The organism is Curtobacterium sp. ODYSSEY 48 V2 (assembly GCF_023712625.1).
Lineage (GTDB): Bacteria > Actinomycetota > Actinomycetes > Actinomycetales > Microbacteriaceae > Curtobacterium.
On sequence record NZ_JAMAXX010000011.1, the window covers coordinates 55,115 to 101,176 of the forward strand.

45 protein-coding genes and 1 pseudogene (1 of these 46 running past the window's edge) are annotated in these 46,062 nt (G+C 70.1%); 20 read left to right on the plus strand and 26 right to left on the minus strand.

The genetic code is table 11. From position 1 onward, the window contains the following. The 4 genes from M3666_RS15430 to M3666_RS15445 form a co-directional block, all read left to right on the plus strand. Positions 1–312, plus strand: partial view of an FMN-dependent NADH-azoreductase gene (locus tag M3666_RS15430; protein WP_251155700.1) — the end only. Its footprint begins 336 nt before the window's first position; 312 of the gene's 648 nt are visible here — the last part of the coding sequence; its start codon lies off the left edge, out of view; it ends in the stop codon at positions 310–312. A gap of 22 nt (positions 313–334) precedes the next feature. Beyond that, entirely contained in the window at positions 335–856 is a 522-nt protein-coding gene (locus M3666_RS17260; RefSeq protein ID WP_374109595.1) for a TetR family transcriptional regulator C-terminal domain-containing protein, read from the plus strand. A 533-nt stretch (positions 857–1,389) separates the two neighbouring features. Further along, the gene (locus M3666_RS15440) at positions 1,390–6,570 is read left to right on the plus strand and encodes a DUF6531 domain-containing protein (RefSeq protein ID WP_251155702.1); all 5,181 of its coding nucleotides are present in this window, start codon (positions 1,390–1,392) and stop codon (positions 6,568–6,570) included. After that, positions 6,567–7,004: a hypothetical protein gene (locus M3666_RS15445; RefSeq protein ID WP_251155703.1), complete on the plus strand. Its 438-nt coding sequence runs from the start codon at positions 6,567–6,569 to the stop codon at positions 7,002–7,004. The genes M3666_RS15440 and M3666_RS15445 overlap by 4 nt, the downstream gene beginning before the upstream one ends. A 196-nt stretch (positions 7,005–7,200) precedes the next feature. Here the strand turns inward: M3666_RS15445 and M3666_RS15450 are convergent, their stop codons facing one another. From M3666_RS15450 to M3666_RS15530, 17 genes and pseudogenes are all read right to left on the minus strand, one after another. Further along, a complete protein-coding gene (locus tag M3666_RS15450; protein ID WP_251155704.1) occupies positions 7,201–8,160 on the minus strand; it encodes an HD domain-containing protein in 960 nt (319 codons plus the stop codon). A 131-nt stretch (positions 8,161–8,291) separates the two neighbouring features. After that, on the minus strand, positions 8,292–8,609 hold the full coding sequence (locus M3666_RS15455; protein ID WP_066656282.1) for a transcriptional regulator: 318 nt from the start codon (positions 8,607–8,609) through the stop codon (positions 8,292–8,294). After that, complete coding sequence (locus M3666_RS15460) at positions 8,606–9,037, minus strand: chemotaxis protein CheY (RefSeq protein WP_251155705.1); 432 nt, start codon at positions 9,035–9,037, stop codon at positions 8,606–8,608. Before M3666_RS15460 ends, M3666_RS15455 begins: the two co-directional genes overlap by 4 nt. A 106-nt stretch (positions 9,038–9,143) precedes the next feature. After that, positions 9,144–9,869 (minus strand): GrpB family protein, encoded by a 726-nt coding sequence (locus M3666_RS15465; protein ID WP_308301858.1) that lies wholly within the window; start codon positions 9,867–9,869, stop codon positions 9,144–9,146. A 16-nt stretch (positions 9,870–9,885) separates the two neighbouring features. Further along, positions 9,886–10,851 (minus strand): diacylglycerol kinase family protein, encoded by a 966-nt coding sequence (locus tag M3666_RS17195; protein ID WP_209685893.1) that lies wholly within the window; start codon positions 10,849–10,851, stop codon positions 9,886–9,888. A 13-nt stretch (positions 10,852–10,864) separates the two neighbouring features. Then, entirely contained in the window at positions 10,865–11,032 is a 168-nt protein-coding gene (locus tag M3666_RS15475) for a hypothetical protein (protein ID WP_200884112.1), read from the minus strand. Positions 11,033–11,176: 144 nt separating this feature from the next. Then, positions 11,177–11,794, minus strand: coding sequence for a putative Ig domain-containing protein (locus M3666_RS17200; RefSeq protein ID WP_251155742.1), 618 nt, complete (start codon positions 11,792–11,794; stop codon positions 11,177–11,179). Then, positions 11,780–12,484 (minus strand): annotated as a pseudogene (locus tag M3666_RS17205) (ice-binding family protein); the annotation flags it as partial. The gene M3666_RS17200 and the pseudogene M3666_RS17205, both read right to left, overlap by 15 nt. 236 nt (positions 12,485–12,720) lie before the next feature. After that, positions 12,721–13,266, minus strand: a complete 546-nt coding sequence (locus tag M3666_RS15490; RefSeq protein ID WP_251155707.1) for a DJ-1/PfpI family protein — start codon at positions 13,264–13,266, stop codon at positions 12,721–12,723. A 71-nt stretch (positions 13,267–13,337) separates the two neighbouring features. Continuing rightward, positions 13,338–13,916, minus strand: a complete 579-nt coding sequence (locus M3666_RS15495) for an NADPH-dependent FMN reductase (protein WP_251155708.1) — start codon at positions 13,914–13,916, stop codon at positions 13,338–13,340. 151 nt (positions 13,917–14,067) lie between these two features. After that, positions 14,068–15,339, minus strand: a complete 1,272-nt coding sequence (locus tag M3666_RS15500; RefSeq protein WP_251155709.1) for an MFS transporter — start codon at positions 15,337–15,339, stop codon at positions 14,068–14,070. Positions 15,340–15,712: 373 nt separating this feature from the next. Beyond that, on the minus strand, positions 15,713–16,120 hold the full coding sequence (locus tag M3666_RS15505) for a hypothetical protein (RefSeq protein WP_251155710.1): 408 nt from the start codon (positions 16,118–16,120) through the stop codon (positions 15,713–15,715). A 160-nt stretch (positions 16,121–16,280) separates the two neighbouring features. Next, complete coding sequence (locus M3666_RS15510) at positions 16,281–16,838, minus strand: histidine phosphatase family protein (RefSeq protein WP_251155711.1); 558 nt, start codon at positions 16,836–16,838, stop codon at positions 16,281–16,283. Between the two features lie 351 nt (positions 16,839–17,189). Continuing rightward, positions 17,190–17,717: a hypothetical protein gene (locus M3666_RS15515; protein WP_251155712.1), complete on the minus strand. Its 528-nt coding sequence runs from the start codon at positions 17,715–17,717 to the stop codon at positions 17,190–17,192. 141 nt (positions 17,718–17,858) lie between these two features. After that, entirely contained in the window at positions 17,859–18,341 is a 483-nt protein-coding gene (locus M3666_RS15520) for an RES domain-containing protein (RefSeq protein WP_251155713.1), read from the minus strand. 19 nt (positions 18,342–18,360) lie between these two features. Then, a complete protein-coding gene (locus M3666_RS15525; protein ID WP_251155714.1) occupies positions 18,361–18,786 on the minus strand; it encodes a PRC-barrel domain-containing protein in 426 nt (141 codons plus the stop codon). Positions 18,787–18,827: 41 nt separating this feature from the next. Beyond that, positions 18,828–19,571, minus strand: a complete 744-nt coding sequence (locus M3666_RS15530; RefSeq protein ID WP_251155715.1) for a hypothetical protein — start codon at positions 19,569–19,571, stop codon at positions 18,828–18,830. 200 nt (positions 19,572–19,771) lie between these two features. Here M3666_RS15530 and M3666_RS15535 point away from each other — a divergent pair, with 200 nt between their 5' ends. The 4 genes from M3666_RS15535 to M3666_RS15550 all read left to right on the plus strand — a co-directional run bounded on the left by M3666_RS15535 (position 19,772) and on the right by M3666_RS15550 (position 23,903). After that, positions 19,772–21,661, plus strand: coding sequence for an alpha/beta hydrolase (locus tag M3666_RS15535; protein WP_251155716.1), 1,890 nt, complete (start codon positions 19,772–19,774; stop codon positions 21,659–21,661). Between the two features lie 175 nt (positions 21,662–21,836). Beyond that, a complete protein-coding gene (locus M3666_RS15540; RefSeq protein WP_251155717.1) occupies positions 21,837–22,205 on the plus strand; it encodes a hypothetical protein in 369 nt (122 codons plus the stop codon). A gap of 287 nt (positions 22,206–22,492) precedes the next feature. Further along, positions 22,493–23,224, plus strand: a complete 732-nt coding sequence (locus M3666_RS15545) for an HTTM domain-containing protein (RefSeq protein WP_251155718.1) — start codon at positions 22,493–22,495, stop codon at positions 23,222–23,224. Further along, complete coding sequence (locus M3666_RS15550) at positions 23,121–23,903, plus strand: serine hydrolase domain-containing protein (protein ID WP_368859912.1); 783 nt, start codon at positions 23,121–23,123, stop codon at positions 23,901–23,903. The genes M3666_RS15545 and M3666_RS15550 overlap by 104 nt, the downstream gene beginning before the upstream one ends. 198 nt (positions 23,904–24,101) lie before the next feature. Here the strand turns inward: M3666_RS15550 and M3666_RS15555 are convergent, their stop codons facing one another. After that, positions 24,102–25,151 (minus strand): methionine synthase, encoded by a 1,050-nt coding sequence (locus M3666_RS15555; RefSeq protein ID WP_251155720.1) that lies wholly within the window; start codon positions 25,149–25,151, stop codon positions 24,102–24,104. A 20-nt stretch (positions 25,152–25,171) separates the two neighbouring features. Continuing rightward, positions 25,172–26,176 carry a putative oxygenase MesX gene (locus M3666_RS15560; RefSeq protein ID WP_251155721.1) on the minus strand — a complete coding sequence of 335 codons (1,005 nt, stop codon included), beginning with the start codon at positions 26,174–26,176 and terminating at the stop codon, positions 25,172–25,174. Positions 26,177–26,294: 118 nt separating this feature from the next. Here M3666_RS15560 and M3666_RS15565 point away from each other — a divergent pair, with 118 nt between their 5' ends. After that, positions 26,295–27,242, plus strand: coding sequence for a LysR family transcriptional regulator (locus M3666_RS15565; protein WP_251155722.1), 948 nt, complete (start codon positions 26,295–26,297; stop codon positions 27,240–27,242). A gap of 25 nt (positions 27,243–27,267) precedes the next feature. On the opposite strand, the gene M3666_RS15570 is transcribed toward M3666_RS15565, so the two are convergent. Next, the gene (locus M3666_RS15570) at positions 27,268–27,756 is read right to left on the minus strand and encodes a hypothetical protein (RefSeq protein ID WP_251155723.1); all 489 of its coding nucleotides are present in this window, start codon (positions 27,754–27,756) and stop codon (positions 27,268–27,270) included. Positions 27,757–28,038: 282 nt separating this feature from the next. Between M3666_RS15570 and M3666_RS15575 the strand changes: the two genes are divergently transcribed. The 5 genes from M3666_RS15575 (at position 28,039) to M3666_RS15595 (ending at position 34,708) form a co-directional block, all read left to right on the plus strand. Beyond that, complete coding sequence (locus M3666_RS15575; protein WP_251155724.1) at positions 28,039–29,100, plus strand: LacI family DNA-binding transcriptional regulator; 1,062 nt, start codon at positions 28,039–28,041, stop codon at positions 29,098–29,100. Positions 29,101–29,245: 145 nt separating this feature from the next. Further along, complete coding sequence (locus M3666_RS15580; RefSeq protein ID WP_251155725.1) at positions 29,246–30,595, plus strand: ABC transporter substrate-binding protein; 1,350 nt, start codon at positions 29,246–29,248, stop codon at positions 30,593–30,595. A gap of 11 nt (positions 30,596–30,606) precedes the next feature. Next, positions 30,607–31,557 (plus strand): carbohydrate ABC transporter permease, encoded by a 951-nt coding sequence (locus M3666_RS15585; protein WP_251155726.1) that lies wholly within the window; start codon positions 30,607–30,609, stop codon positions 31,555–31,557. Further along, complete coding sequence (locus M3666_RS15590; RefSeq protein ID WP_251155727.1) at positions 31,554–32,453, plus strand: carbohydrate ABC transporter permease; 900 nt, start codon at positions 31,554–31,556, stop codon at positions 32,451–32,453. Before M3666_RS15585 ends, M3666_RS15590 begins: the two co-directional genes overlap by 4 nt. Continuing rightward, entirely contained in the window at positions 32,450–34,708 is a 2,259-nt protein-coding gene (locus tag M3666_RS15595) for a beta-galactosidase (RefSeq protein WP_251155728.1), read from the plus strand. Before M3666_RS15590 ends, M3666_RS15595 begins: the two co-directional genes overlap by 4 nt. Here the strand turns inward: M3666_RS15595 and M3666_RS15600 are convergent. Together M3666_RS15600 and M3666_RS15605 are read right to left on the minus strand one after the other, a co-directional pair. After that, on the minus strand, positions 34,665–35,432 hold the full coding sequence (locus tag M3666_RS15600; protein ID WP_251155729.1) for an SDR family NAD(P)-dependent oxidoreductase: 768 nt from the start codon (positions 35,430–35,432) through the stop codon (positions 34,665–34,667). The two genes, M3666_RS15595 and M3666_RS15600, sit on opposite strands and share 44 nt — an antisense overlap. A 107-nt stretch (positions 35,433–35,539) precedes the next feature. Continuing rightward, positions 35,540–37,450 (minus strand): ABC transporter ATP-binding protein, encoded by a 1,911-nt coding sequence (locus M3666_RS15605; protein WP_251155730.1) that lies wholly within the window; start codon positions 37,448–37,450, stop codon positions 35,540–35,542. Positions 37,451–37,509: 59 nt separating this feature from the next. Here M3666_RS15605 and M3666_RS15610 point away from each other — a divergent pair, with 59 nt between their 5' ends. Beyond that, on the plus strand, positions 37,510–38,538 hold the full coding sequence (locus M3666_RS15610) for an LLM class flavin-dependent oxidoreductase (RefSeq protein WP_251155731.1): 1,029 nt from the start codon (positions 37,510–37,512) through the stop codon (positions 38,536–38,538). 29 nt (positions 38,539–38,567) lie between these two features. Continuing rightward, a complete protein-coding gene (locus tag M3666_RS15615) occupies positions 38,568–39,434 on the plus strand; it encodes an SMP-30/gluconolactonase/LRE family protein (protein WP_251155732.1) in 867 nt (288 codons plus the stop codon). Between the two features lie 101 nt (positions 39,435–39,535). Here M3666_RS15615 and M3666_RS15620 read toward each other — a convergent pair whose 3' ends face one another. Continuing rightward, complete coding sequence (locus M3666_RS15620) at positions 39,536–40,363, minus strand: tyrosine-protein phosphatase (protein ID WP_308301859.1); 828 nt, start codon at positions 40,361–40,363, stop codon at positions 39,536–39,538. A 56-nt stretch (positions 40,364–40,419) separates the two neighbouring features. Here M3666_RS15620 and M3666_RS15625 point away from each other — a divergent pair, with 56 nt between their 5' ends. Beyond that, a complete protein-coding gene (locus M3666_RS15625) occupies positions 40,420–40,869 on the plus strand; it encodes a DUF4383 domain-containing protein (protein WP_066656188.1) in 450 nt (149 codons plus the stop codon). Positions 40,870–41,080: 211 nt separating this feature from the next. Continuing rightward, positions 41,081–41,509 carry a hypothetical protein gene (locus M3666_RS15630; RefSeq protein WP_066656185.1) on the plus strand — a complete coding sequence of 143 codons (429 nt, stop codon included), beginning with the start codon at positions 41,081–41,083 and terminating at the stop codon, positions 41,507–41,509. 32 nt (positions 41,510–41,541) lie between these two features. Here M3666_RS15630 and M3666_RS17210 read toward each other — a convergent pair whose 3' ends face one another. From M3666_RS17210 to M3666_RS15645, 3 genes are all read right to left on the minus strand, one after another. Further along, entirely contained in the window at positions 41,542–42,972 is a 1,431-nt protein-coding gene (locus tag M3666_RS17210) for an FtsX-like permease family protein (protein ID WP_251155734.1), read from the minus strand. Position 42,973: 1 nt separating this feature from the next. Next, complete coding sequence (locus tag M3666_RS15640; RefSeq protein WP_251155735.1) at positions 42,974–43,405, minus strand: hypothetical protein; 432 nt, start codon at positions 43,403–43,405, stop codon at positions 42,974–42,976. Positions 43,406–43,511: 106 nt separating this feature from the next. Next, positions 43,512–43,928 carry an HIT family protein gene (locus tag M3666_RS15645; RefSeq protein WP_251155736.1) on the minus strand — a complete coding sequence of 139 codons (417 nt, stop codon included), beginning with the start codon at positions 43,926–43,928 and terminating at the stop codon, positions 43,512–43,514. Positions 43,929–44,040: 112 nt separating this feature from the next. Here M3666_RS15645 and M3666_RS17215 point away from each other — a divergent pair, with 112 nt between their 5' ends. Beyond that, positions 44,041–44,265, plus strand: coding sequence for a PLDc N-terminal domain-containing protein (locus tag M3666_RS17215; RefSeq protein WP_066658679.1), 225 nt, complete (start codon positions 44,041–44,043; stop codon positions 44,263–44,265). A gap of 116 nt (positions 44,266–44,381) precedes the next feature. Next, entirely contained in the window at positions 44,382–45,983 is a 1,602-nt protein-coding gene (locus M3666_RS15655) for an MFS transporter (protein ID WP_251155737.1), read from the plus strand. Positions 45,984–46,062 lie beyond the last annotated feature (79 nt).

Genomic DNA, 46,062 nt, shown 5'->3' on the forward strand with positions numbered 1-46,062 from the left:
ACCCTCGGATTCGGACCTGAAGGCGCCGCAACCGCAGGCCGCCCCGCCGTCCTCATCTCCGCACGCGGCGGCGGCTACGGCCCCGGCACCCCGAACCACGGCAAAGACTTCGCCGTTCCCGCACTCGAGGTAATCCTCGGCGACCCGAAGATCCTCGGCATGGACGTTCGCGTCATCACCCCCGAGCTGACCTACGCCCCCACGATGCCCGCTCTCGCCGAACTGATTCCCCTCCACGAAGCATCGATGGAAGCGTCGCACCGTGAAGCGCAGGCACAGGCGCAGGCGCTCACCGCCTCGCTCGCTGCCTAGACGCAACTGAGGCTGCAGGGAGTTGTGGGCAGAACGCTCGGCCCGCAACTCCCTTCGTGCATGCCGTCTCGATAGCCAATCGGCTATCGAGACGCTGATTGCGCTTGCCCCGTGCGCCGCCCTGCCACGAGTACTCATCCACGCCGCGACCCAGCGAGCCTTCCGCGGCCGCGCAATCTCCCTTGCAGCAGCCCCCGACGCGCACATCGGCTGGGACGCCGCAGCTGCCACCGCCGACGCGGTCGCCTCAATCTCACGCAGATCCAAGGTGGCCGCCACCGTGACCGAGGCCTTCGACACCATCCGCGCTGGCTACACGGACTGCATCGTGGACGCGCAGGCAGCCGGCGAGGTCGAGGCTGACGCCGACGCCGAGGCGCTCGGCACCTATTTCTGCGCGGTCATCGAGGGAATAGCGGCGATCGGACGCGTTGGGACCTCACGAGCGGCGCTCCTGCAGGTGGGGATCGCGAGCCTCGCGGCACTGCCGATCACACCGCTGGGTGCAGAGCACCTCGGAACCGCGGACGGTCCCTGGGACTGATCGTCGCCCGGTACCAGAGTGACGCGCGACGACGCGAGCGGCGGGACGGACCGCCACCGCGCCTCCAGTCCGAGTCTGGAGGCGCGCATCCCGCAGGCGCGACCGCATCCGCCCGTCGCCTGGTCGCGTGCTGGGCCGTCGACGCGAGCCACCCGTCCAGCAGGAGTGTGATCGCGACGCCGGGAACCATCGCGATGACCGCGACGGGGACGGGCCACAGCTGGTGCGCTCAGGGGGTGGCCACCCGGCTTCGTGGCCGCCGCCGCGAACGAGGACGCGGACACCAGCACGGCCCACGCGGCCGTCATAGCGATGATCGGCAGGGAGTCCCACCCGCGGTCGAGCAGGGCGTTGGCGAGCGGGAGGGGGACCATCACCGTCCCGACGATGAAGCCGGTCCTCGCCACGGTACGAGCCCCGCAGTCCGGTGTTCCGATCCATCGGGCCGGTTCCCTCGAGGATCAGCGGCGCGGGCGACAAGCCTGCGTTAGGTTCGACTGAGACAACACCGGATTCCATGGGGGGACACAACGGTGACTGGACCGACAGACCTGACCGCGTACGCGCTGCCGGACCTGACGTACGACTTCGCCGCGGCCGACGACCTCGCACGGCAGTGCGACCTGGCGAAGACAACGGTGGAGCTCCAGTCTCCGTCGCGCGCGGCGCTCGTCGTGCTGGCCGGCACCGACTTCGCAGGCGGTTTCGCAGAGACGTTCCGGTCGAACGCGGAGATCGCCCAGGAGGACGCGCGCGAGCTCACCACGAAGCTCGGCGAGGTCGCGAGCGGCATCCGTGCGCTGAGCGATGCCGCGCGCGCCGAGAACACCCGTCGTCGCGAGGCCCGTGCCTGGCGGGATCGCGTGATGGCTCGCCGGACCGACATCGTCGACAGCACATGGGACCAGATCTTCGGTGAGGAACCCCCGCCGAGCAGTGGCAGGGTCGACGTTCCGGCCTTCCCGAGTACGAGCTACAAGGCGCGCACGAGGAGCACGCCGCCGCCGGGCGCCGGTCCGGGTACCGGGGGCAGTGTCTCGTCTGCGCGACCGGACCATCTCCGATCGTTTGCCTCCGGAACCAGCTCCCTCAACGGCAGCGTGCAGGCGCTGCCGGGGCGGATAGCGGCTGCCCTGGCGGGCTTCACCCAGAGGTGCGACTTCGGCCGCGTCGACCTGTCGCCGCTCCTCGCGGGCTTCCGGGCCTGGTCGGCCGCGAACGAAGGCGACGTGGACTGGGCGAACACGGTCGCAGCCGCCTTCGAGGCAGCCGGGGCGAGCGGCGATGTCGTCTCGCTGAACGACAGTTCGCTCCTGGCCGCGCTCCTGGCGGCAGGGGTGGGCAGGACGCGGACCGACCTCGCCTTCGGCAAGCCCTCGTTGCTCGGCGCGGTCCCCACCAGTGGCTTCGCAGCCGACCCCGTGAACACGGCGACCGGCAACTTCGTCGAGCTGGAGCGTGACCTCTCCTTCGCCGGAGGCGCTGAGGGCTTCGAGCTCACGCGGATGTACAACTCGTTCGACGTCGTCGGTGGGTCCTTCGGTCGCGGCTGGTCCTCGGTCCTCGACCAGCGCCTCGAAGTCCTCGCCGACCACGTCGAGTTGGTCCACGACGACGGACGACGGAGCACGTTCCCGACCCGGGGCGACACAGCGGTCCGTGCCGTCGGAGAGAACCTGTGGCTGGCACCAGAACCCGACCCTTCGGCGGGTTCGACGGCCGACCGTGAGGTACTCCTCGTCGTCCGCGACAATGCCGGCTCCTGGTGGTCGTTCACGACCAGCGGGCTGTGGATCGCGACCGGTACCGGGACCGCGGCGACCACCAGAGCCGTGCGGGACGGCGACGAGAGGCTCGTGCGGCTCCAGCACCGACGCGGACGGTTCATCGACCTCCTGCACCTCGACGGGCTGGTCCGTTCGGCGCGCTCGTCCGACGGCCGGACGGTCACGTACGAGTACGCCGACGACGGTGCACTCAGAACGGTGACGGGTCCCGGCGGAACACGGACGTACTCGTGGGACGTCGACGGTCGGATCGAGCGGGTGACCGCTGCGGACGGCGTCGTCGAGTGTGCGAACACCTACGACGAGCACGGTCGGGTGGTCCTGCAGACGACGCCGCAGGGGCGCACGATCCGGTTCGCGTACCTCCCCGGACGAGTCACGTCCGTCGCCGACGAGGACGGCACGCGCTCGAACACATGGACGTCCGATCGGCACGGTCGTGTGGTCTCGATCACCGACTCAGATGGTCGACGACAATCGTTGAGCCACGACGAGCACGGGAACCTGGTTGCCTCGACCGCGCGTGACGGGTCAGTCACGGTCCACACGTACGACGACCGTGGACGCCTCACTCGGACCCTGGCCGAGGACGGGACCGACACGCTCGTGGCCCACGACGATCACGACCGCGTGCACCGCGTCGAGCGCCATGGGCGAAGGGTTTCGTACGAGTACGCCGACTCTTCTGCGACGTCGCCCTCGCACGTCGTCGACGAACGGGGTGCCCGCTTCACGTTGGCATGGGTGGACGACCTGCTCGTCCGCGTCGAGGACCCGGCAGGTGTCGTGCTGACGTACGACTACGACCGTTCGGGTGATCTCGTTGCCGTCAGGGACGCGCTGGGCGCGACGACTCGGTACACGCGGGACGACGCTGGTCACGTCGTCACGACCACCACACCCATGGGACACCGAACGCGCTTCGAGCGTGATCCTGCGGGCCGCGTGACGTCATGTGAGGCCCCGGATGGGTCCGTGTGGAAGCTCGAACGCGACGCTGGTGGTCGTGTCACTTCGGTCGTCGATCCGGTTGGTGGGCAGACGACCTACGAGTACGGGGCGAGTGGAAGCCTCACGCGCGCCACGGATCCGCTCGGACGGGCGAGCGACATCCAGTACGACCGTCTGGGGAACGTGCACGAACTCCTCCAGCCAGACGGTACCCGCTGGACGATGCTCCACGATGGGCTCTCGCGACTGCAGGAGGTCACGGATCCGGAAGGTGGGCGATGGCTCCGGGAGTACGACGCCATCGGGCGCCCCACGGCCCGGATCGATCCCACCGGTGTCCGCTCCGTCGTCGAGCAGACAGACCGTCGTGCGTCAGTACCGTTCTTGGACCTCGACCTCGCGGGCCGCGTCGTCGCCGGGGCCTCGCCGCTCGGTGACCGTGCGACCATCGAGTACGACGTCTGCGGCCGGCTCTCGGCGTGGACCGACTCAGATGGTGGCCGGACGATGCTCCGGTACGATGCGGACTCGCGGATCGTGGAACGCATCGAGCCCTCGGGCGCCGTCACGACGTTCGAGTACGACGCCTGTTCACGGCTGGTTGCGGAACGAGTGCCCGGCGTCGGGACGACGCGGTACGGTCACGACCCTGCCGGACGCCTGGTCACTGTCGACGACCCGACCAACGGTCGACGGACGATCACCCGGGACCTTGCCGGGCAGGCGGTCGCGGTCGACGACGCGCTCGGGCACTCCACGACCTTCCACCGAGACGTCCTCGGACGGGTGACACAGGAGATCAGCCCCTCTGGCGGGCGCACGCTGACCACCTGGACCGGGTGCGGTGACGTCTCATCCACGACCGACTCGATGAGCCGCGCCGTGGCGTGGACGCGGGATGCGGCCGGCCGGCCGACAGCCCGCAGGGATCCCGATGGCCACACGACCACCTGGGGACACGACCCAGCTGGGCGGCTGGCCGAGGTTCGTCAGGACGGCCGACTCGTTGCGGCAGTCGCGCGGAACGAGTCTGGCCGATCGGTCACGATCACCGACATGACCCACCCCGACGGTGAGCAGACCGTGCACCGGCTGGAGTACGGCGCCCGGCAGGAGTTGGTCCGGCGCACGACGAGTCGTGCCGGGCGGAGCACGACGACCCGATGGGAGTACGACGCCGCTGGCAACCAGCGCGCGATGACCACGCCAGACGGAGTCAGGACCGAGTACGACCGCGGTCGTACGGGCATCCTGACCGGCATCAGGCGACCCGGCTTCCCCGACGCCTCGTTCCGACACGACGGTGACGGCCGACTGACCGAGGTCGTCGCCGGGTCCGTGGGTCAGTCGTGGCAGTACCGCGATGGCTTCGTCGTCGGGCACACGTCAGGCGGGCGGGCGACCACGCTCGAGCGCGACAGCCGAGGGCGTGTCACGGCTGTGCGCGATCCGGACGGCAAGACCGTGACGTACGAGTACGACGAGGCGTCGCAGTTGGTGGCCGCGACCGGGACGACTGCGTCGACCTGGACCTACGACCGGTCCGGCCGGATGCTCGAGGAGCGAAGCGCGTCCGGGAACACCTCGTACCTGCACGATCCTGCCGGAGCGCTCCTGCGGGCCGAACGCCGCGGCGATGGGACCGCGGTCGTCCGGTTCGAGTACGACGGCTCGGGCAGGCGTGTCCTCGCCGCGACCGACGACGGCACCACGACGTACGAGTGGGACGAGCTCGGTCAGCTCCGCGCCGTCGTGCGTGAAGACGGGGCAGGCGTGAAGCGCTTCGACCTGTGGGTGAACGCTCTCGGTGAACTCGCCGAGGTCGACGGAACGACGCTCTGCTGGGACCCGACGGCCCCCGTGCCCACCCTGCTGTCGATCGGTGAGGTTCCGATCGTCTCCGTACCGGGGATGCTCGGTGTCGACGGGATCTGGTCGACTTCAGGCTGGCGCCAGGCGCGCTCTGCGCAGATGCACGACCCGTGGTCCTCGGCCGACGTCGCGACGTCACCGAGCCTCCCCGACGGCATCGAGGTCAGCCAGACCGGCACCGTCATGGTCGCTGGGCTCGAACTGAGCGGAGCGCGAGCGTACGACCCGTCGGCACGGTCGTTCCTGTCCCCAGATCCCCTGCCCCCGGTGGCAGGTGCGGCCTGGGCCGACAACCCGTACGCCTTCGCTGGTAACGATCCGGTCAACCAGACCGACCCGACCGGACTCCGACCGATCACGGACGCTGAACTCGCGGCGTACGCAGCTGGCCGGCAGGGCTTGCTCGGGATCTCGTACCACTTGTCGAACAACGGTGCCTTCTCCATGGACGGGGACCTGCACGCCTCACACGCATTGTCATGGCTGCTCGGCATGTCACTCCTCGACCCACGCAGGCCAGGTCCCGGCGTCGTCCTCGGCGCGCTCAGTCCGCTCCCGATGGTCGGCATCCCCGTCGGCATGGCGGCGGACTTCTACGCCGGGACCGTCCTGACGAGTGGGCAGGGCGAGATGCTGTTCGGGTGGGCGACTGGCACGTCACCCCGGACATTGCTCTACGGATCGGACAGCAAGATGACGCAGGTCGTGAAGAACGAGCTGCCGGGTGACCAGCGCAGGGACATCCTCGACGACTTGAAGGAGACAGGCGTCGCGACCGGGTACGGCTACCAGGCGGGACCCGCGTCGTTGACGAACCAGAACCTCCTGCGAGACATCCGCACAGTCGTCACCTGGCCGGTGGCCTCCGAACGGGACCGGACTCTCCTTGCCCTCGGGACGTACGACGTGGATGCGAGGGTCGTGTCGAAGGGCGACGACGGGACCGCCGTGGTCGAGTACACGGCAACGAACGAGACCACGCTCGGCTCGGCCCTGCGGATCCCCGGGCTCGACTACGACGCGTTGAACCGAGCCGCTGGAGACCACGGGCCGTTCTCACGGGTGACGGAGCGGTTCACGTGGAAGGAGAAGGTGAAGTGGTGACGAGACACTCGGCGGGCATCGCGACGTCGATCGCGGTGCTGACGCTGTTGTTGACCGGTTGCACCGTCATGGCACAGCCCGAGCCGCAGGACTACACCGGCACCTGGGTGCTCGAGGGTGCAGACGGTGACCGAGCGACGGAGTTCACCGTGTCGGCGGACCGGACGTACACAGCGCGCAACATCCCGATCGACCTCGCGTGCCGAACCGGCAACGCTGCGTCGAGCCCTCCGGGTTGTGCGAACGGCGAGGACTCGGCGAGCTTCTCCGGACGATGGACGGTGGCCGACGGTGACTCGCCCGGCATCCGGTTCTACTTCGATGACCACTTCGTGCGCCAGGGCTACGCGACCAACGGAGCACTCGGTTTCTACAGCGGATCACTCGATGTGCCACGTCCCGACTACCTCTTCGTCCGTTCGTCGTCGGACTGACCGGAAGCCTCCTCCGCCGCCCGTCCGGTGACTGTCCTGACGGGGACCGCGACGACGATCGGGGAGTCGTGGCGGCGTGGATCTGCGGGATGCCCTACCGGTGGGGGCCCGTGGCTCGTGTCGGCTCCCACCCGTGCTGCACGAGACGCACAGCCGGTCCGTCCGACGGCCGATCCACCACCGGGCGCGGTTCGGCTCAGGTGACGTGCGTCCGATCGTCGCTCCGCTTCGCGCTCACCCACATCGGGAGGTCCCCCTGCAAGGCGGCGACGCGCGGGTCGGAGGTGGTGCGGCCGCCACTCCTGGGGAGGTCGAGGTAGCTGCGTCGGACCACGTGCGAGAAGGGTTCGCCGCGACTGTCGTCGCTGTGGTGGCGAAGCTGCCACCGCTGAGGATGCCGTCGCAACGACGCTGCGTCGGCACGGGTCTCAGTGCTGGAGAGGAGCACTGACCACAGTTCGTCGTCGGTCATGCCGGCCAACTCGGTCGGTTCGAGGGCTCCCGTGTCGAAGAGGCGGCTCACCAGGCCCCGCACGACGGCGACGGGCACGAGGTTCGCCGCGCTCCTCTGGGCAAGTGCTTCGCTGATCGCGAGGTCCGCCAGTTCGACAGCATCGACCGGATCGGCATCGACGGCACCGTCGCTCAGATGCAGCCGTCGCAGGAGTTCGTGCGGTGCTGATCGTGTGCGCCCGTGGGCCTGTCCGCTGCGGAGGAACGAGTCGAGGTGGTCCACCTTCAGGCCGCCGTGCGACGCCGTGAGCGGCGAGGGAATACTTCCGTCGTCGAGTGCGATGATCGTCTCGGCATCGCCAGCGAGTGCCGCATCGGTGGCGAACAACGCGGTGATCCGCTGTCGGGTGAGGTCGTGGTGGTCGAGGCCTGCGAGACCCTCGAGCGTGTGGCTGAACGGGAGGTGGCCGACGTCGTGCAGCAACGCAGCGGTGCGCGCGGGCTGGTGCTCGGGCGCGAAGTGGGCCACGAGTGCGAGTACCCCGAGCGAGTGCTCGAGGCGAGAGTACGTCTGCACCGTCGTGATCGACGCGGCTCCTGCGTGGGCGATGAAGGCGAGACGCCGCACCGGCCAGGTGCGGAGGAGACGCTGTTCGGTCGCCGTGAGGCGCACCTCGATCCGCCACAGTGGGTCGAAGTACACCCCGTCGTTCCCCAACGTGTCGACCGCTTCTCGGTGCACTCTGGCCTCCCCGTCGTCCGCACCGACAGGAGCGGAGCGGACGGCCGCTCCAGGAAGTTCGTCCCGTGCCGCGCGAGCGACGACCGCAGGGATCAGGACGGGTCGGCGATCTCCTGGAGCGCTGCGAGGTGCGCACGCCACGCCGTCCGACCCTCGCGTGTGACGGTGAGCGACGTCCGGGGGGTCTTCCCCGTGAAGGCCTTCCCGACGGCGACGTACCCCGCCGTCTCGAGGAGCGCGACCTGCTTGCTCAGCGCCGAGTCGGTGACCTCGACGGCGTCGCGGACCTCGCGGAACCCCAGCGTGGTGGCACGGTCGAGTGCGGCCATGATCGAGAAGCGGACCGGGTTCAGCAAGTGACCGTCGAGCCGGTGACGGGGATGGACCGGTGCCTGGTTCGTCGACGTCATCGTCGTGCCTCGTACGACGCGCAGGCCATCGTGACCGCCAGGATCGCTCCGGACGTGATCCCGGACCACAGGACGGATCCGTGCGCCCAGGCGACGACGGCGATCGCAGCCCCGTAGGTGACGAACCAGCTCGCGATGTAGATGGTCCATCGACGGCTCCGCGCGAAGGCCGCTCGCCCGCGGATGGACACCGCGAAGAACACGATCAAGGCGAAGAAGGCGGCGAGTGTGCCGACGTAGGTGAGGCCGAAGGCCGAGCCGGTCGTCAGGCCCATCCCGAGGGTCCCGAACGAGGTCACCGTGCCGAGCGCGAGGATGAACGTCACGTAGGGCCACCGGGTGGACTCGTGCGCTCGTCGACTGAGGCGATCGGCGGTGTCGAGGAGCGTCCGCGCCTCTGCCGGGCTGATGCTGTTCTGGTTGTCCATGGTGTTCCCCTCTCGGGTTCCAGCTTGGCCCAGACTTGCCATGTTGGCAAGTGCTTGCCGATCGGCCAAACCTACCGCGACACGGGCGACGGACGGCTGCGGGTGGTCATGGCCGCGGCTGAGCGTCGTGGGCGTGGTGCGGATCCGATGCGAAGGCTCGTTCGTAGATCTCGTGCACGACAGCGGCCTTCGCGTCGTTGTAGCGCAGGCCGTTGCCGGCGTTCACGGCCGCTGCCTTCGCGTCCGCGTACACCTGCCGGTCCTCGGGGTGGGATCGCAACCACTCCACGAACAGGCGATGCCGTTGCGGCTCCGCTGCCCCCGGCTGCCACACGTGCAGGTTGGTGTTGGGATCGCCGAGGGTGAGCTGCCGGTGCGGGTCACCGGCGATCACGTCGCGGAAGACCAGACGGAACCCGACGGCCTCGAGCTCCGGGAGCCAGGTGCGTTCATCACTGAGGTCGGGCACGAGCAGGTCGGCGTCGATGACCGGCTTGGCGATCATCCCGGGAACGGCAGTCGAGCCGACGTGCGCGATGGTGTGATCGGCGCCGAGCGCACCTGCGACGAGGTCCCGTACGCGCGCGAACGCATCGGCCCAATGTGGGTCGTGGTCCTGGAGGCTGCCAGGGTCGACCTGTCGGAACGCGACACGCTGCGACTGACGGGCTGCGTTGCCGTCTGCGGTGAACGGCCGCCAGAGCGGGTGTGTGGCCACAGCCACATCATGGACCCTCGACGCGTCCGCTGGGCGAGGGATGTCGGGGGAGGGCCGAGAGCACTGCTCCGTGGTGGTGTGAGCACGACGTTCGCACGGTCGGCGCGTGACCACCGCGGACGAGTGCCGGTCAGGCGCGGAGCGTCAACCCGTGAGGGTGGGTGCTCAACGTCACGGCGACCACCCGACCGAACGGGTCCCCGTCGAGTTGTACCTGTTCCGGTTCGTCGAACGCGAGGCGGAGTCGTCGCGCTCGGGTGGTCGGGAGCACCCGGGAACGCGGCAGCAACCGAGCGAGGAGCCGACCGAACCCGGTGCGCGAGAAGAAGCGGTTGAGCGTGAGGGTGGAGCCGATCTTCGTCCAGCCGAACCAGCCGTTCGGTCGGAACGCGACGGCGTCGAGGATGCCGTCGTCGGGCTCGGCGCGCGGCAGGAGGAGCACGCCGGCGGTGAGGGTGCCGCAGTTGCCGACGATGATGGTGTGTGCGTGCATCGTCCTGGTCGGGGCGCCGTCGATGTCGTAGCGGACGGGGATCTGACGGTTCCCGACGATGGACCTGGCGATCGGGTCCGAGTACGCGACCCAACCGAACCGCTTCTTGACCCACGCGTTCGTGTCCGCCGCCATGCTCGCGTCGAGTCCGACACCGGCCATGACGAGGAACGCGTGGGTGGTCGTTGATCCATCGACGTCGGTCAGTTCGGCGAGCCCGACGTCGATCGGCCGGTCGGCGCCGGTGAAGGCGTCGTGGACGGCACTGTCGACATCGTTGCGGGTGAGACCGAGGTTGCGGGCGAACAGGTTCCCGGTACCGCTGGGCAGGAGCGCGACCGGGACACCGGTGCCGCGGAGCTCCTCGGCGACGACACGGAGGGTCCCGTCGCCGCCGGCGACGAGGACGACGTCCGGCTTCGACTCGGCTGCTTCGCGTGCGGCTGCGCGACCGTCGTCGTCCGCAGCGGTCTCGAACCATCGGGTGGGTGCCCACCCGTTGCGGGACGCTTCGGCGTCCACGAGGGTGCGCAGCCGTGCGGGGTCGGTCTTGACCGGGTTGATGACGACGGCTGCGGTTCGCTGCCGTGGGGGATCCTGCACTGGTCCGTCCCGATCAGTCGGTGCGCTGGGCCGTGTTCCCGGAGCGGCGGATCGCCCCGAAGACCACGGTTCCGACGAACAGGACGATGCCGATGATCGCGAGCCAGAGCAGGCCCTTCAGCGCGAAGCCGACGACGGCGAGGATCAGCCAGAGGGTGAGGAGGACGATGACGGTCTTCATGGTGGTGCTTCCTGTCAGGGGGGGGGGGGGAGATGCCGGCGGTCCGCTCGACGTCGACGACCTCGTCGCCGGTGCGGCAGGAGGGTCCGCGGCCGTTCCGCGGACCTGGCCACCACACCGGTGGCGGTCCGGGGCGGCTGCGTGTCAGATGCGGCTCGTGCGACGACGGTGCCGGACGATCAGCGTGATCGCCGTGCCGGCTGCCAGGAGCACTCCGGCGATGCCGAGGGGCAGCGCCGGGTCGCTCCCGGTGAAGGCCAGTTCACCGGTCGGGGTGTTCCCGCCCGGTGCCGCTCCGCCGGTCGGGCTCCCTGAGGGGGTGCCGGTGGGAGCGGTCGGGGTGTTCCCGCCCGTAGCTGCTCCGCCTGTCGGGGTCCCAGCGGGGGTGCTGGCGGGGGCGGTCGGCGACGCAGTGGGCGTGGGAGTCGACGAAGCAGCCGGTCGCACGGTGATCGTCACGGTCTGCACGTCAGCGGGCGGCGTGCCGTTCGACGCGGTGATCGTCACCGTGGACGTGCCGGGTGTTGTCGGCGTGCCGGAGACGACGCCGCTGGTGCCGTTGATCGTCAGGCCGGCGGGCAGTCCGGTCGCCGTGTAGGTCGGGGTGGGCGTACCCGTCGCGGTCACCGTGTACGAGTACGGCGTCCCGGCGGTCGCGGCGGCGGGTGCGTCGGAGGTGATGACCGGTGCGGTCGTCTCGGTCGGAGTCCCCGGAGCGGGGCAGCCGGTCGAGGCAGTGATGGTGTTCGTGTCGAGGGTCACAGCGCCGGTGCGGGCGAGCAGGCGTCCCACGACGGTGGCGCCGGTGGTGGCGGTCACGGACTGCTGCGCCAGCACGGTCCCCTAGAACTGGGCACCGGTGCCGATGGTGGCGGAGCTGCCGACCTGCCAGAACACGTTGCACGAACTCGCACCACCGGTGATCGTGATCCGGCTGGCGGATCCGATGGTCAGCGTCGATGCGGCCTGGAACACCCACACCGAGTCCGCGCTGCCGGCGAGGGTCAACGCACCGTTGTTCGCGAGCTGGAGCGCCCCGCCGGAGTACACCCCGGGTGAGAGGGAGAGGCCGTTCAGCTCGGTGAGGCCAGTCTGCGTCGGGGACAGTGACGCAGCGACGTCGTACGCCGTCGTGGTGTCCCGCTGCGCCTGCGCGGCTGCGGCGTCGGTCTGGTGCGTGGTGCCGTTGACGGTTCCGTTCGGCGCACCGCCGAAGCCGGTGATCGAGGTGCCGGGAGAGAGCCCCAGGTCGCCGTTGACGACTGACGGGCCGGTGTTCGTCACGGCGCTCGCGCCGAGGACACCGTAGGTCGACGCGGTGCCGAGGTTCACCGGGCCGTCGATCACGGTCGCGGCCGATGCCGCAGCGGTCGACATCATCGCCATCGAAGCGGCGAGGCCGATGCCGGTCAGGGCGAACGCGGTGCGGCGGAGGATACGGGACGTGGCCATGCGAGGCCCCTGTCTGAGTGGGAGAGCCACAAGGCGAGCGTCGACGACGCGAACATGATCTCCGGTCCCTGCAGTATGCGCCTGCTCGACGCAGAACGGTGCGGATCGTCGGATCGGCAGGCCGATGGTCAGGAACGGTGTCGTCGACCGGGCCCCTCTCACGGCACGGACCTCGCGGCCGATCCGAGGACGGACACCACACGCGACCCGGCCGGAGACGTTCCGCCGGAGGCCCCTCAGCAGGACGCCAGTCCGAGTCGGGATGCTGCTCGCGAGACGACCGGTCCGCGGCTGCGTCGCGCGTCTGCAACGGCTCGTCGCACTTGCTCGGCGTCCGCTTCCGGACGCGTCGGTGATCCAGCGTCGAACGGCGGGTGCGGGTCGTACTCCACGGCCAGTTGGACAGCGCGGGCTGCGGCATCGTCGTCGACCTCAGCGGCGACCGTGAGGGCGAAGTCGACACCACTGGTCACCCCGCCTCCCGTGATGATCCGACCGTCGCGGACCACCCGCGCCTGCTCGGGTACGGCTCCGATGGTCTCGAGCAGGTCGAAGGCACCTTGCCCTCCGGGGACCATGAGGACGTCCGCCTGCGGGGCCTCGTCGAAGGTCACCGTCGGCATGATCGCGAAGCCCGCATCGGTGCCCACCGGCTCTCGGTCGTGCCAGGCGAGGTCGATGGTCGCGCCGGGGAGCCTGGAGAAGAGCTGTACCGGGCCGGTCAGGTCGAGCTGTGTCACGTTCGGGAACAACAGCGCAACGAACCTGACGGGTCTGCTCATCCGTACATCGTCGCGGAATCGCGAGGATCCTGGTAGTCGGTGGTCGGTGGACCGCGCGACCGTCGTCGGACTCACACCTCCCAGTCCGACAGGGAGGTCCTGTCGCGGAGGAGACCGGCGAGTTCGGCGTGCACCGTCATGGTCTTCTCCAGACGCGCTGCCCTGTCGACGGAGAGCGTCCCCGCTTCCCAGTCCCGCTCCGCGACGTACGCCGTGTACGGGTTGACGACGCACTTGAAGTCGAGCATCAGGGACTGCGCGAGCGCGCCCGTCGCCATGTAGCTGTGCGGGAGCCCGGCAGCGCACACGAAGGTGACCACCTTGTCGAACCACGCAGCACGCCGGCCTTCCCCCGTCGCACCGGTGGCTTCGATGAGCGACTTGACCGCCGATGACGGCGCCCAGTTGTAGATCGGGAACGCCAGCACCACGCCGTCGGACTCCCGGATGACATCGTGCAGCGCACCGAATGCGTCACTGTCGAAGACCTGGTCGTTGTCGAACGCCGGCAGCGGTGCCGTTGCCAGGTCGACGACCTCTGACCCGTGGCCGTTCGCCCTCAGGAGCGACGCCGACCGCTCGGCCAGCCGGCGACTGGTGCTGACGGGATCGAGGCTGCACGAGATGACCGGCAGACGCAGGGGAGTCACCCCTGCACGGTACCGAGTCAGGTGCGGCGGAGCGTGGTGCGACCGGTCCGTGGCAGGTCGTCCTCGTGCCGGTCGGGGCCACCAGCTGACGCGCGACCACCCGCAGCCGGCCTCCTCAGGACAGCCAGCCGTCCGAGTGGCCGAGCCCTGCTCACCCGTCGACGTCGGTCGACCCCGTTCCCTGGACCCGGCGCGGCAGGCCGCGGACCGCTGCGTGCCAGGCCCAGGCAGCGGCGAGGAACACACCAGTGGCGATGAGCCACAGGAGCCAGGGCATCCGCGAGTCCAGCAGTCCGAGGGTGAGCGGGAAGAGTGCCATCCCGATCGAGCTCGCGGTCTGGAACACCCCGATCGCTCGGCCTCGGATGCGTGGGTGCGGAGCTGCAGCCATGACCGCGTTCGCCGCGGGCAGGGAGATCATGTCCGCCGCGGCCAGCACGACCGCGACCACGACGACGTAGGACCACGCGCCCGGTCCGTGCAGCGGGGGAAGGACGATCAACGGTGCCGTCGTCGCAGCGGTCAGGACGGCGCCGAGCGCGATGAGCGTCCCGCGCCGTCGCCCGGCGACCCACCGGGTGACGGATGTCTGGAAGAGTGCGCACAGGCCCGTGGCGATGGCGAACTGGACGGGAGCGACCGCTGGGGACATGCCCCACCGCTCGATGAACAGGACACTGAACGCGACGTTCGGCAGCAGCATGGCGGGGCCGATCAGGAACTGGCCGAGCGCGATGAGACGCATCGACCGGTCGGCGACGAAGGCACGCAGCAGCCCGGAGGCATCGGCTGGTCCCGCTCCCGTCGGTGCCGCTGCCTGCGGGGTACGACGACCGGTGCGTTGCGTGGCGAACACGACGGCCGCTGCGACGCTGGTGACGACGTTGGCGAGGACCAGCCACCGCAACCCGTCCTGGTGTCCGTGCGCGAGGGCGACCGCAGCGACGATCGCGCCTGCCCCGAGGGCGGCGGCCTTCGTCGCTTCGAGGAAGGCGAACCAGCGCTCGAACGGGCGGCCCGCCGCGATGTCGTGCACGTACGCGGTCCACGAGGTCCAGTAGAGCCGTTCGGATGCATTGGCGAGGAAGATCGCCGCGAAGATCACCACCGGATCGTGGGCGGAGAGGTAGAGCGTGAAGCCCGCTGCGGAGAGCAGGTTGTTGAGGACCATCGACGCCCTGGCACCGAACCGGTCGGTGAGGACGCCGCCGACGAGTCCGATCGGGAGGGCCACCAGCGATGCGACGGTGGAGAGGACACCGATCACCGCCAGGGACACGTCGGTGGTGATCGTGAAGTAGACGATCGTCAGCGGCAGCGTGAGGCCGGCACCGATGGTGTCGGTCAGGACCGCGAACGTGACGAAGCGGTGCTCGTGGAGGCTCGCGAGTGGAGCCCGGAGCCGGGCAGGGGTGAAGCGCATGGAGGTGTTCCCGTGAGGTCGTCGCACCGCCGCCGAGCGGCGGCGCGGGCGTGCAGGAGCACACGAGCAGAACGCTCGCGGCGAGGAGGGCTGACCGTGTCGATCAGCTCAGTGCTGCGTTGCCGTGACTCCGGGCGGGACGGGCCGCGGTCCGACGAGCTCGGGCGCGGCTTTCGTGGGGAACAGTCCACGAGGGGCACTGAGCGGCATCGTCGCCACCTTCCCCGTCGTCGGACCAGACCGACGAACGATAGCAGCGCCCACGTCGACCGAGCAACGGCTGGTGCACCACACCGTTCGGGTCAGCGGCGCTCGCGCGCCTCCGGTCCGGGCCGGGAGGCGCGGGTCCTGCGGGTGCAGCGGCGCCCGCCCGTCACTTCGTTGCCTGGTGGACCGTTGCGACGACCGACCCGTACAGCACGAAGGCGGCGATGCCGCCGGGGAACATCGCGAGGACGGCCGCGGGTACCGCCCACACCTGGTGCACCCAGGGGTGACCTGCTGGCTCCGTGGCGGTCATCGCGGCGAACGAGCACGCGGAGACGAGCACGGCCCACGCCGCCGTCATGCAGATGATCGGCAGGAAGTGCCACCCGAGGCCGAGCAGCGGGTAGACGAGCGGGAGGAGGAACATCGCCGGCGCGATGATGAAGCCGGCCCTGGCCGTGGTGCGGAAGGCCTTCCGGCTGCTGTTGACCTGGGCGATGGTGCGCTGGTCGTCGACCTCCGACTCCGGCCATGAGTCGTACGGGAGGCCTGAGCTCGTGTCCTGGTCGTCCATCTACGGCAGCCCCGGCCAGGACACCGCGGGCCACTCGAGCTGCCCGGCCGTCGGTCGTTCTCGATGATCAGTGGTCACGGTTCCCCCTCGCGTTCCCCTGACGGCAGCGTACTGCTCTCGGCCTGATCTGCCGCCGCCGGACCTGCCCCCGCCTCCCGCTTCAGCCGACGTGCTCCCACGACGACAGCGCCGTCCAGTCCTGCGGGTCGAAGGCGAAGGAGCTGCCCATCGCGGGCTGGTCGAGTGCGCGGCTGATGGGCTCGCGTCGGAGGCTCGCCAGCAGGAGTGCGCCGACCCCGCCGTGAGCGATGAACGCGATGCCCCGCTCGGGCGTCTGTGCCGCGATGCGTCGGACCGCGCGCTCGACACGGCTCTGGGCGTCGATCGCGCGTTCCCAACCACGGACGGACCGGTGCGGTTCGGCGAAGAACGCGTCGACGGTCGGTTCGAACTCACGCGGGTCGAGGTAACCGGTCGCGCTGCGGTCCATCTCACCGAGGTCCTCGTCGACCTCGAACTCCGAGCCCCACTGTCCGGCGATGATCTCGGCGGTGTCCAGGGCCTTCCGCTCGCTGCTGCTGACGATGCGGAGGGGCTGGGGGAACAGCGTCGCGATGTGTGCGGCGCGGGCCCGTCCGACCGGCGACAGACCCCAGTCCTGGATCCGGACGGTCGGGTCGACGGTCACCTCGGGATGGGACACCCACGTGCACAGCATCGTTCGACCGTACCGACTCAGTCCGTGGCCGAACATGCGGTGGGATCCGGAGGTCGGTGGCTCCGCCGTCGGAGTGAGCGGAGCCACCAGGCCATCAGCGCCGAGCGACTGCGGATGCACCCTCACCGATGGTCGTGCCCGGGTGATCCTCGCGGTACCGACGCACCTCTCGCGGGTCGACATGAACGCCGCGGAGATCGACCGCGACCGCACCGACCGTGCCTGGGCCAGCCGCGGCGAACCACAAGGTTGCGAGCGCCACCATCCCCGCTGGCGCGGTGCCGAACAATGCGAGGGCCACCGCCGCCGCCAGTACTCCGCCGACGGTCGTGAGAGCGCGAGTCCTCGTCGTCACGAGAAGCACTTCTGCTGCACGGCAGAGATGCCGAGGAGCTCGGCGCCGAGCGCTGCCGCAGCCCCTCCGAGCGCCTGGATCTTCTCCCACTTGAAGGAGGCGCCCCAGAACAACTGCACCGCTTTGGAAACGCCGCCGAGACTGTTGATGAGCCGCTTGATCTTGAGGATCTTGGCAGCGGGGATGGCGGTCGAAGCGATCAACCAAGCGATGGCTCCGGCGCAACCGAGGACGTCCGCGCGGCTACCGGTCAGCAGTTCAGGGTGGTTCTCGCGGAGCCATTCGTGCGTTGCTGCATCCCCTGCGGTGAGGATGGAGTCCGGGATCTGCTCGATGAGGGTGAGGCCTCGCTGGAGGTCGGCCGCCTGGTGGTCGAGGCTCCTCGTAGTGGCGATCGATCCGAGCGGCATGTCCTGCTCCGTGGCATGCGCCGGAGGAGCGGTGAGTACGGTCGCGCACATTCCTGCCGCGACAGCCAACGTGATGGAGAGCTTGATGGAGTTCTTGTTGGTGAACGACGTCACGATCCTACCTTTCGTCCCCGGCGCCCCTCGCCGAGCTGGGACCAGCGTGCCCGGCCCTTGCCAGAAGATCAAACGTGATATACCGGACCCCTGTTAGCAGTGGCTCGAGCGATCGCGGCACGGGCTTCAACCGGCGGTGCCTCAGCCCCTGACCTGCGGTGCACCGTCAGTGTTCCAGCGGAACAACACCAGGTGCCAGAGGCCCGGGCGCTTCCTCGACGGATCGATCAGGCCGTCGGCGCCGAGTGCCACCAGGCGGTCTCGGACCTGCCACGAGGCCGGGACGCCACCGTCTGCGACGACCTGCTGCCACGGAGCGGTCGCGTCCTCGAGGTCGACCACGGCTTCGGAACGAGCGGCCCGGTCGCGGAGGTCGACGATCCGGGACGCCACCACGCCCACTTCGACGATCATCGGCTCCGTGGCGCGCTTGTCCGGATGCGCCACCAGTGCGGCCTCCACACCCTCGACCGACGAGCTGAGGTACAGCGTGGGCTCGTCAGCACGTGAGTACCGGCCTGCGGACCGTGACCCTGCGATGGCGGATGCGCGGAAGCGCGGGTCCACCGCGCGGAAGAAGGTGCCGCGCACCTCCGGTGCGAAGATGTCTCGGTCGTCGCTCACGAAAGCATCCTGGTGCGGCTCACGCCGGCGGCGTCGCTCCCGCGCCCTCGGTGTCGTCAGCGCCCGCCGGACCGGTACCGGCCTGGTCGAGGTTCTCGTGCGGGTCGCCCATGTCGCCGGTCGCCTTGCCTGCCGGGGACAGCCCGAAGTGCTTGCGGACGGCATTCGCCTGGGTGTCGGTCACGGTGTTCCCGGCTCCTGGGGAAGGGGCATCCTTGATCGCGCTCTTCGAGTAGCCGACGTGCAGGTCGTTGCCGTCGAACGTGGCGTCCTCGACCGGGACGAGCACGGTGTGACCCCCGAGGAGTCCCGTTGCGACGCTGATGAACGCGGCACTGCCGTCCTCGGCGGAGGGGAAGACCTGCGCGACCTTGCCGACGGATGCGCCGTCGCGGTCCTTGACAGGAGCGTTCTCGATCTCGTGGATCTTCGCCTTGGTGATCATGTGCGTAGTCAACGCCCTGTGCCTGATGCTCCGCGGGTCTGTCACTCGCCGTTCCGCTGGAGCTCCTCTGCATTGCCAGCGGTGCAGACGGAGACGGCGTCGAGGCTGTACCCGCGTTCGTCGGCGAGGAAGTCGATGCTCGTGGCCGGGCCGCCCGTTCCCCGGACGCCCTGCGTCGGGTCGGTGCCTCCGCTCTCGTGGCGTTCGGTCGAGAGGCCCTTGTCCTTCCACAGCCGTTCGACCGTGGCGACGTCGTCGGCGGGATCTCCTGCACGCTGTTCGCGCATCTCCGTCAACAAGTAGGCGGCACCACGTGCACCGTTGTCGCGCATGCAGCCTTGGACAGCCGGACCGCTCGCGACCGACCAAGTGCCGCCGACTGCGCCGGCGGTGTCGTCGACGATCGTGACGACGGTGTCCTTCGCCTGGTCGGGGGCTGCTCGTTCTCCGAGGAGGGCCCTCCGGAGCACCCCATCAGTGCGAGCGCCGCAGCAGCGACGGACACCGCGGAGCCGGTGATCCTGTCGGCCTGCAGGCGACGTGCCGTCTTCATGTCCGCCCTGATCCTCACGCCTCGACACTAGCGAGACGGGCGGAACGACGGAGTCCGAGGCGGTCGGAGTGCTCGATCTCTGGGCGATCGCAGCCGCCTTGTCCGTGTTCGGCATCCTGTTCGTCATCGGCTCCGCCGCGACGCAGTCGCTCCTGTCGTGGATCGTGCCGCTGACGCGGTGAGCTACCTCCTCGCTGCTGTTCTCGTCACCCGCGTCCGACTCGACGAGCACACATCGGCGCAGCGTGCACGTCCGCGGTTGCGCCGCAACCTTGAGGACCGCCTGCCGAGGATCTCTGTTCCGCCCGAGCGGTACCAGAAAGGCGGCGAGGACCCCGCACGGTTGCTGCGCAATGTGTGGAATACCCGCGCTAGCGTGCTGCTCCCCGGTAAGGTCGGGGTTCCGACTGGGATGGGCCTGAGGGGGACATCATGGGGAAGATCGAGTTCGATGTGGCTGCAGCGAGCGCCGTCATCCGGGCGGCCACGTCGGCGGAAGACGAGCTCCGCGCTCAGTCAGGGACCCGCCGGTCTGCGGTCGAGGAGGCAGCGGCTGATTTTGCCGGTGTCTACGCCGACCGGTTCACCGAGTCTGCTTCGGCCGAGTCAGCTGACCGGGGCAAGCTGGCGTCCGTGCTGAACGACCTTGTCGGGCAGATACGCGAAGCCGAGTCCGCTGCGCAGGCCGAACAGGAACGCTTGGACGCCCTCGAAGCTTGGAACGACGCCGAACGTGAGCGCCAGCGCGTCGCAGCGATGTCCTTGCTCGATACCACCACCACCCTTCCCCCAGCCGCCATCCGTGCGCCGAAACCGTCGGAGGTCGCCATCCGACCACCGACGATCCACGCGGCCTTCGCACCCCGGGAACGCACGCGCTCCGGGGGCGGCACAGGAAACGGTCGTAGCTCGGCCGACCCAGCGCGACTGCGAGAATTCAGCACCGTCAGCCGGGCCAAGGACGCGGCCGCCGAGGGAAAGGCAGCAACACTTGCCAGCGCTTGGGAGGCATTCACCGTCTCGTGCTCCTGGGTGCAGATCGACGGGTGCACATTCGTGACTGGATTCGATCGGTTCCTCGTGGAGAACCGGGCCGATGCCGCATGGATCGACCGCATCGCTGATGCGTTCGAACAAGCCGGTAGCGGCGGGTCGCTGGCGAACGCCAGGATCGACAAGGTGATCGACGACGAGCTCGTCCGCGGTGTCCAGCGCCTCTTCGCCGATGGGATGAGCCCGACCGAGGTCGCGGCGATGTGGTCGGACCTCGGGCTCACCCGGGAAGACGCAGCGGAGCTCGCGCTCCTCCCGACTTCGGTGCTGACTGCTCTGGGAAACCTCGAAGGGGCTCCGTACTGGGCACGCGGCGCCGCGAACGTCGCCGTTCTCGACCGCCGCATCGCATCCGCCAAGCAGTTCCTCGACGACATCGGTCGCCCAGATCGCGTCTACAGTGCGGAGGCGCGGGAGGACGCGGCAGACCTCTCCGCACTCGAATCAATCAAGTCTTCTCTCAACCCCAACGGTCGCAACGGAACCAGAACGCTCACGATGCTCAGCACAGACCACCCGCCCCTGGCGGCGGTGTCCATCGGAGATCTCGACGAGGCGACCAACGTCACGTGGGCGGTACCGGGGATGGGATCGAGCACGGGCAGTATGACCGACTGGACGAGCGCCGCTCAGAACGTCTACGGCGAGCAGGCGAAGGCGACCCCATCCGGCCGTGGTTCCACGAACGCCATCGTCGCCTGGATGGGATACGAAGCACCGCCGGTCCCTCCGGCGAGCTTCACCGTCTTCGGCAGCAACTACGCGAAGGCCGGCGGCGAGAAGCTGGCTGCCTCGATCAAGGGGCTTGATGCGACGAGGGCCGGAGGAATGCCGACGGTCAACGTCCTCGGGCACTCATACGGCACGACGACAGCGTCCTACGCACTCACAACGGAGGGCGTGCACGTGGATTCGTTCACCGCCATCGCGTCGGCCGGGATTCCGGACAGCATCCACGGAGCGGACGACATCCACGCCGATAGGGTGTACGCCGGACAAGCGGAAGTGGCGAAGCCGATCATCGAGCACTGGGGTGGCGACGAGTGGGCGGCGGTCGGTCGGGGCCTCAGCTCCGATCACCATCAGGATCCGACTGCGCCGGAGTTCGGTGCGACCAGCTTCGGCGCCGACGGGGCGCCAGGCCTCAATCCAGTTCGCGACCACGGCGTACACACATGGTACGGCGGCGGCTATCTGGACAAGGACACGCAGTCGCTACAAAACGTTGCATACGCAACCACGGGCCAACCTGAACGGTTGACGAAGTGATTCCCCCGATGTCGCAGAAGCGAACTGATGCGGAAGGAACTCTCGAGTGAGGTCAAGTAGGCGGCAGACCGTCTCCGTCGTCAGGTCGGTCGGGGCAGTGCTGCTCGCCGTCACCATTCTCACTGGTTGCACCGAAAGGTCTGGCATGAACACGAAAGAAGCAAAGCAGTCCATCGTGACGTTCGTCGAGGGATCGACCGACGTGGTGGGGGACGGCTGGGAGATCGGTGAGGGCCCCGGGCTCGGGAAGTGTGGTGTCGGCCTGGGACAAGGGGGCGTGCAGTACGTCTACGCCAAGGTTCGCCCAGCGAGCGCTGACCCGAAGGCCGACGTCGAGGCGGTGGAGCGGCACTGGAAGGAGCTCGGGGTCACAACGGAGCGGTACCAGACCGGCGGTGAGGACCCCATCCTCGGCGTTCGAGGCAGGGGTGGCCCGGTGGAGTCGTCCGACTTCCGCGCGGATCCCCGCGGGTACACGATCGACGGCAGCTCGCTTTGCGTCCCGGGTGACTTCGACAAGATGAGCCTCGAAGGCCAGGAATGACGACAGCGACCTGATCGCCCGATCGACCCGCGCCTCCAAGCCGGACCGAGCTGGGCATCTGACGGACGGCTCGCCCCGTTGCAGAGGCGAGGCTACCTGCGGAGCGGGGGCTACCGCCTTACCGGCACGGCGACGTTCGCGAGCTCGGCGCGCACAAAGCCGTTCCCGTGTTGGAGCGATCCCGTCCGGCAACGCTGACCACTCGACCAGGGCCGCCCATCGAGTGATCGGACCGACGCCGAGGTTGCAAGCTGCTCTGGTCGCTGTACATGGCGAATCCGGGGCTCATGGACGGCGGCGACGCGCTCGCCTCAACGGCGACTTGCTTCCTCCTCCTCACGCGGTGCTACTCCGCCTTCACCGTTCGTCGAATCCGTTCCGAGCCCGTCGGGGTGATCGCGAGCGTGTGCAACAACACCGGACTCCTCCTGCTCGTGACGCAGGTCGTGGTCGTGTACCTCATGGCGGGCCTGTACAAGGTCCAGGGTCAGCTGTGGCAGGACGGAACCGCGCTGTACTACATCCTGAGCGTTCCGGAGTTCTTCCTGCCCGGCGTGACGCCGTTCGTCCTGCAATCGGATTGGGTTCTCGTCATCGGCGCGTACGCGACCGTGCTCGCATCGGTCTTCTTCCCAGTGCTCGTGCTCTTCCGCCAAGGAAGACCGTTGGCTGTTGCGGTGATGCTGACGTTCCATCTGGCGATTGCAGTGCTGATGGGGCTCACGTCGTTCGCGCTCGTCATGGCGGCGTACGACCTTCTCTTCGTGAACCATCACGTGGTGCGCTTGCACCGCCGGGCGGCCCTGCTACGCCGCGCATTGGCCGGCTGTCGAGAGGAGACAGTTGATGAGAGATCTGTTGAGAGTACGGCGACACTGGCGGGCGAGCATCGGCGACGAGCGGGGCTGGCGTTCTGTGCGTCCCGCCAGCGGGCCGTACGCAAGGGCTGCTCTGGTCGAGTGGGGAAGTATCACCAAGGGACTCGTGGGGACCGCTGCGACGATGGTGCTTCCGCTTGATCGCGAGGTCCGTCAGTTCGCGCCCTGGTTCCCGGAGGCTGACTTCACCGTCCAAGACCTGATTGAGCACACCTCGGGACTCCCTCGCCTGCACGTCGGTATGGGACTGGTGCCGTTCCGCGATCCGTACCTTCCGACGATCGGAGCCCCTCTGGATCCGGACAGCGTCGTTCGCAGCGGAGACCGCGGACAGTTTGCGTACTCGAACCTCGGCTACGCCCTGCTCGGTGAGTTACTCGACGACGTCGACGGCAACTGGTTCCGAACGGTACGGAAGCAGGTCCTCGAACCAGCGGGCATCACCACGGCCACGACAGCTCCACTGGAGACAGCCAGAGTCGTGCCGCGGAGGCTTGGTCGGCCCGTCGAGCCGTGGACGATGACCGGGTCGCCCTATGCAGCTGCAGGGGGCGTCTGGTCGACGTTCGAGGACCTCTGCCGATATGCGGACTGGGCTCTGGGAGACCTGGACGGCCCGGCGCGGACGGTTGCTTGGCAACGACGGGATGCGACGATCTGGATCAACGGACAGGTACGTGCTGCAGGTGCTGCCATCGTGTCTGCGGGTGGCGTGACGGCGGTCGTACATGCCTTGGCGCAGCGGCTCTTCACTCCGGACCGCATCGCCTCAGCCGTCATCGAACGGGAGCTCGCAGGGCGTGGCGAGCGACGTCGATGAGATGAGCCGCGGCGGTCAGGAGGTGACCAACTCGAGCTGACTGGCGGCCAGCCCCGCGCCGACGCGCAGGTGCCCACACATGTGACCGACCCGCCAGGAGCGACCCCTGCCTCCAGGCCGGATCGAGACCAGCGCAGGCGGGGACACGGCGGTCGGCTCGCCCCGTTGTTGGGGCGAGCCGTCCTGCGGAGCAGGGGACTACCGCGCTGCCGGTACCGCGACGTTCGCGAGCTCGGCGCGCACGATGTCCGCACCCGCGGAGAGCGCACCGAGCTTCTGCAGAGCCGCCCCGCGCGCCAGCGGCGCCATGCCGCAGTTCGTGCTCGGGATGAGCTTGTCGGCGTCGACGTGGTCGAGGGCGCGGCGGAGGACCGCGGCGACCTCTTCCGGCGTCTCGACCTGCTCGGTGGCGACGTCGATCGCGCCGAGCATGACCTTCTTGCCGCGGATGAGTTCGACGAGTTCGAGCGGGACGTGGGAGTGGATGCACTCGAGGGAGACGATGTCGATCGAGGACTGCTGCAGGAGCGGGAAGGACTGCTCGTACTGCCGCCACTCGGCGCCGAGGGTCTCCTTCCACCGGTTGTTCGCCTCGATGCCGTAGCCGTAGCAGATGTGCACGGCGGTCTCGGCGCGCAGGCCCTCGGCGGCGCGCTCGAGTGCGGCGACGCCCCAGTCCTGCACCTCGTCGTGGAAGACGGTGAAGGCTGGCTCGTCGAACTGGATGACGTCCACGCCGGCCTCCTGGAGCTCGAGTGCCTCCTGGTTGAGGATCGTCGCGAACTCCCACGCCAGCTTCTCGCGGCTCTTGTAGTGCTGGTCGGAGAGGGTGTCGATCATGGTCATCGGGCCGGGGAGTGCCCACTTGATCGGCCGGTCGGTCTGGGCGCGGAGGAACCTCGCGTCCTCGACGAACACCGGCTCCGGGCGGCTCACCGCGCCGACGACCGTGGGCACGGCGGCGTCGTAGCGGTCGCGGATGCGCACGGTCTCCTTGCGCTCCTGGTCGATGCCGTCCAGGTGCTCGATGAAGGTGGTGACGAAGTGCTGCCGGGTCTGCTCGCCGTCGCTGACGATGTCGATGCCGCTGCGCTCCTGCTCGTGGACAGCGGAGCGGAGCGCGTCCTGCTTGCCCTCGACGAGGGCGTCACCCTCGAGCAGCCAGGGGGACCAGAGTCGCTCGGGCTCGGCGAGCCAGGAGGGCTTCGGCAGGCTGCCGACGATCGCGGTGGGGAGGAGCGTGCTCATGCGCGTGGGGGTCCAGTCGGTCAGTGGGTGAGGGCAGCGGGGGCGGCGGGAAGAGCCTGGCCGGCGTGTGCGGTCTGCTCGGCGAGCCAGCGGTCGAGGAAGTCGCGGTGCGGTGTGACGAGGTGCTCCTCGGTCCACCGGCCCTGCGTGACGCCGAGGCGGCTGCGTTCCTCGCGGTCGTAGGCGATGCCGGTCGACGTCCAGTCGTCGTGGTCGAGGGTCGGGCGGAACGTGCTCGGCGCGACCTCGTTCGCGTTGTAGATCTCCGGCCGGTAGATCTTCTGGAACGTCTCCATGGTGGCGATGGTGCCGATCAACTGGAGGTTCGAGTAGTCGGTGCGGACGTCGCCGCGCGAGTAGAAGGCGAGCGGCGCCTTGGACCCCGGCGGCATGCAGTACCGGACCTGCATGCCCATGCGACCGAAGTAGTCGTCGGTGAGCGACGAGTGCTCGTGCTCGTACTCCGCACCGAGGACCGGGTGCACGAAGCCCGTCTGTCGGTAGGTCTGGCTCGTCGAGACGCTGATGCAGACGACGGGCTCCGCGTCGAACTCCGACCGGAACGCGTCCGACCGCAGGAAGTGCTGGAAGAGCTGTCCGTGCAGCAGCCCGAAGTCGGCGGGGAGCGAGGGAGCCGACGGCAGGCGGACGGCGAAGTCGTGGTCGCGGAGGTACGACGAGAAGTTGTTGCCGACGATGCCCTGGTGGCGCTCGCCGGAGTGCTGGTCGACGATCGTGACGTCGAGCACCTCGATCAAGGGGAAGCGCTCGACCAGACCGCCGTCCTCGAACTGCATCGTCACCGACACGATGTCGAGCTCGACGCGGTAGCGATCCGCGTCCGGGTGACCGGCCAGGTCGTTGCAGCGCCCGTTGATCAGCGCGAGCGCGTTGCGGAGGTTCTGCTGGCGGTGCTCCCCGCGGGCCAGGTTCGCGAAGTTCGTCGTCAGGCGGGAGCTCTCGGCGGGGGAGTAGTCCTCGTCGAAGCGTGTCCTGCTGATGCTGAAGGTGATGTCGTTCGCCATGGTCCGGAGTCCGGTCGTCGAGCGCCCGCGGGCACTGTGGGAAGGTCCTCCGATCATGACGGGAGGCGCGGGTCATCAGGTAATACCGAGACGCTATCCAGTCGCATAGCCTGTTCCTATGGCTCGCGTTGCGAACGACATCACCCTGCAGCAGCTGCGGTACTTCATCGAGGTCGCCTCCGAAGGATCGATCAGCGCGGCCGCAGACCTGCTCTACGTCTCGCAGCCGACCATGTCGGCTGCGATGAAGGACCTGGAGGCTCGCATCGGCCGGCCGCTCTTCACCCGGTCCGCACGTGGGGTCGTGCTCACCGTCGACGGCGTCGAGTTCCTCGGGTACGCCCGCCAGGTCGTCGAGCAGGTGTCGTTGCTCGAGCAGCGGTACGTCGGGCGCCAGGCGTCGCGCCGGCTGCTCGGGGTGTCGGCCCAGCACTACTCGTTCGCGGTCGAGGCCTTCGTGCGGATGGTCGAGGGCGCCGACGCCGACCAGTACGAGTTCTCGCTGCGCGAGACCCGCACGTGGGACATCATCGAGGACGTCCGGACGCTGCGGAGCGAGCTCGGCATCCTCTACCGCAACGACTTCAACCGGCAGGTCCTCGGCAAGCTGATGCGGGACGCCGGGGTCGTGTTCACACCGCTCTTCGTCGCGCAGCCGCACGTCTTCGTCGCCCGGCGGAACCCGTTGGCGTCGCAGGAGCGGGCGACGCTCGACGACCTGGCCGAACTGCCGCGCCTGACGTTCGATCAGGGTGCGAACAACTCCTTCTACCTGGCCGAGGAGATCCTGTCGACGATGTCGAGCAAGCGGGAGATCCGGGTGTCGGACCGGGCGACGATCTTCAACCTCATGATCGGGCTCGGCGGGTACACGATCTCGACCGGGCTCATCAGTGACGACCTCGACCCGGAGATCGTCGCCATCCCGCTCGACGTCGACGAGCGCATCGAGATCGGGTGGATCGCGCACTCCTCGGTGCCCCTGACGGAGCAGGCGCAGACGTACCTGGAGGAGTTGCGGGCGGTCGTCGTCAGCTACGGGGTCGAGCTGCTCGGGGCGCACTGATCCCGTCGAGGATCTCCGCCGCTCGTCACTCCCCGTTGCCCTGCATCTCGACGGCGTCCCCGTCAGCACATTCGGACGTTGCTGAGACCGTGTACCGACGGGTGTCCGCCAGGAAGCTGATGGACGTGGTCGGGCCACCTGCGCCGCGGAGACCGAGGATCGGGTCGTCGCCCCCGCTCTCGTACGGCTGCGTGGTGATCCCGGCTTCCTCCCACAGCTTCTCGACGACGGCGATGTCCGCTTCGGGTTCACCGGTCGGCTCCGCGAGAGCCGTGATGTACCTGTAGGCAGCGCCGTCGCTGCCGTCGCTCTTGCTGCACTGCTCGACCGAGGGCCCGCTGGAGACCTCCCAATCGCCCTCGAGCGAGGAGGCAGTCCGGTCGACGATGTCCTGCACGGACTGCCGGGCCTCGGCAGTGCTCACGGGCCCGTTGCTCTCCGAGTCCACGGGGCCTCCTCCACTGCAACCGGTGATGACGACGATCGCTGTCGCCGCAGTGACGACGGCGATCACCGCACGGACGTGTTCCCTCACCGTCCGCATCGGTCAGGGATCCGCTCCGGCGACGATGCCGAGGCCGACCTCGAGCGTGGTCCGACCCTTCGGTGGTCCGCGGTCATCTCGTCTCCCTGTCCTCGGGCCGTCGCTCGTCGTTCCTCGGCTGAGCGTACCGCGGCAGCGGCGCCTCACGTCCGCACTGTCGAAACCCTCTTGACTACGTAGTCAGCCGCGTGGTTGTCTTGCTCCCACACCCGCTCAGCGGGTGACCACCCGACGCAGCGAAGGAGCTGGCCCATGAGCGACATCGCCCCCGTGCGCCGCCTCCGCCCAGCGTCGATGACCGACGTCGCCGCCCTCGCCGGTGTGTCGCAGAAGACCGTCTCGCGCGTGGTCAACGGCGAACCCCACGTCACCGAGGCCGTCCGCTCCAAGGTCGAGTCCGCCATCGCCGAGCTCGGCTTCCGCCCGAACGCCGCCGCACGAACCCTCAAGTCCCAGCGCTCCCGCCGCGTCGGCATCATCACGATCGGCACGGACCTGTACGGCCCGACCGCGATGCTCACCGGCGTCGAGCAGGCCTGCCGCTCCAACGGCTACGCCCTGTCGATCGTCCGCACGGTGACGGCCTCGGCCGAGGAGCTCCAGCCCGCGGTCGACTCCCTCGTCGAGCAGGGCGTCGAGGCGATCGTCCTGTCCGAGCCGGTCGAGAACCAGATGGACCAACTGCGCATGCCGGCCGGCGTCACGGTCCTGACACTCGGCCCGCCCGACGTCGCCGACCGCGAGAACACCCTGGCCGTCGGTCTCGACGAGAGCGGTGCCGCCTTCGCAGCAACCGACCACCTGCTCGCCCTCGGTCACGAGACCGTCTGGCACATCGCGGGCCCGGCGAACTGGACGTCGAGCGTCCGCCGCGAGCAGGGCTGGCGCGCCGCCCTGCAGGACGCGGGTGTCGCCGAGCATGCACCCGTCGAGGGGGACTGGTCGCCGCAGAGCGGCCACGACGCGATGCGGTCGCTGCTCGCCCGTCCCCACGTCACCGCGGTCTTCGTCGCGAACGACCAGATGGCGATCGGCGCCATGTCCGCCATCCAGCAGGCCGGGCTGTCCGTGCCGCAGGACGTCAGCATCGTCGGGTTCGACGACATGCCGATCGCCGCCTTCCTGCCGACACCCCTGACCACGATCCGCCAGGACTTCGACGAGTCGACCCGTCTCGCGATGCACCGCCTCTTCCGCACCCTCGACGGCCACCCGCCCGCCGAGCGGCACCGGATGCTCCCGGGGCAGCTGATCACGCGCGCCACCAGCGCGCCGCCCTCCGCCGAGCGCCACCACCTCCGCCCCATCGACTGAACCCGGCCGGGAGGCGCAACTCGCGTCGGTCCGGCGAGTGAGCGCTCACGAGCGCTCGCCGACACCCATCGATCACCCCGACGACGACGTCAGGAGTCAGCACGTGACCCCAGTACCAACGCGACCTCCCGGAACGACGGGAGCCGTGCCTCCCGTCCGTGACGGTCACCGAGCGCCCAGCCGGCGCGACCTGCTCCGCTGGGGCGCCGCCGCCGGCGGTGCGTTCGCACTGAGCGGGCTGCTCGCCGCCTGCTCGCCGCAGTCGACCGCGGCGGTCCGCTCGGGCAGGGCCGACCTGTCCTTCTGGACGCACGACCCCGGCTACGAGAAGTTCTTCACCGAGGCGCTCCCGGTCGCTGACCGGGGGTCGCGGTTCGACTACGCCCTCGACATCACCACCATCGCGGCGGCGGACATCCCGACGAAGCTCATCGCGCAGGCGGTCGCGGGGACGGGGACGCCGGACGTCGCCGGTCTCGAGATCGGCGCGTTCTGCCGGATGCTCCGCGGCGACATCGCGAAGGAGCTGCTGAGCGACCTGTCGTCGTCCGTCGCGTCGAAGCGGGACGACCTGATCAGCGCCCGGTTGACGCCGTTCTCGAAGGACGGGCGCCTGTACGCGCTCGACTCGGACACCCCGCTCTGCGTCTACTACCACCGTGCCGACCAGTTCCGGGCGCTCGGGATCCCCGACGACCTGGCCACGTGGGAGGAGACGATGGCGGTCGGCGCGAAGCTCAACAAGAGCAAGGGTGTCGCGCTCCACGCGGTCGCGGTCACCGACCCCGGCGGCACGCTGCAGAGCTACCAGATCCTGCTGCTGCAGCGCGGAGGCGACCTGTACGACGAGTCCGGCGACATCGCGATCCAGACGCCCGAGGCCGAGCGCACCCTGCAGTTCCTGGTCGACGGCGTGCAGTCCGGCGCGATCGCCACGGTCGCCGACATGTACGGCCCGAGCCTGCAGTCCGGGCTCAAGGGCGGCACGATCCTGGCGGTCGACATGCCCTCCTGGTACGCGAGCTACGGCATCAAGCCGAACGTGCCCGAGCAGGAGGGCAAGTGGCGGGTCCGCAACCTGCCGCGGTTCGCCGGCGGCGGGAGCACGACGAGCGTCGGCGGCGGGACGGGCTTCGCGGTGCTCCGCGACAAGCCCCTGACGCAGGCCGGCATCGACCTCGTGCTCGCCGCGTACCTCGACCCCGACCAGCAGGTGAAGCGGTACGAGGACCTCGGGTACCTGCCGACGCTCCGCTCGGTGTACGACGACCCGCGGCTCGCAGCGCTGAGCGACCCGTACTTCGGCGGGCAGCAGCTGTTCGGCGTCTACGAGTCGGTCATCGACGAGGTGCCCTCGCAGCACCAGAGCGCGAACGCAGCCATCCTGCAGACCGTCCTGAGCGGCTACCTCATCAAGGCCTACAAGGGCCAGATCTCCCCGAAGCAGGCGCTCGACGCCGCTGCGGCCGACTTCCGCGGCCAGACCCGCGCCTGAGGAGGACGACGTTGTCCACATCCACCGCCACCGGCATCCCGGTGTCCGCTCCGCCCGCTGCAGCCGATCCACCGGGCAGGCGGCGCCGCCTCAACACGAACGGCGGCAGTGCCCCGTACCTGTTCATCGCGCCGTTCTACGTGCTCTACGGCCTGTTCATGATCGTGCCGGTGCTCGCCGCCCTGTACCTGTCGCTCACCGAGTGGGTCGGCCTCGGGACGCCGAACTGGATCGGTCTGAGGAACTACGCGAACCTGTTCCGGGACACGAGCTTCGGCACGGCCCTGGTGAACTCGCTGATCTACACGCTCATCGCCGTGTTCGTCATCGTGCCTGTCTCGCTCCTCGTCGCGCAGGCGCTGAACGCCAAGGGACTCCGAGCGCGTGACCTGTTCCGCGTCACGTTCTTCATCCCGATGGTGCTGTCGCCGATCGTCATCGCGCTCATCTACAGCCTGGTCTTCGACACCAACTACGGGTTGCTCAACGCCACGCTCGGGGCACTGTTCGGGCTGCCGGACACCGACTGGCTCGGCGACCCCACGCTCGCGAAGGTCGCGATCGGCTTCGTGCTCCTCTGGCGCACGGTCGGGTACCTGACGATCTTCTTCCTCGCCGCGCTGCAGAACGTCTCCCCGGAGCAGTACGAGGCTGCCTCGCTCGACGGGGCCGGCACCTTCCGGAAGTTCACGAACGTCACCCTGCCGGCGATCCGCCCGGTGACCGCCTTCGTCGTGGTGACGAGCTTCATCAGCGCCGCCCAGCTGTTCGACGAGCCCTACCTGCTCACGAAGGGCGGCCCGGGCGAAGCGACGCTCTCCGTCGCCATGTTCATCTACCGCGCCGCGTTCGAGCGGCAGCAGTTCGGATACGCCGCCGCCGCCGGGGTCGTGCTCTTCGCCGTCGTCTTCGGCGTCAGCCAGATCCTCAACCGCGCACTCGCCATCGGGAGGGACGCATGACCGCCACCGTCACCGAGGCCGTGACCACCAGGGGCAGCGCACGCCGCCCACGGTCCGGCCCGCCGCGCACCCCCGGGTGGATCGCCCGCCGAGGGCTGCTCTACGCCACGCTCGTGGTGCTGCTGCTCGTGTTCGTGTTCCCGCTGCTGTGGGCGCTGTCCGGCTCGTTCAAGCGCCGCGGCGACATCTTCTCCACGCCGCCCACGCTCATCCCGAGCCCGGCCACCGGCGAGAACTACGTGAACCTGCTCACCACGCAGCCGTTCTGGGCGTGGTTCGGCATCAGCGTCGGCACCGCCGTGATCGCCACCGTCGTGTCGGTGTTCGTGTGCGCGATGGCCGGGTACGGGTTCGCGAAGTTCCGGTTCCGGGGCAAGCGGGTCCTGTTCGCGGTGATGTTCTCGTCGCTGTCGGTCCCGTTCGCGGTGATCCTCGTGCCGCTCTTCATCCTCGTGGTGAAGTCGGGGCTCGCGAACCCCTGGTTCTCGCTCATCGTGCCCTGGGTGGCGCCGGCGTTCGGGATCTTCATGATGCAGCAGTTCATCACCCAGTCGATCCCGGACGAGATCATCGAGGCCGCTCGCATCGACGGCAACTCGGAGTTCGGGACCTTCCGGCGCGTGGTGCTCCCGCTGCTCCGGCCGTCCCTCGGGGCGCTCGCCGTGTGGAGCTTCCTGCAGAGCTACAACTCGTTCCTCTGGCCGCTCGTGCTGGTGTCGAACTCCGACCAGTACACGCTGCCGCTCGGGCTGAACGCGATCTTCGCATCGGAGAACCGGTCGTACGACCTCGTCCTCGCCGGCGCCGTGCTGGCGAGCGTGCCGACGATCCTCGTGTTCCTGCTCCTCCGGAAGCAGCTGCTCGACGGCCTGACCGCGGGGGCGGTCAAGGGATGACCGACACCTCGGACCGCACCACGAGCCACCGCGCTACGGGCCACCGCGCCACGGGCCACCGCACCACGGACCACCGCACCACGAATGGAGCACCCCGCACCATGCAGCACGACCGCGTCCTCTTCGGCGCCGCGTACTACCACGAGTACCAGCCCACCCCACGGCTCGACGAGGACATGCGCCTCATGCAGGAGGCCGGCTTCACGGTGATCCGGGTCGGTGAGTCCGTCTGGAGCACCTGGGAGCCGGAGAACGGCCGGTTCGAGCTCGAGTGGCTCGCGCCCGTGCTCGACGCGGCGCACGAGCACGGCATCAGCGTGATCCTCGGCACGCCGACCTACGCGCTGCCGATGTGGCTCGCCCGCATCGTGCCCGAGGTGAACGTGCGACGCCGGACGGCGGGGGAGCCGATGGGCTGGGGCGCCCGCCAGGAGATCGACCACGCCCACCCGGCCTTCCTGTTCCACGCCGAGCGGGTCATCCGGAAGATCGTCGCCCGGTACGCCGAGCACCCGGCCGTCATCGGTTACCAGGTCGACAACGAGCCCGGGAACGAGCTCATCGCCAACCCCGAGGTCTTCCAGCGCTTCGTCGACCACCTCCGCCACACCTACGGCAGCGTCGAGCGGATCAACGAGGAGTGGGGCCTGACCTACTGGTCCCACCGCCTGTCGACCTGGGCGGACCTGTGGACACCGGACGGCAACGTGCAGCCGCAGTACGACCTCGCCTGGCGCCGGTTCCAGGCGTCCCTCACGACGGACTTCATCGCGTGGCAGGCCGAGATCGTGCGCGAGTACGCCCGCGAGGACCAGTTCGTCACCACCTGCATCTCCTACGAGCGACCGACGGTGGAGGACGACGCCCTCACCCGGGCCCTCGACGTCACCGCGGGCAACCCGTACTACCGGATGCAGGACGCCCTCGAACTGCCCAACACGGACGAGGCCCCGCAGTACTGGACGTCCTCCGGCGCGTGGTCCGTCGTCGCGACCGGCGACCGGATGTACGGGTCGAAGCAGGCCCCGTTCCTGGTGACCGAGACGAACGCGCAGGCGATCGGCTTCTCGTGGATGAACGAACCCGCCTACGAGGGCCAGTGGCGGCAGGCGGCGTGGGCGCTGGTCTCCCGCGGGGCGTCGATGATCGAGTACTGGCACTGGCACACGCTGCACTTCGGTGTCGAGACCTACTGGGGCGGTGTGCTGCCGCACTCGCAGCAGCCGGGGCGCACCTACGAGGAGATCGCCCGCATCGGCGCCGAGTTCCGGCACGCGGGTGACCGGGTCGCCGGGCTCCGGCCGCACGCCGACGTCGCCCTGCTGTTCTCGAACGAGTCGAAGTGGGCGCTGAACGAGCACCCGGCGCTCGGTGACGGCGCTGAGCCCGACCGCCGCTCGTGGCAGACCGTGTACGACGCGTTCGCCCGCGGGGTGTTCGAGGCCGGCCTGCAGGCGAACACGGTGCACTCCTCGCAGGTGTTCGACCGCGATCCAGCCGTGGTCGCCCGGGAGCGCCCGGTCCTCGTCGCAGCGGCGTTCACCATCGCGACGGACGACCAGCTGCGGTGGCTCGCGGACTACGCCGAAGCCGGCGGACACCTGGTCGTCGGCATCCGCACCGGGTACGAGGACCAGGAGGCCCGCGCCCGACTCGAGCGCAAGCCGGCCTTCCTCGACACCGCGGCCGGCGTGCACTACGACGAGTTCAGCAACCTCGGCCGACGCGTACCGGTGTCCGCGGGCGCTGCTGCCGCGGACCACGGCTTCACGGTGCCGACCGGCGCGACGGCGACCCGCTGGGCGGACGGGCTGCTCGTCGACGACGCCGACGTGCTCGTCGACTACGACCACCCGCACCACGGCCGGTTCGCCGCGGTGACCACCCGAGCCCACGGTGCGGGACGGGTGACGTACGTCGGGACGGTGCCGGACCCGGCGCTCGCCGCGGCGATCGCCGCCTGGGCGGTCGAGCGGGGCAACGGAGCGACTGCTTGGCGGCCGCAGTCGGAGACCCAGTCGGTGCAGACCGCCACGAACGCCCGCGGCGAGACCGTGCACGTCGTGCACAACTGGTCCTGGACGCCGAGCACCTTCACCGTGCCGGTCGACGCGGAGGACGTCCTCGACGGCGCGGCGCTCGCGGCGGGGACCGAGCTGTCGCTCGGGGCCTGGGACGTGCAGGTGGTGGCCGTCCGTCAGCGGGTGACGTTCAGAGTCCGACGCTGCCCTGCGAGATCCCGCCGTCGATCGTGACGGTGGTGCTCGTCATGTACGCGGCCTTGCCCGACGCCAGGAACACGACGACCTCGGCGATCTCGTGCGGCTTCGCCGGGCGCCCGAGCGGGATCGCGTCGTCGAGCTGCTCCAGCTTGTCGGGATCGGAGGTCGTCGCCGTGTTGATCGGGGTGTCGACCGCACCGGGAGCGATGTTCACGATCCGGACCCCATGCGGCCCGAGCTCCACGCCGCCGCTCCGGGCGAGCATCCGCATGCCGCCCTTCGACACGCAGTAGGCCAGGTTGCCGGGCATCGGCCAGTCCTCGTGCACGCTCGAGATGTTGAGCACGAGCCCGCCGTTGCCCTGTGCGATGAACTGCTTCGCGGCCGCCTGAGTGCCGAAGAACGCGCTCTTCACGTTCACGGCCATGACCTCGTCGTAGCCGTCCTCGGTCTCCTCGAGCAGCGACTTGCGGTCCTCGATCCCGGCGTTGTTGACGAGGACGTCGAGCGAACCGAACGCGTCCACGGCCTTCTGCACCATCGCGTGCAGGTCGGACGCGCGCGTGATGTCGGCGTCGACCCCGACCGCGCGGCCGCCGGCCTCCTCGATGCGGTGGATCAGCGAGTCGGTCGCTTCCGGGTGCGCGACGTAGTCGATGACGATGTTCGCGCCTTCGGCGGCAGCGGCGAGGCAGATCTGCTCACCGATCCCGCTGTTCCCGCCGGTGACGACGATGGTCTTGCCCTCGAGCAGCATGGTTCCTCCTGTGGGTCCGGTGCTGCCCACGGTGCTCCGATGTCGCCCCCGAGGTTCGGCGGATCGGCTGAGGTGTCGTGCAGGTGGAGGTGCCGCGACGGGAGGCGCTAGCGGACGCTGGTCTCCGGGAGTGGAGCGGGGTCCGGCGCCTGGTCCGCCTGGACGGCGAACTGGGTCCGGTGCAGCTCCTCGTACCGGCCGCCCGCGGCGAGGAGTTCCTCGTGCGTGCCGCGCTCGACGACGGAGCCGTCCTCGATGACCAGGATGAGGTCCGCGCTCCGGATGGTAGACAGCCGGTGCGCGATGACCATCGCCGTGCGACCGTCGAGCGCCTCGCTCAGGGCGGCCTGCACGGCGGCCTCGGACGTCGAGTCGAGCGCGGCGGTCGCCTCGTCGAGGATCACGACGCGGGGCTGCGCGAGCAGGAGCCGGGCGATCGTCATGCGCTGGCGCTCGCCGCCGGACAGTCGGTAGCCCCGCTCGCCGACCATGGTGTCGAGCTGGTCGGGCAGCGACCGGATGAGCGGCTCGAGGCGCGCACGTCGGACGGCGTCCCACACCTCGTCGTCGGTGGCCTCGGGTCGGGCCAGGCGCAGGTTGGCGCCGATCGTCTCGTGGAACAGGTGCCCGTCCTGCGTGACCATGCCCATCGTGTGCCGCAGTGACGCGAAGGTGACGTCGCGCACGTCCGTCCCTGCGAGTCGGACGGCACCGCTGTCGACGTCGTACAGGCGGGAGAGCAGCTGCGCGATGGTGGACTTGCCCGCGCCGGAGGACCCGACCAGGGCGACGGTCTGCCCGGGCTCGATCCGGAACGAGACACCGTGCAGGACCTCGTCACCGCCGCGGGTGTCGAGCGTGGAGACCTCCTCCAGCGAGGCGAGGGAGACCTTGTCGGCGGACGGGTAGGCGAAGCGGACGTCGTCGAACTCGACCGCGACGGGACCGTCGGGCAGGGTGACGGCGTCGGGCTTCTCCTGGATGAGCGGCCGGAGGTCGAGCACCTCGAAGACGCGCTCGAAGCTCACGACGGCGCTCATGATCTCGACGCGCGCGTTCGCCAGGCTGGTGAGCGGTGCGTAGAGGCGGGTGAGCAGGAGTGCGAGGGTGACGACGTCGCCGGTGTTCAGCTGGCCACCGAGGGCGAGCGTGCCGCCGAGCCCGTACACGAGTGCGAGCGCGAGCGCCGAGACGAGCATGAGCGCGGTCACGAAGACGAACTGCAGCATCGCGGTGCGGACGCCGATGTCCCGCACGCGGGCGGCGCGGACGCGGAACTCCTCGGCCTCTTCGTCGGGGCGCCCGAACAGCTTGACGAGCGTCGCGCCGGGTGCGGAGAACCGCTCGGTCATCTGCGTGCTCATCGCGGAGTTGTGGTCGGCGGCCTCGCGGCGGAGCGCGGCGAGGCGGCTGCCCATCCGGCGTGCGGGGACGAGGAACACCGGGAGCATGACGACGGCGATGACCGTCACCAGCCACGAGGTGCTGAGCATGACGACGAGCGTCAGCACGAGTGCCACGGAGTTCGTGACGACGCCGGAGAGCGTCCCGCTGAAGGCCTGCTGCGCGCCGATCACGTCGTTGTTCAGCCGACTGACCAGCGCGCCGGTCCGGGTCCGGGTGAAGAACGCGATCGGCATCTTCTGCACGTGGTTGAACACCGCGGTGCGGAGGTCGAGGATGACGCCCTCGCCGATCCGCGCCGAGTACCAGCGGGTGAGCAGCGACGACGCGGCGTCGGCGACGGCCACGAGCGCGATGACCAGGGCCAACCAGACGATCGTCGACACGGCGCCGCGGGCCGCGATGACGTCGACGACCTGGCCGGCGAGCACCGGCGTCGCGACCGCGAGGAACGCCCCCACGACGGACAGAGCGATGAACACCACGAGCTGCACCTTGTAGGGCACGGCGAACGTCATGATCCGTCGGAGCGACTCGCGGGAGAAGCCCCGCCCGGCGTCCTTCGCGGACGAGATCTTGTACAGCGAGCTCCAGGCAGCGCCTTCCATGCTCATGCAGCCAGGATACGTCGGGACCACCGACGCCCCGCGCCCCGGTCTGCGACGATCGGAGCATGCCCTCCGACGACCGGCCCCTCGAGCGCCTCGGCTTCCTGACCATCGGCTCGTTCGACCCCGTGCGCCCGGCCGACGGCCACGAGGAGACGCTCCGCGTGATCGAGCGAGCCGAGGCCCTCGGCTTCGACAGTGCCTGGCTCCGGCACCGCCACCTGCAGCACGGCATCTCGTCGCCCGTGGCGATCACTGCCGCAGCCTCGCAGCGCACCTCGCGGATCGCCCTCGGCACCGCGGTCACCCCGATCGGCGCCGAGAACCCGTTCCGTCTCGCCGAGGACCTCGGCACCGTGGACGTGCTGCTCGGCGGTCGGCTGCAGCCCGGCTTCTCCGTGGGGACGCCCATGCACTACGACCTCTACCGTGACGCGATCCACCCGGACACCGCCGAGCACGAGGACCTCGGCAACGACCGACTCCTGCGCTTCCGGGACCTCGTGCGCGGCGACCCCGTCACGGCGGCCGTGGAGCGCCGGGGGATCGAGGAGTTCGCCACGACCGTCCAACCGCAGAGCCCGGGTCTCGCCGACCGGATCTGGTACGGCACCGGCAGCACGCGGTCCGCGGTGTGGGCGGCCGAGCACGGCTTCCACCTGCTCACCTCGAGCGTGACCCGGAGCGAGGTCGGCACGGACTTCGCCGCGAACCAGCGCGCGCAGGTCGACGCCTACCTCGACGCGCACCCGGATCCTGCTGCGGCGCGGGTCTCGCAGGGCCTCGTGGTCATCCCGACCGACTCGGCGACGCCGGAGCAGGTCGAGCGGTACCGGGCCTACGCCGCGGCGCGAGCCGGTCGGGTCGGGGTCCCGCAGGGGCCGGGGAAGCTGCTGTTCGCCGCCGACCTGGTCGGGAGCTCGGCCGAGATCGCCGATCGACTCCGCGCCGACGCCGGGTACCAGGTGGCGACGGAGGTCGCCTTCGCGCTGCCGTTCTCGTTCGCACCCGACGACTACGCGCAGATCATCGAGGACATGGCCGGTCGGCTCGGCCCCGAGCTCGGCTGGACCCCGGCCACGAGCGCCAGGTGACCGCCAGTCCCGAGTGGCAGGTTGGACGGGTGCACACCACCATCGACTCCGCGACCGAGGTCGTCTCCGGCATCCGCTTCCCCGAGGGCAACCGCTGGCACGACGGCCGGCTCTGGTACTCCGACATGCACACGGGCGAGGTCTTCTCGGTCGACCCCGGTGCGGCGGACGCGCGACCACGCCTCGAGACGACCATCGACGGCCAGTCGTCCGGCCTCGGGTGGCTCGCCGACGGTCGGCTGATCGTCAGTGCCATGAACGCCCGGACGATCCAGGTCGTGCGTCCCGACGGCTCGAACGAGCCGTTCGCCGACCTGTCGTCGACCGAACCGTCGCTCCTCAACGACCTGGTCGTCGACGAGGCGACCGGCCGGACGTACGTCGGCGCGTTCGGCTACGACCTGTACGGCGGCGAGGAACTCCGCCCGGGACCGCTCTACGTCGTCGACCAGGACGGCTCCGCCCGGCTCGCCGCCGACGGCCTGGTGTTCCCGAACAGCGCGAACGTGCTCCCCGGCACGCGGACCCTGGTGGTCAGCGAGACCTGGGGTGGTCGCCTGACCGCGTTCGACATCGAGCCGGACGGGTCGCTCACCGGCCGACGCGAGTGGGCGGCGCTGCCCGAGGGCGTCACGCCGGACGGCAGCACGGTCGATGCCGAGGGCGCGATCTGGGTCTGCTCGGTGGACACGGGGGAGTTCCTCCGCGTCGTCGCGGGCGGCGAGGTCACCGACCGCATCGACGCCCCCGGCCTGTGCGCGATCGACTGCGCGCTCGGCGGCGAGGACGGTCGCACCCTCTACCTCGCCACCGCCGACAGCTACGACCCGGACACCACGGCGCGCACGCGCGCCGGGCGGATCAGCGCCGTCCGCGTCACCGTCCCCGGACCGTGACCGCACGACCGACCTGAGCAGTCGACGGCGGGGCGCAGCTGACGGACGGGAGGCGCGGTGCGGGCCGGCACCGTGCCTCCCGTCCGACGGCTCCCGCGTGGTCAGGGCGTGGTGAGTCGGGCGCGCAACCGTGCGCGCAGGTCGTCGTCGGCACCGACGGCGGCGAACGCCGCGTCGACGTCGGCGGCGACGTCCTCGACGATCGGTGTGACGGTGGCGAGCCACTCGGTCACCTGGTCGGCATCCCAGGTCGCCTGGCGGTCACCCGGAGCGTGGGTCCCGGTGCCGGCCATCGCGCGGACGGAGGCTGCGTGGTCCTCGGCGACGACCGTCGGCGGGACACCGGCGTTCGCGAGCAGCAGTGTGCTGAGCATGCCCGTCCGGTCGCGCCCCGCACTGCAGTGCACGAGCACCCCGGACGGCGCGTCCGCGATCGCCCGCAGCGCACCGAGCACCAGGTCGGGCAGGATCCGCCAGTTGTGCCGCCAGTACTCGGGGGAGTCGAGGATCGGGAAGCACACCTCGCGGAACTCCGGGTCGTCCTGGTCCTCGGTCGGGGCCGCGACGACGGTGATGTCGGTGAGGGCGTCCGGAGCGACGAGGGGATCGCCCTCGCGACGCCCCACCTCGTCGGCGCACCGCAGGTCGACCACCGACCGGAGCCCCCACACGCGTGCGTCCTGCCAGCCCCGGTCCGTGAGCAGTTCGCGGCGCGGACCGCGTGCGATCCGGCCGCGCTGCGTCGCACCGGTCGGGGACGACGGGGTGGGGAGCCCGCCGAGGTCCCGCACGTTCCGGTAGCCGTCCCAGTCGAGTTCCCGCAGCCTCCCACCGTACGACGGGTCCTGTCCGTTCGGCGCGTGCCCCCGGACGGGGGGAAACCGAGAGCAGGCTGCATGTCTACCGTGAAAGGCAACCGAGCGTGACACGCGTCACGTCCCCGACCGGAACCACGACCCGGTCCTCGCACACAAGGAGAGACCACATGTCCAGCGCAGCAACCCCCCGTACCGGTTCGACCCTCGTCCAGAAGGGCGCACTGCTCTTCGGGATCGTCTTCCTCATCGTCGGCATCGCCGGGTTCATCCCCGGACTCACGATGGACATGGGCACGCTGTCCTTCGCGGGCAACAGCTCGATGGCCATGCTCCTCGGCCTGTTCCAGGTGTCGGTGCTCCACAACATCGTGCACCTGCTGTTCGGCATCGTCGGCCTGCTCGCCGCCCGTTCGGCCGCGGGCTCGCGCTCGTACCTGCTCATCGGCGGCATCGTCTACGCCGTGCTGTTCGTCTTCGGCCTCTTCGTCGCCGGCATGGCCGGGGCTGCGAACTTCGTCCCGCTGAACAGCGCCGACAACGTCCTGCACGCCTTCCTCGCCGTCGCGATGATCGTCCTCGGCGTGCTCCTGCCCCGCGCCGGACGCACCACCCGCTGACACCCAGCCCAGCGCAGACAGGAGCGCGTCGGTCCTCGGACCGGCGCGCTCCTGTCGTCCGTGGGCCACGGGCGTGCGCCGGGACGGACGGGAGGCTCGTGGTCGACCCGCACCGTGCCTCCCGTCCGCCGGGTCGCGCGGTCCGCACCGGCGGTGCCAGGATGCCGTCAGCACCGGTCGCGGACCGGGCGGATCGGTGAGGGAGACGGGCATGGCCGAGGTGTTCAGCGACGCGGAGCGAGCCGCGATGCAGCAGGCAGCAGCGGAACGGAAGGCGACGCGCGGGCTGAAGGGCGCCGCGAAGCGCGAGGCCGAGCGCGAGGCGTGCACGGCCGCGATCGAGGCACTCGAGGGCTTCGACCAGGTCCTGGCCGCGCGCTACCACGTGCTCGTGACCGAGGTCGCTCCGGAGCTCGATCCGAAGACCTGGTACGGGTTCCCGTCGTACGCGCGGGACGGCAAGGTCGTCACCTTCGTGCAGCCGGCCTCGAAGTTCGGTGCGCGCTACGCGACCGTCGGGTTCCAGGAGGACGCCACGCTCGACGACGGCGCGATGTGGGCGACCTCGTTCGCCGTCGTCGAGTGGACCGACGAGGTCGAGCAGCGGCTCCGGGAGCTCGTGCGCCGGGCGGCCGGCTGACCCCGCGACACCCCCCCCGGCCCCGTCGGGCGCTACTCGTACCGGAGCGCGGTCACCGGGGCCGCCCGCACGGCTCGTGCCGCCGGGCCGAGCGCAGCGGCGAGCCCGGTGCCCGCAGCGCCGACCACCACGACGACCACGAGCCAGAGCGGCACGACGGGCGCGATGAGTTCCGCACCCTTCGTCGCGCCGAGCAGGGTGTACGCCCCGGCCCAGCCGTACGCGGTGCCGAGCAGCCCGCCGAGCACGACCGCGACCGCGACCGTGATCGCCGTCTCCGCGAGGACGAGCGCGCGGACCTGCTGCCGCGTCGCGCCCACCACCCGGAGCAGTCCGAGCTCACGTCCCCGCTGCGCGGTCGTCAGGGCCGTGACGGCGACGACCCCGGCGGCCGCGATGACCCCGGCGGCACCGACGAGGCCGGTGAACATGACCGCGAGCTGGTCGAACTGCTCCTGGATACCGCGGTAGTACTCGGGGTCGTCCGCGGCCTGGCCCTGGAGCATGCTGGCGTAGGTCGAGAACCCGACGGCGAACGTGGCCATGAGCGTCACCGCGATGAGCAGCCCCACCGTCGCGCGGGCGGTGCGCTTCGGCGCCCGGAGCGAGTTCCGTGCGGCCATCGCCGGCACGACCGACCGGGCGGACGCGGCGGCCGCGATCCGCAGGACGGCGGGGAGCAGCACCGGGGCGGCGACCACGACGCCCGTGAACGACAGGGCACCGCAGGCCACCGCGAGCAGCAGGGAGTCGACGCTCGTCGCGCCGAGCACCACGGCGACGCCGAGCCCCGCCGTGCCGAGCAGGGAGAGCGTGCTCGCGGTCACCGTGCGGCCGACGGAACGGGTCGTGCCGGGAGCGGCCTCGACGCCGGCCTCGAGCGCGCGGAGCGGGGAGATGGTGAGGACGGCGCGGGAGCCGATGCGGAACGCGACCGTCGTGATGACCGCGACCAGGAGCCCGATCGGGACCAGGGACGGCGGGGCGACGACGCCGAGCGACGGGAGCACGTCCGCGGCCGCGGCGACGGCGAGCGCGGCGTCCGCGACGACCGCGCCGAGGACGGTGCCGACGGCGGCGCCGACGATCCCGCAGGTCGCCCCGGTCCGGGTGACCTGCCAGCGGAGCTGCTGACCGGTGGCACCGAGGACACGTTGCAGTCCGAGCGAGCGGGTGCGGCCGGCGATGACGGTCGCGCAGGTGTTGGACGCGACCACGGCGCTGACGTACAGGGCGATCCCGATGAAGACCCACGCCACGACGGGCAGGATCGCGGCCACCGTGGCGCTCGACCCGGTGCGTTCGCCGAGCTCGACGATCCGGTGCGCGGCCTCGGCGCCGGTGACGACGAGGGCGCCGAGGCCGGCGGAGAGGGCCGCGACGGCGACCGTGGCGCGGTGCTCGCCGAACGGACGGGCGCGCCGCGTCCTCGTGCGTCGGTGGCGGCCGCGGGGACGGGGCACGTCAGGACCCGCCGTCGCCCGGGTTCGGCGTCCAGGCGACCCAGCGGTCACCCGTCGACGTCATCGACCACGGGCCGCACCGCAGCACCGAGGTGGCCTTGTACACGTCCGGCGCACCGTCGACGTCCATCGTCGGCGCGGACTGCCGGGGCGTCGTGCTGCAGGCGTCGTCGGTGACACCGTCGGTGCTCGTGAAGACCAGCGTGGTCGGGGTCGTGTCGGAGCCCTTCCCGCCGGTGCCTGCGACCGAGGTGATGTCGCTGGCGTCCGAGGGCAGCCAGTCGGGTGCGGAGTCGAGGTCGGCGCGGGTCGAGGCCTCGGAGGTCACCCGGTCGTGGGCGAGGTCGCCGAGGGCCGAGCAGCCGGTGAGCGTCAGGGCGCCGAGGGCGAGCACGCCGACGGCGAGGGGAGCGGTGATCGTGGAGCGGGGCATGTCGAGCCTTTCGTGTCTGGGACGATCACAGCGCACCGCGGCCCACGGCGGGATCGGCACAGCGGAGGACCGACGTGCTCCTCCGGGATGACATCCGGTGCCGCGCCTACTCGAACATCGCCCGCAGGTCGGCGTACGGATCGCCGTCGTGCACGTGCGCCGACGGCGGCTCCGGCCAGTGCGTCGTGCCGTCGTCCGGCCAGCAGGGCACCACGTGGAAGTGCAGGTGCGGCACGCTCTGCCCGGCGTCGGTGCCGGAGGCCTGCAGGAGGACGGTCCCGGTCGCGCCGAGGGCACCCCGCAGGGCGAGGCCGACCCGTCGCGCCAGCGCCGTGCAGGCTGCGAGCGAGGTGGGGTCGGCGCTGAGCAGGTCCGCGGTGTGGGCGACCGGGACGACCAGCGTGTGCCCGGGTGCCAGCGCCGACGCCGGGAGCGGGGCGAAGGCGACGGCGTGCTCCTCGCGTTCGACCCAGGTGACCGGTTCCGCGCCGGCGATGATGCTGCAGAACGTGCACGACTCCATCGCTCCAGTCTGGTCGACGCCGACCGGGGTGGGGCGAGGTCGTCCTCGCGGGGGACGCGACCGACACGGGGCGCGTCCTAGCGTGGGACCTCCGACGACGAAGGAGGACGACGTGTTCGAGAACCTCGCTGGTGCCCACGTGCTGGTGCTCGTGCTGCTGCTGACCCTGGACGTGCTGGCGCTGGTGCAGGTCTGGCGCGACCGACGCCGGAGCGACGCGGTGAAGATCGTCTGGACGCTCGTCATCGTCCTGGTGCCGGTCGTCGGCGTGCTCGGTTGGGCGGTCAACTGGCTCCTGGGGAGGGCGGCGGACGGCCTGCAGCGCACGGGGCGCTGACCCTCCGGCTCGTCCGCGGCGTCCGCGGTGTCCTCGGCGTCCGCGGGTCGGATCGGGGGACAAGAACCGCACAGCCTGCGGATCGCCCCGAGGGCCCGGCCTAGCGTGGCATCGTCATGGCAGCCGAACACCGCAGACCCGTCGAGCCCGATGCGGCTCCCACCGTCGCGCACCACACCGCGCACCACGCCGCGAGCGCCGAGCAGCCCTCGGGGCCGCAGGCCGAGCAACACCCCGAGCAGCACTCCGACCAGCAGCAGCCGACCGGCGGACGACCGGCGCAGCAGCAGGACGACGCCCCGGACCCGAACCGGTGGAAGGCACTCGTCATCTGCCTGCTCGGCGGCGGCATCGTCCTGCTCGACGTGTCGATCGTCAACGTCGCACTCCAGTCCATCTCGAGCGGCCTGAGCGGCGCGACCCCCGAGGCCGTCCAGTGGATCCTGTCCGGGTACGCCCTGGCGTTCGGACTGCTGCTCGTGCCCGGTGGCCGGCTCGGTGACGCCGTCGGCCGTCGCCGCATGTTCGTCGTCGGTGTCGCACTCTTCACGGTGGCGAGCGCGCTCTGCGGCTTCGCCCCGAACGGGTTCGTGCTCGTCGTCGCCCGCCTGGTGCAGGGCCTGGCCGGCGGTCTGCTCACCCCGCAGGTCACCGCGCTGATCCAGCAGCTGTTCCGCGGCAAGGAGCGCGGCACCGCCTTCGGCCTGTTCGGCGCGACCGTCGGCATCGCCACCGCGATCGGTCCGCTGGTGGGCGGCCTGCTCATCACGGCGTTCGGCACCGAGAACGGGTGGCGCTTCGTCTTCTTCGTGAACCTGCCCGTCGGGCTCGTCACGATCCTGCTCGCCTTCCGCTACCTGCCCACCACGCCGAAGGCGGAGCGCGGCCAGAAGCACGACTTCGACCCGGTCGGGATCGTCCTGCTCGGCGCCGCGGTCGTCGCGCTGCTGCTGCCCTTCGTGCAGTCGGAGCAGTGGAAGAGCAACGCCAAGTGGTGGCTCGTCGTCGCCGCGGTGGTGTTCGCGGTGCTGTTCGTGCTCTGGGAGCGCCGCTACGGCCGGGACCACGAGCCCGTGGTCGACCTGCGGCTGTTCCGCCGTCGGTCGTTCTCGCTCGGGGTCGGTCTCGCCACGGTCTACTTCGCCGGGTTCACCCCGCTGTTCTTCGTCCTCACCCTGGCGCTGCAGTCGGGCCTGCAGTACTCCGCGCTGCTCGCGGGCGTCGCGTCGGTGCCGTTCGCCATCGGCTCGGGCATCGCGTCGACCGTCGGCGGCCGGATCGTGCACCGCTTCGGTCGGCAGCTCATCGTGGTCGGCACCGTGCTGGTGCTCATCGGCCTCGGCGCGGTCGTCTGGGTCGTCGCGGAACACTACGGCCCGGACCTCGGCTGGTGGCTCGTGCTGCCGCTGCTCGTCGCCGGCATCGGGTCGGGTCTCACCATCTCGCCGAACCAGACGCTCACGCTCTCCGAGGTACCGGTCCAGCAGGGCGGGTCCGCAGGTGGTCTCATCCAGGTGGGGGCCCGCGTCGGCTCGGCGATCGGCATCGCCGCGGTCGGCAGCGTGTTCTACTCGTCGCTGGCGAGCACGAAGGGCGACTACTCGCAGGGCCTGCCGCTCGGGCTCGGGGTCTCCCTGGTCTTCGTCGCGGCGGCGCTCATCGCCGGGATCGTCGACGTCGTGGTGGGGAAGGTCCGCGGGACGGAGGCGTCCGTCTGAACGGGCGCGACCGTTGCGCGGCGACCAGCTGACGGACGGGAGGCGCGGGGGCCCCCGGCCCCCCCCCCCCCCCCCCGAG

What these genes read in the sequence shown, in the direction of transcription:
- M3666_RS15455 (WP_066656282.1), bottom strand. Translation starts at nt 8,609, where the DNA reads ATGACGTCGACGAACCAGGCACCGGTCCATCCCCGTCACCGGCTCGAC.
- M3666_RS15460 (WP_251155705.1), bottom strand. Translation starts at nt 9,037, where the DNA reads ATGGACAACCAGAACAGCATCAGCCCGGCAGAGGCGCGGACGCTCCTC.
- M3666_RS15475 (WP_200884112.1), bottom strand. Translation starts at nt 11,032, where the DNA reads ATGAAGACCGTCATCGTCCTCCTCACCCTCTGGCTGATCCTCGCCGTC.
- M3666_RS15490 (WP_251155707.1), bottom strand. Translation starts at nt 13,266, where the DNA reads ATGAGCAGACCCGTCAGGTTCGTTGCGCTGTTGTTCCCGAACGTGACA.
- M3666_RS15500 (WP_251155709.1), bottom strand. Translation starts at nt 15,339, where the DNA reads ATGCGCTTCACCCCTGCCCGGCTCCGGGCTCCACTCGCGAGCCTCCAC.
- M3666_RS15505 (WP_251155710.1), bottom strand. Translation starts at nt 16,120, where the DNA reads ATGGACGACCAGGACACGAGCTCAGGCCTCCCGTACGACTCATGGCCG.
- M3666_RS15510 (WP_251155711.1), bottom strand. Translation starts at nt 16,838, where the DNA reads ATGCTGTGCACGTGGGTGTCCCATCCCGAGGTGACCGTCGACCCGACC.
- M3666_RS15525 (WP_251155714.1), bottom strand. Translation starts at nt 18,786, where the DNA reads ATGATCACCAAGGCGAAGATCCACGAGATCGAGAACGCTCCTGTCAAG.
- M3666_RS15535 (WP_251155716.1), top strand. Translation starts at nt 19,772, where the DNA reads ATGGGGAAGATCGAGTTCGATGTGGCTGCAGCGAGCGCCGTCATCCGG.
- M3666_RS15545 (WP_251155718.1), top strand. Translation starts at nt 22,493, where the DNA reads ATGGACGGCGGCGACGCGCTCGCCTCAACGGCGACTTGCTTCCTCCTC.
- M3666_RS15555 (WP_251155720.1), bottom strand. Translation starts at nt 25,151, where the DNA reads ATGAGCACGCTCCTCCCCACCGCGATCGTCGGCAGCCTGCCGAAGCCC.
- M3666_RS15560 (WP_251155721.1), bottom strand. Translation starts at nt 26,176, where the DNA reads ATGGCGAACGACATCACCTTCAGCATCAGCAGGACACGCTTCGACGAG.
- M3666_RS15565 (WP_251155722.1), top strand. Translation starts at nt 26,295, where the DNA reads ATGGCTCGCGTTGCGAACGACATCACCCTGCAGCAGCTGCGGTACTTC.
- M3666_RS15575 (WP_251155724.1), top strand. Translation starts at nt 28,039, where the DNA reads ATGAGCGACATCGCCCCCGTGCGCCGCCTCCGCCCAGCGTCGATGACC.
- M3666_RS15590 (WP_251155727.1), top strand. Translation starts at nt 31,554, where the DNA reads ATGACCGCCACCGTCACCGAGGCCGTGACCACCAGGGGCAGCGCACGC.
- M3666_RS15595 (WP_251155728.1), top strand. Translation starts at nt 32,450, where the DNA reads ATGACCGACACCTCGGACCGCACCACGAGCCACCGCGCTACGGGCCAC.
- M3666_RS15600 (WP_251155729.1), bottom strand. Translation starts at nt 35,432, where the DNA reads ATGCTGCTCGAGGGCAAGACCATCGTCGTCACCGGCGGGAACAGCGGG.
- M3666_RS15605 (WP_251155730.1), bottom strand. Translation starts at nt 37,450, where the DNA reads ATGAGCATGGAAGGCGCTGCCTGGAGCTCGCTGTACAAGATCTCGTCC.
- M3666_RS15610 (WP_251155731.1), top strand. Translation starts at nt 37,510, where the DNA reads ATGCCCTCCGACGACCGGCCCCTCGAGCGCCTCGGCTTCCTGACCATC.
- M3666_RS15625 (WP_066656188.1), top strand. Translation starts at nt 40,420, where the DNA reads ATGTCCAGCGCAGCAACCCCCCGTACCGGTTCGACCCTCGTCCAGAAG.
- M3666_RS15630 (WP_066656185.1), top strand. Translation starts at nt 41,081, where the DNA reads ATGGCCGAGGTGTTCAGCGACGCGGAGCGAGCCGCGATGCAGCAGGCA.
- M3666_RS15640 (WP_251155735.1), bottom strand. Translation starts at nt 43,405, where the DNA reads ATGCCCCGCTCCACGATCACCGCTCCCCTCGCCGTCGGCGTGCTCGCC.
- M3666_RS15645 (WP_251155736.1), bottom strand. Translation starts at nt 43,928, where the DNA reads ATGGAGTCGTGCACGTTCTGCAGCATCATCGCCGGCGCGGAACCGGTC.
- M3666_RS15655 (WP_251155737.1), top strand. Translation starts at nt 44,382, where the DNA reads ATGGCAGCCGAACACCGCAGACCCGTCGAGCCCGATGCGGCTCCCACC.